Raw genomic sequence first — 40,869 nt, 5'->3', positions numbered from 1 at the left:
AACGATGATCTGGACTTTTCCGCCATGTGGCTTGAAGCCCTGCCCCCGGCTGAATTCACGAATGACGATTTCCGCAACGCAATGAGCGAACTCGATCAGACGCTGGATGGTATGGCGCGGGCGCTTGAACTCTCACGGCGTCAGGTGGCTTACTATGCCAAAGACAGGCCGATACCGCGCCATGTCGGGCTGGCTGTGCGATACCTTCTCGAACACCGTCATTCTGCATAATGGATCGAATGATGCCCACAGCCCTCCCCCCGGTTCACCCAAGTGAAATTCTCCGCGAAGAATATCTGATCCCGCTTGGCATGAGCGCCGGAGCGCTGGCAAAGCAGCTGCATGTTCCGCGCACGCGCATCGAACGCATTGCAACGGAACAGACAGCAATGACGACTGATACGGCACTTCGGCTGGCAAAGTTCTTACGCACAACACCGGAATTCTGGCTGAACATGCAGGCAAGCTACGATCTGAAGACACAAGCAGCCGCACTGAAAGCTGAGCTGGACGCCATACCGGAGATTGAGGCCGCCTAATCCCGATACCGCACCCAATGCGTGATCCGTTTCAGCCACGGCCCGACCGGCTCACGCCGTGAAAGCCGCCCGTCGAGGTGATGCAGGCAAAGACTGTCATCGAGAAGAATGCCGGAATGACACGGCACCTTCGAGACCAGGCGCATGAAGAACACATCGCCGGGGCGGGCTTCATCAGCGTCAATTGCTTTAAAGCCCGCCTCCTCAAAATGATCGGTCAGCAGATGATCGCCCTCTTCCCACCAGTTTTTCGAGCGGGCAAAATCCGGTAGCCGGATTCCTCGGTCCTGCCAGTACCAGCTGCGCACAAGCCCGTAGCAATCGAAGACACCCGGCACGAAAGACCGGCCCAGAAGCGGCGTATCAAGACAATGATCGCCCCACCATAAAACCGGCGTGGTCACTTCACCGTCGCAGCTGATAATTCCAAATGGTAAGCCGGTCGCGATCTGGGTTTCCATGTCACCCTTCGACGGCCAGTGCGGATGGATTTTTGCATTGTGGCTGTGAATGACGGCTTCCGGCTGATAGTTCAACCAGGCATCGGCGGGCATTTCAAAGGCATTCTCCGGATCCTCAGCAATGTTTGGCGCACGGATATAGCGATCATCGGAGACCACCCCGCAGGCTTCCTGCGGCCAGACGTCGAGCGCATGCGCACGGGCATCCCGTGCAACATCATCATCAAACATGATTTTGAGCTTTCTTAAGTGTTGGCCCGCCCGACACCGGGAAAGGCCCGTGTCGGCAGATCGCCATGGCCGAAACGCTTCACGCAGCCGGACTGCAAAAGCTTGCTGCAGCGATCTTCTGACGCGGCAACCGCATTGCCTTTCGCATCGAAACAGGCCGATCCGGCATAGGGACATGTCGCCTTCGAATAATCGAACGAACCGGTTTCCGGATCATAGCGGCGATAGGTATGCATGCAGGCGCTTTGTATCACCTGCCGACCGGGCAGCTTTCGCCCCTGCTGATCCATGGCCGCTGCCAGTGTCCACTCGATATAGACCCGGTTCTGATTGGTCTTTTGCTCAATCCGGTAAACATCGACGGGAAAGTGTGCGTCCTGATCGGTATCGTCCATGCCATCGAGAAACCGGCGAAACGTCCGGATCCGCCGAAACGTCGCGCCGACCAGATCGCCGAATTCATTGACGACGGCTGACAAGACGCCGGACACATTCGCGACCTTAAGTTTTGGCCTTGGCATGGTGCCCTGCGACGACATTTCCCAGCCATCGGTTTCAATCGGCGTCGGTTCAAAAACATTGCCACCGAACGACACCGGCGCGTCTTCAAACGCCGATGATGTAAACCGATAGATCCCGCCGCCGATCACCGAGGCATCCAGCTCGTAAAGATGGACGATATCATCGGCAGCCAGTGACTGTGCGTTTTCGGATATCAGGGTCATAAGTCATAAACCCGTTCAATCGTTGCCGTGATGGTGTCGTGGCGACCGCCAACACCGTTGCGCGACCACGACTTGCAGCGATAGAGCCATGACTTGCTTTCTCTTGGCAGCGTCCATTCAAACGGCAAATAACCACGCTGTTTCCGAAAGAAGGCTTCAACCTGATCAGCTTCAGTGATCGTCAACCCGGTCCATGTCGCGTCGAATGTGACACTTTCCGAGTTCAGACCGGCGCCAGCCCTTTGCGTATATCCATCACCAAATTCTGTTTCGAGCGTTTTGAACGCGACATTCTTTCTGCTCGAAATCACCGGGCAGACTGGTGGTTCAAACTTGTCCGCCATCAGAACGGCCCTCCGGCCAGCATACCGCGTGCGCGGCTGTTGTCCTGAAGCCGCGCATCAATGGCGGCATCAATCTGTTTCCTGAACTCGCGACCCATCGCCGCTGCATCTTTCGGATCCGTGCCTTCGGGAACAGAAACATTGATATCGCCAATGCTCACAGTATTGATGGTGCTGGCACCGCTGGTTCTGGTCATCATCGAGCCAATACGATGGTTCGGGATAACTTCAGAACCACGGGGAAGGTTAACCAGCTCCGGCCCGCGCTCCCCGACAAGAGAGACCCCGCCCTGCGCAAAGCTGGTTCCCTTTTCATGTGCGGGAAAGCCCAGAACGGAGAGGATAGAGCCTCCGTAAACCGGCAGACCACCTCTGGTCATTCCGGATCCGCCGCCACCAAGAAACCCGCCCAAAAGCCCGGCGCCGCCGCCGAAAATTCCGGCAAGCGGCCCCTGGCCGAATAATGCAGCCTGCGCAGCCGCCTCAATCAGTTTGTTGATCAGTGTGTCGAGGGCTGCATTGCCCGTCTCAATCGCCGGGATAAGCGCCATGAAACTGTCACTGGCAGTATCACGGAAAAAATCAGCCGTATCAGCGGCCTGTTCCTGCTTTTCCTTTTGATCTTCAATCGCACGTGTCAGCTCTTCAATTGAAGCCCGCTCCTCATCCGTTGCAGCAGCACCGGCACGGCGCAGGTTTTCGAAGACCTTCTTTTCCTCAGCTGTCATTTCGCTCATCTGCAGTTCGTCCTGCAGCGCCTGAATGAGCTTTTCAACGGCTTCGCGTTCCCGGTCGACCGATGCGGCACCACCGCCGCCGCCACTGCGACTGGCTTTCATTGCTTCTCGGCGGCGGTTACGGGCGTCAACCGTTTCCTGAGCTTTTTGTACCAACAGATCTTCATTGTAGTAGGCACCGCTTTTTTCATATTGATTGCGAAGCTTCGCCACTTCCCGCTCCAGCGCGACCTGTTCAGCTGTCAGCGCGTTCTGTCGGTCAATCTCCTCGGTCACCTCACGCGCGGCATCAAGCTTGTCGCGCAAGGCGTTATAGCTGTCTTCCTTATCCTGCTCCGAGGCTCCGGGAATAACACGTCCGCCTTTCGACGCCCCTTGACCCGCGCTACTGCCCGAACCAGACGCGATCCACCCCTGTTCGTCGTCCCAGATCATGTTCTGGGACATATCAATGCCGAGACCATTTCCGATCTGAGTCCAGATCCCGGCATTGCCAGCCTTCTGCAATGCTTCATCAAGCTGGCTGGTAAACTGACCAAGGCTGGTAATCAGCCCGGAAACCAGATCAGCGATTTCCACCAGGCTGCCTTTGACGCGGGTTCCGATCACCAGCGCCATGGCTTCCCATTCGGCGTTGACATCTTCGGCCTTGCGCAACAGCTCATCATCCATCACCGCGCCCATGTCGCGGGCTTCCTGACGGGCATCGGCAATGCTCTGACCGGCTTCATCCATAAGTGAGGTAAACTGTTCAGCCGCTGTCCCGCCGAACATCTCATCCAGAACACGGATCTGTGCCGCGCGATCAAGCTGTCTGATCTTGCCAATCAGCGTTTCAAACATGGATGCAGGATCTTCCAGCATCCGCGTCAGCTGACGGGCAGACAGGCCGAGACGCTGAAACGATTCCGCCGCTGGGCCACCACCGGTTTTGATGAACTCATCAGCGCGAAGCTGCATCTCTTTCAGGCCGTCGGTCAGGGCATCAACTTCAACCTTGTTTTTCACGGCCGCATAGCGCAGCTCCTGAAACGCCTCAAACTCTATGCCTGCCGTTTTGGCGGCTTTGCCAAGGTTGGCAACAGAGTCGACCGCCTGCTGTGTGGCAGCGACAAATGAGCCAAGCCCCAGCGAAGCAGCAAGACCGCCCGGGCCACCGGCCAGCATGCCAAAGATACCATCAACACCGCCGATCTTGTTCTTGATCGACAGGAACGAACTGGCCGTATCATTGGCCGCCGTTCGCGCCTGAAGACGAATACGGGTCATGGCACTTCTGAACTCACGGTCGTCAGCGCCAATTCTGACAGGAATATCCGGCCTGCTCATCGGTGTTCTGCCTTGTTGCGAATGGATTTCTGCGAACCGTGTTCGGCCATGATAACTCGGATCCGATCACGGCTGACCGGCGAAGCAGACTTCGTTTGACCGGTGATGGCATCAATCGCCATGGAAAGCTCTAAGGCCGTTGCCATCCAGAAGGTGGATGGCGACCATTGAAGCCGCTCTGCTGTCACCGCGATCTGAAACAGCGTCCTGATATGGTCTGCAATCAGGACGCTGTCTGATGCTTTTTTCCGGTAACAGCCGCCTCCACCTCTTCTGAGACAGAGACGCTTTCGCGAACCGCCTGCCCCTTTTCGATATGGGCGGTCAGTGCCTGCTCGACGCCATCCCGCCAGCTTTTCTGATCAGCCGCCGAGATATTCTGTTCTGAAAGGATACGAGCGGAAAGGTCCGAACGCTGTTCATCGCTTTCAGCCACAGCAAGACAACGGATAGCGCAGGAAACGGCGAAGGGCTCAAAACCCAATAGCCGCTGATAGATCTCATCCATCGTCTTTGCGCCAATGGCCTGCGATAAACGCATCAGTCCGCCAAAGGTCACAGCCAGCGTAACCGACTGCTTGCCCAGCGTTACGACAGCCTCACCACGAAGGGGATTTGCAAGGCCGTTCATCAGTTTGCCGCCGCGAACACAACGCTGCCGTCAAACACACCTGCCAGATCGCAGGTCAGTTCTCCGGATTTATCCCCCTGGAAGTTTGCCGAAAGCATCGTCATCGGGCCTTCAAACGTTCCCACAGACGGAACTGTCACCTGATATTCGCTCTTGGTCTGCCCCAGAATATCCTGCAGCACCAGCGCCTGCGTTGCACTTGAAACATAAGCCCCCGATCCAGACCAGCGCACCGACTGAACGCCGCCAATTGATGAGTATTTGAGAACCCCGCCGGGGTTTTCGAAATCGGGCTTGGTCGTATCGACTTCCTCATTGTTGATGTTGAGTGAGCGCTGCTCGACAACACAGACGATATCGAACTCTTCCGTCGCGTCATTCTTGCGTTTAATGATCAGTTCGCGGCCAAGTGCCATTTGACTTTCCTTCCACTTGCCAGATTTTCTAATGGATGTTCTTTAGTTTACAGCGACCACAGGGTCCGCAGCCACGGTCGTCTAATCCGCCACATAGGTGAGTGCGCCAACGCCAAGCGCAACGCCGGTGGAACGATCGATAAAGCTTCGGCTTTCTGAAAGCGTGAGCTCAATCACCAGGCCGTCAAGCTTGATGGCCTGACCGAGTGCTGCCTCGACCAGAACCGCAATCCGGTCAAACTCGATATCCGGTTCTTCGGTCTGGAAATGGGCGATGACATCGATCGGCAGACGCCGGTCGTAACCATCCTCGCCATTCGGCCCCGAACACGGGCGGATATCCGCCGTTTCCTGACGCTTCGCCCAGATTATGGTGAATGCAGACAGAAACACCATAATCTCAGGATAGGACACTTCGACACACGAACTCGTAAACGAGTCCGCTTGACTCTGGCCTGGTTCAGGCACACAACTTGCTCATGAACAACACGCGCCACCATCTCCGCTCTCAAAGGGTTCGCCTTATCCTAGGCAAATAGCCCCCGACTTGGTCGCGTCGCGCCCCGGTCGTGGGGCATAGGCAGTTTGCCATCAGGCGTTGGAAACGACGCCTGTCAAGCGACATACAATCCCAAACAACAGAGACTACGACCGCTCTCGCGGCGTTCATTTTGCTGAAAACCTCAGCGAGGAGATGGACTGTGACTTCCAAAAAAAAGAAATTGGGCAAGCCTGCAATTGTTCTTGCGAAAACCGATCACAAGCGGCTGTCCCTTCTTGCAGAACGATTTGCCGAACAGAATGCCGACCTCGCCGATTTCCTTATCTCCGAGCTCGAACGCGCCCGCATCGTTGATGATAAGCGCATAGCCAGTGATGTCGTGCGGATGGGATCGTCCATTCATTTTACGACAGACATTGGGGACGATCGACAGGTGACGCTGGTTTACCCTGGAAATGCTGACATAGCAGAAGCCAGAATTTCTGTTCTCACACCCATTGGCGCCGCACTGATTGGACTGAAAGCCGGGCACTCCATCGACTGGTATACACGTGATGGGCGGTTGTGCCGTTTGAAAGTCGAAGCTGTCAGTCAGCCGCCAAGCCTGGAAGACGAATAGGGCGAACTTCCAGGTTCAGGCAAATCGCTGCCAAAAAATCTTTTCGGCTCATTCAATTCTAAAATCATGCGAATGACGGGCAAACGGCGCCTTTCATCCGCAGCAAGGTGTGAGCCACAACAGCTTACCTCGATTGACGCTCTTCCAAGCGAGAACAGAAAACATCATGTCAGCCAACATTTCACCTGATCAATCCACCAGCAGAGTGGAATTTACACACGGTCTCATATGGGTCGTCCTTAGCATGGTTGCTTTCATTGGGATGTCCGTTGGATCGCGTGAACTCGCGGTATCACTGTCGATCAGACAAGTTTTGTTTTTTCGGGCGCTGGTTGGGCTAGGTATCATTGTAGTTCTGGCGCGAAAGTTCCTGCCCGAGCTAAAGCAGGCAAAGATGATCCGCCTCCATATCGTCCGGAATGTCGTTCACTTCACAGGTCAGTATTTCTGGACGATCGGCGTCGTCCTTCTGCCTCTGGCATCGGTCTTCGCGCTCGAGTTCACAATGCCAATCTGGGTTGCTTTCTTTGCATGGTTGTTTCTCAAAGAGAAGCTGACCCGACCACGCATTCTGGCTACTCTTGGCGGTTTCATCGGTGTATTGGTTATTGCACGCCCCGGTGTCGGAATGATCGATCCCTCGGCAGGCCTCGTCCTGCTGGCCGCAGCATTTTATGCTTTGGCTCTGATTTGCGTGAAAGAGTTGACGCGCGAATGCTCCCCCGGCGTGATCGTCGTCTGGATGATCCTGATCCAACTGCCGCTAGGGTTTATCGTCGCCCTCACAGACTGGCATCCGGTTCATTTGACCGACGTGCCATGGATGTTGCTCGCTGGCATTGGGGCGCTCAGTGCTCACTTCTGTCAGGCTCAGGCACTAAAAAGGCTCGATGCATCTGTTGTTATACCCATTGATTTCCTTCGGGTACCGTTGGCCGCAATTGTTGGTTTCTACGCCTATGGCGAGGCCATTGACCTTTGGGTTTTCCTCGGCGGAGCAATAATACTCCTCTCGAACTATCAAGCGGTTCTAAAAGAACGCCGGAGATACAGCCTGCGGTAGGCTGACATTGACCTTTGTCACAAGGCAATGCCACGCGAATCCGCTGCCACGGTCGTATAATCCGCCACGAAGGTGAGTGCGCCAACGCCAAGCGCCATGCCGGTGGAGCGATCGATAAAGCTTCGGCTTTCTGAAAGCGTGAGCTCAATCACCAGGCCGTCAAGCTTGATGGCAGACCCAAGTGCGGCCTCGACCAGAACAGCAATCCGGTCGAACTCGATATCCGGCTCTTCGGTCTGGAAATGGGCGATCACATCGATCGGCAAACGCCGGTCGTAACCATCCTCGCCATTCGGCCCCGAACACGGGCGGATATCTGCCGTTTCCTGATGCTCTGCCCATGTGACCGTCAGCGCCGGAAGCTGGCTTTCGCGAAGAGCGCTTGTGCGGGCACGTTTCACCTTGCCATCACCGGCAAACTCGGGAATGGCCGCAAGACGGGCGATGATAGCATCAAAGATTTTCGTGCGCATGTGAGCCATCAGATATCCCCGCGAAGCCAGATTTTCAGCATGGCCCGGCCATCATCGGTGATATTGCGGATATCAAAAGACGCGTCATCAATCTCGACCTGATCACGCTCACTTTCGAGTTTTTCAAGGCCTGTCGCCGGGACTGACAGAACATGCGTGACCGCTTCAACGTCCTGCCGTCCATATTCATCCGCAAACTCAAGCTCACGTTTCTGCCGCAGAATCCCGCGAGAGGTTTCAGGCTGCAGCACACCATCGATGGTGAACCGGCAATCGACATTGCCGAGCGCGGCAGCAAAGGCCGGTCCCATTCCGGCAAAGACGGCGGGCCGGTTGATCCTCATGCCTTGCTGCCGTCTTTCGTGGCGGCATCGTCGCCCTTTTCTTCGTCCTGAAGCGCTTTCAGTGCCTCCGACAGCGTGGCATTATCCTCCAGCGCCTGATCGCGCTCTTTGGTCAGTTCATCGCGCTCAGACGTCAAAGCCCGCACCTGTTCAGCAAGATTGTCGCGTTCGGCTTTCAGATCGGCCAGCGGCTTTGCTTCTGCCTTCAGTGCCGTGACCTGATCGGCCAGCGTGTCACGTTCTTCCGTCAAGGCCGTGAAGCGTTTGTCGACTGCGTCACCTTCCGCTGCCCGCCACTTGCCAAAAATCTGATCGAGGTTGTCAGCATCGGCTTCACTCAGGCCGTTTTTCGAGATCGGGACGTCTTCACCCGGTGCATAGGTTTTGGACCCGAGCTTCACAGTCGTGTTGAACTTGCGTGTATTCGCCATTGTTTTAACTCTGCTTTTTTAAGGGAGAATGACGGGCAGGCTTTAAGCCCGCCCGGGATCATCAGCGAACCAGCGCAAACAGGCTGGCATCGGGATCCGGCGCAATCGGCAACGGCGCGGCCTGCGTCTGCAGCACCGTGCGCGAGGGGTTTTTCTCCCGCCACATGTCCGGAAAACGCTCCATTGGCAGCAAAGCCTGATCATCCAGAATAGCGCCATAACCGAAGTGGCCCATAAAGCCCTGCGGATCGATGACACCAACCCCATATGACGGCCAGAAATTACCTTTGATGCCCTTGTTCGTGTAGCTTTGCGAATACTGGATGAACGTGATCTCCCCGATCTGACCAAGCACAGCAGAGTATTTGCCTTCCGCACCGGTTGAGACTGGCCCGAACTCCATGCCGCCACCGGCCTGACGGCGGTTATCCAAGATTTTCTGGAACCGTTCAGAGCGTTTGAGCAGCGATGAAGCCCCCGGCCCCAGCACCACCTCACGACCGGTAAAGCCGGATGTCAGCGCCAGAAGCTCAATCCAGTCCTCGACATCGTCATAAGGATCGACACCGCTTTCACCCCAGCGAGCTGCACCGGAAAGCGCGATTGTCAGTGCCGCATCACGCTGAAAGTCCACCGTTTGCGTGGGATAGTCCTCACCCTCGACAATCACCTTGCCGGTGCGGATGACTTCAGAGCACATATGCTCTTCACGCCGGGTGATGCGCATGTCCTGATCATCAATGATCTGCGCGATGTTGTAGGCATGGCGCTGTTCCGGCGACATGGCCCCGCCGGGACGCTCACCCGGCATTCGGATCAGGCTGCCCGATGGACGCAGCGTGTTCTGCGGTTTGACATAAGCCGGTTTCAGGCTGGTGGCCTGGAAACCGCGATTGGCGGCATCCTTGCCCGGCACATCGGGATGCACGAACGGAGCAAGCTCACGATCCGGCAGGATCTTGTCAAACACGATTTCTTCCTGTTCGGAAAGCACCGTCGTGCCAAAATAGCGATTGCGCAAAAACGCCTCTGCCCGGTCGCGCGGTGGCAGAACCGTGACCAGTTCCGCCGTATTGAGAAGAAGTTCACTCATCAGATTGATATCCTGTGTATCTTTGGAAAAATGGCGGAAGCGGCCTTAATCGAGGTGACGCACGAACAGGGCCGCACCCTTGCGACGGAAGGCCTGTTCAACGCTTGCCGCATCATGCCCGGCGCCGAAGGTCAGCTCTGCGGCATCAAAAGCACCGCCAAAATAAGCCTGTGCCTCAACGTCAGCGCCGGTCGCCTCAACATCAAAGGCCAGAACGCAATCCGGTGTTTCCGAACCGTCCTCAGATGCCGCCAGTGACAGCGTATGCTTGCCGTCAGCGGCAATCTCGCCAAGCACAGCACCACGATCGAGCGTCTGCCCACTGGCAATCGTGACTGTGCGGGTGACGACCTGAATGTCACTGACAATCAGGTCATTAGGGGCAAAACGTGCTGTTGCCATGAGATTATTCTCCGTTGGTAGGGCGGCCATGCCGCGCATTGATGACACCGCCGACGGCTGCCAGCAGAGACTGCTTTTCGGATTGAGCGGAAGGCGCGCCACCGGCGCCAAGTTTCGGCGTCTTGCCCGCCATACGACCGGCAAGACGATTGCCACCGGTCGAAGCCGACGGAGAAGACGCATCAAGGATCGCCATCGCTTCTTTGGCCGAATAGGCGGTCTTAAACGCCAGATGCGATGCCAGGTCCGCATTGGCCTCGGCCTTGGGATGCGTCAGGATTGCCTGAATGCGCGATCGTTCTGCCGCCCGGGCCGATCTGTTGGCCGAAGTGTCCTGTTTGTCTTCGCCTTCTGGATCATCCCCCGGTGCGCCCTCGCCTTCGGCATCAGGATCCGTTTCTTCGCCTTCAGCGTCCGGATCGGTAGTTTTGTTTTCCAGCTCTTCTGCCGGATTGTCCTTTTCCGGATCGTCTTCCATATGTGTGTTGGCCTGCCCGCCGCGCATGGCTGCGAGCACGCTGGCGGTCAGACCGCGCGTGACATTCGACATAGTCGCTTTCCTTGTTTTGAAGTTTTGAAGATCAGGCCGCCCGGCCAAGTTCAGCCCCGAAGGCGGCCAGCACCTGCGAGGGACGGACAACGGCATCGGCAAGACCTGCCTCAACCGCTTTTGCGCCGCGATAAACACCGGCTTCAGTCGCCAGTGCAGCGTCTTTTGAAAGCCGCCCGGCACGGAACCGGGCGACGGTTTCGGCGAATTCCACCCGCAGCTCTTCAAGCTCTGCCAGCTCACGCGCCAGCACATCCTGCGGGATGGCCTCATACGGGTTCAGATCGGCCTTGTGTTCCCCGGCTTTCAGGATCGTGACATTCAGTCCTTCCTTCTTGAGCCAGCCACTGACATCGACATGAACAGAGACAACGCCGATCGATCCGCAAAGACCGGTCGAAGGCAGAACAATCTGCCGGGCCGCAGAAGCCAGAAGATAACCGGCAGAACAGGCGTGATCCGTCAAAACCGCAATCGTTGGCTTGACCTGCGAGAGTTCAAAAAGCTTTTCCGCACAGTCGAAAGCACCGGTGACTTCACCGCCAAAACTGTCCACTTCGATCACAACACCCTTGATGCTGTCATCAGCCCGGCAATCATCGGCCTGAATGCCGATGGCTTCATAGGAGGTCATGCCGCAGGATTGGCCGATCCACCGGCCCTTGTTGACCAGCGAGCCCTCAATCTCAATCAGGCCAATGCCATCCATCGGGCGGTCAACACCGCGATAGGACTTCTCGCCCCACATGTCGGTCTCACTGCGGAGCTTTTCACCGATCAGCCCCATCTCAGAACCGTCACCATCGGGAAGCCCGAGAACACGCGGGGCAAAAGACCGTGCAATCGTGTCAGCCTTGGCAGGCTGCAGCATCAGCGCCGTGTTGAACATGCGGCTGGCGATTTCGGGATAGTTCATCGTTTCTGCCTTCCTGTCTGCGGAATGCCAAGTGGATGCCGCGATGCGCGTGCTGACTTCTCCGAATGCCCGTTCACATTGTTCTCAGGCTCTGTGTCCGGATCCACATCACTGTTTTGTCGTCCGCCTTTGCGAGCCGGTCGCGAACCTTCAAACGTTGAGGGATGTTTCAGGCCAAGCCGCTCATAGTAGCGCGCCTCACGCGCCAGTTGATCCGCGTCCATCTTCCAGTCCCGGCCCTGTTCAGCTGATTCCTGCTGTAGCGTTGTCAGTCTCCGGTCGAGACGCTCACCGGCAGCCTGCGCCTCTTTCAGCGGATCAATCCAACCGCGTCCCGGCCCGATCCAGTCCGCATGACACCATGCAGCCGGGTTTTCCTCGAACGACACCGCCCCTTCCGGTAGTTTAATCAGTCCCTTGTCGAAGATTTCTTCCAGCCATGCCCGGTAGATCGGGGCCATGAACTGGGCCGCAAAGCTGCTTTTCTTCGTCGTAAAGCCCCGCCAGATTTCCAGAAGGGCTGCACGCGCGGACGAATAGTTCACCTGGCTCCAGTCCATCGTCAGCTGTTCATAGGTCAGCCCCACGGCAGAGGCGACCTTGCGAAGGGCTGCATTCACAAACACCTCAAAATTCGCATTCGGATGTTCCGGCTTGGTCAGTTCCGCCTTTTCGCCGGGAAGAAGCGTGTTGACCCGGACACCGGGCAGATTGATCGGCGCAGCCCCGTAATAGGCTTTCTGCGCCTCGGAGATCTCGCCATAGATCTTCCCGATCGTGCCTTCGCCACCATCGGCATCAAGCGCATTCATCATTTCTTCCGGATCAAACGGCGTTTCGATAAACGCGGCCATGATCGCATTCAGCATCGCCGCCTGGCTTTCAAAATCCTCATAATCCGTGGACTGCTTGATCGAGCGCATGATCGGCGCCCAGTCAGACGCACCGCGTGTCATGCCCGGACGCTTCGGATCAAAGGCATGAACGACAATCGGTCGGCCCCATTCGGTAGCCCGGCTGACATATTCCCATGACCAGAACTGCGTATTGCCCGCATAGACATCACCGGGATGACTTTTGCGGAAGTGATAGCCGACTGGCGCGCCATATCCATCAATGGCGACACCATCACGCAGATATTCAGTGTCCAGCGTACCTTTAGGGTTGGAACAGCGGGCCGGATCAATCATGTGCACTGCCGTCTGGAACAGCGGCGCATCATCCTGCCAGACGATCACGCCAAAGCTTTCACCCTCAGGCCCGAACCGCGTTCTGGCAGCAAGACCGAGGATCCCGGCCATGTTCTTTGTGCGCTCGGCATCGCACCACATGTCAACGTCCTGCGTATAGTCACGCCATAGCCCCTCAATCTGTGATGCCACCTCTTCGACCTGATCGAAGGTGAGGTTCAGCGATGTATGGTTCGGTCGCGCTGCAAGCTTCCAGCCTGCCCCAATGATATTATCGACAAGGCGTGAAGTGCCAGCCGCACCCCAGCCGTCATTGCGCGCGACATCGTTCAGCCGGTCAACCAGCGTCGAACGCGATTGCGAAAGCGCTGACTGGCCGGAATAATTGCCCGCACGCCATCCGGCAAAACTTGGGTGATCATAGGATGCACCCTGATAGGCGGCCCGGGTCACCGTCTCACCTGAGACTGTTGCTGCCATTTGCCGATTGCGTGCAGCCTGCATCCGGGCGGCCTGACGCAACCCGGAGGGAAGCGGCTGGCTGTCCGGCCCGTAAATTTCCACTGTCATCCGAAGATTGCTCCCCGCCCGCGTGGACGTGCCGACCCGCGAAGTCCGAGCTGTGTTTCAAGGCTGCGGATATAAACCCTGAGTGATGCCCGATCCGCCCCGCTGTAAGTGATGCTCTCGCCATCATAGGAAAGCGTTACAGCGCTCTGGCCGGTCTCAAGTTTGTGAAGCGCAAGCTTCGCCTCGCCGAGCCGGGTTTCCAGCGTCAGCCGTTCGTCTGTCAAAGGTGCCATTCTCAGTCCTGCTGGTTTCGCTGATGAGCACGTTCTGCCCGTCGCATGGCAGCCGCCACGCGATCTGATGGTCTGTTATCCGGTTCTGGTTTTCCCGCCTGGCTGACCGCATTAACCGCTGTTGCAAGACTGCCGATCAGATCCTCAAGATCGCCCTGCGCTTCCGGCTCTTTCTTTGAAAGCGCTTCTGCCCGGGCATCCCATTCATCATCGCTCCAGTAAGGAACGCCAAGCCGGATGGCTGCAGCCCGCGACTGGTTCAGCATATCCAGAACCTCGTTGCGCTGTCCGTCCGGCAGCTTCCACCGCCAGCGCGGATAGCCGTTGCGATCCTTTTCCTGAATGCGCACTTCCGAGGTTGCCTGCTGATAAAAGTCATCACCAAGGCCACTGGCAAAACGGATGAAGCCCGGCTGGTCGGGATCATCTTTGCGAAAGTCCCGGTAAAGCCCCATCTTCATCACTGAAGCATTGAAGTTATAAAACCGGCTCGACCACTTCTGCTTTTTCCGTCTGCCGCGCTTATCATACTCGCTCACATGGCTGAGCATCGGCGCTGCATCACGGTTATCGCCGCGAACCATGATCACTTTTGAACGCGGATGGCGCCGCGCCCAGAACCAGACATCCTCTGTATAAGCGTTGCCGTCGATCCCGATCCGGTCAACGCTTCGCAGTTTGCCGTTCTCATCCGGCCATTGTTTTTCGATCAGCCGGTCAAGCGCGGCCATCACCGCCACCTCGCTGATATGGCCTGAATGCTCACGATAGCCGGGAAGATGACTGCCCGCCCGGCTGTCGATCACACCGTAATCAATCACCGCGCTCATCTTGTTGCGGCCCCAGCCGCGCAAAAGCCATTCAACGCGGTCGCCCTGGACATCAATGCCAATCGTCAGAGCCAGCATGTCCCCCGGCACAACACCGCGTTTAAAGCCGGTTTCTTCAGCCCGGTCGCGCAGGTCTTCCCAGTCAATCGCTTTATTGTCCGCTTCAAAGGCCAGACCCAGCGTATCGTTAAAGAACACCTGTTCAGCACCGGCGCCCTTTTCCTTGTCGTCAGCACCACCGGCCTGAACGGTCAGCCATGCCCGCGCAATCGACTCCCAGCTTTCAAGCGGTGAATACGGCACCCAGATATGAAACGAGCGATGATAGCGCGCGCGCTCCGGATATCTGGCAATCCATTTTGCACCATTGGCCGGATCGACCATCCATGCACGGTGATGTTCATGGATTTCGCAACCGCAATGAACACAGCAGAAGTGCGCCTTCTCCGGGTGTTGCGGATCAATATGATCGCGCATGTTTTCCCATTCCAGCACCTGCAGCTCACCGCAATGCGGACACGGCACATGATAGCGCTCCTGCGTCCCGGCCAGATAGTTGGCCGTAATCCGGCAGCCCGGCGCAATCAGCGGGGTCGATATCTTAAAAACCTTGCGGTTGAAGAATGCCTTCGACCGGCTGTCTGCCTGTGCCTCCGGATCACCGGCATCATTCTTGTTCCATTTGGCCAGGTCGTCCTGCACCTGTGCCCGTGGCGAGATCATCGAAAGCCCGGCCGGAGAATTGGCTCCGGCTGCCTGAATGGCGCCACGACCATCAACGCGTTCTTTGTAAAGGATCGAGTTGCCGCCATCGCGCCCGGCTTCGGGAAAGAGTGCACGGACAGACGTGGTTTCCCGCAACAACGGCATCAGCTTTGTCTTCGACCAGCGCGAGGCATTCTCCTCTGTCGGATGGACATAGAGAAAATCGCACGGGTCGAGATCCAGCGTTCCAAGCAGAAAGATGTTCGCCAGAACGGTTCCACCCACCTGTGCCGATTTGGCAAGCGAGATGATCGAGCATGGATCATCCGGCGACAACGCCCGCAGTATCTCCGAGAAGAACGGGAACATGTCTTCACGGTATGGCCCCGGAAACGCGGAAATACGTTCGGAAAAAACGATATTATCTTTCGCCCACACCAGATAATCGACCGGTGGCGGCGGCTCGCAGGCATCGGCCAGTACCTCATACATCAGCCGTTCGGGATTGAAGAGCATCGTCATGTTGTTTCATACGCCTCTTCGTCTTCAACCATCTCCGGTGTTTCATCCCGGATATCCCTGAAACCGGCAGCCGCCTTTGAGCGGATCCCGCGCCAGCGGCGCGCCAGTGCCTTTTGCAGATCCCGCTGCGGCAAACCGAACTCTTCAGCAAGTGCTGTCGCAAGATCAGGGATCCCCTGCTCCATCACCTTGAACGCCTCCGAGATCCCGCGTCCCATATCGCGCCGGGCGTCTTCGCTGCGCGTATAAATCCCCGCCTCTTCCAGCTCCTGGCGTTCCATCTGGCCGGTTTTGATCTGTTGCTGGCGAAGCCGCTCACGCGCCAGCTGTTCGGCCATTGCGTCTTGAGCAGACGGCTGATGCAGCGGAAGCTCTGACGCCGGAGCCTCAGAAGCGTCTTTCTCTTTTTGTGTTTTTTGCCGACCCGATCCACCGTTCAAGAAGGCTTTTCCGTTGGCCCCCAAACCTTGTGAAGGGTCAATGGAAAGCTCAAGCTGCCTGATCGCAATGTCGGGGCGGATACGCGCACGATGGCCCTGACCGACAATCGCATCGCCGTAGATCTTGCCTGATTTCAGGTATTGCGAAACACACGCGCCCGACACCGAAATCAGGTTGGCAAAGTCACCTTTGCTCATGCTTTCCGGTGCGTTTTCCATCGCAGTGAAACTGTCTCTTAATTTTAATTTTAAGGCTCGAATTTAAGGCTTCAAAATCCGGCTCAGACTGACGATACCGCGCGGTGCCAAATACCCGCAGGGCCAAGGGCCCGGGTAAGGACCCGTCGCAAAACTGTGAAGTCTGCAGAGGGCCGGTTTCGTTGACAAAACCAGCGTTTCGAATAAGACGGCACGCTCACCGCCAAGACAAAAAAGCAAAGCAAGACCGATGGCTGTTTACGTCGATGATACCCGCTGGCCGTTCAAAGGCATGGTCATGTGCCATATGCTAGCCGACACCAGCGAGGAGCTGCATGCCATGGCTGACCAGATCGGCCTTCAGCGTCGCTGGGTGCAGTATGCCGGTACCGCCAAAGAACATTACGATATTCCGGTTTCGCGCCGAAAGCTTGCCGTTGAAGCCGGGGCTGTTGAAGTGAAGTGGCGCTTCATGGGCGAGCTTATCCGCGCCCGCCGCGCATCAAGCCCAACCGACATCGATCAGCCTGCCTGATATCACTCAGTCAAACACCTTCCGGAATGCCCGCTTAAACGTTCGGTCTTTCTTGCTGCGCACAAGCTCAGTCACAATCTTCTGCAGCTTCAGCCGCTCACGATAGGACGTCGCCTTCACAAACAAGATGACCGGATAGAATTCTCTGCCGCCCTCACCGCGTCCGGAAAACCAGATACCCTTGATCAGATCCGGCCTGCCCTGCGGCACAAAATACTGGTTGGGTTTGGCCTTGCGTTTGCGCCGCGAACTGTTCTTAGGCACCCGCGTTGCACCTGCTCCGCGATAATCAATCCGCAAATCCCGCATCACACGGTTTAGAAACCCCTTCGACATGTTGCCGTAGCGATCAAGCGGCGCCATCCGCGCTGGCACAGCCACCTCATTGCGTGCCATCAGTCCGCGCCCGATGAGCTGCTCCTCGAAGGCTTTGTGCCGACGCATCCCGCCATGGATTTCCGGGCCAAGAAAGGCTGTGGCCGGAAGCCCGCCCTTAGTCCGGTCCCCGGTGGCAACAACAGACGCCGTCCGGTCAGCAAGACTGGCCTTGTCATAGATGATCCCGCGCATCGCGTAAGGCGTTGGCCGGTCAAACACCACCTTCATCTTTGACCGGACAGCCTTCATCCCGTCATAGGCCAGCCAGTTCAGCGCCAGCATTTCCGCCTTCGGCAGCTCACGGCGCTGGGCAGATGTCAGCTTTGCCTCAAAGCGCGTCAGATCAATCTCTATCTGTGTGGAAATCATGGGCAGAAAAACCTCTCTGCCCTCATACGAAAAAAGCGGACCGCATACGCGATCCGCTTCTCAGCACAACAAATTCAACGGCGCCCCCATCCATTAGTTGTGAATTCTAATATACATCAAAATGGCGAAATGCCGATAGCTTGCCTATTGGTGAAAACCTGACGGATAATCTAGAAGCCTGCCTTTCTCTGAGTCCGGCAATTGAGAATTATCAATCCTTTGACATGCCAGACCCGTATCAAACAGGAGTAGCCCGGCTTGCACTTTCACCGCTCTTTTGGTCCAGCCGTTTCACATGCATCTTCAAAAGAAGCTTTCCGCGCAGGGATCGGTGCATTCGTCGGCCTTGGTCTGGTGGGTTTGTTCCTGTTATCACCGGCTATAGATTTGCAACTCGGGCTTTATCTGGTTGCCCCTTTCGGCGCGACGTCGGTTTTGCTGTTCGCTGTCCCCAATAGCCCACTGGCACAGCCCTGGTCTGCCATCGTCGGCAACACAATAGCAGCCCTGATCGGCGTGGCCGTCGGAATGGCTGTTTCAGATCTGACGTTGAGTGTGGCGCTGGCTGTCGGTCTTTCCATCATCGCAACAGTTCTCTGCCGTGCAGTCCATCCGCCAGCAGGTGCTGTCGCAATGACGGCCGTCATGAGCCCGGAGGCGATTGATCAACTGGGTTTCTGGTTCGCGCTGGCGCCTGTCGCGATTGGTACCGTAGCACTTGTCCTTGTCGCAGCTGCATATGCCCGTCTCACCGGGCGACGTTACCCGTTCCGCCAGTTCGATGATCCAAGCAAACACCATACAGAAGATCGCAATCCATCGGAACGGCTGGGATTGTCTGAGGGTGAGCTGACAGAGATCCTTGAAAGATATCGCCAGTCATTCAACCTTGGCGTCGAAGATCTGGCCAGATTGATAGGAGCTGCGGAACTACAAGCCGCGACCCACACGACAACACCTCTGAAAGCAGAGGACATAATGTCCAGAGATCTGATCACAGTCGGGCCGGACACCGGGTTAAAAGAAGTTGCGGACCTGTTCAGATACCACAGCTTTACCTCACTGCCCGTCATTGGCACGAATGATGAATTTCTTGGTGTAATATTCCAGATCCATCTGATCAATCAGGCCCGAGAACCCGGCTTTCAGGAAAATAGTGACTTCACACTGGCATTCCGGCGGTTACTCGCCAGAGACCGCGAAAAAACAGTGAACGCCCGTCGGATCATGTCCACCACCGGCCCAAGGGCAGCAAAAGATACCCCGGTTGCCGCCCTGCTTCCGATGATGGCCGAGGGTGAAGTTGATGCCGTTCCCATTCTTGAAGGTGACAGAATTATCGGGATCGTCACCCGAACCGACCTGATTGCCGCAATGGCAAGAAATGCTGTTCGCAGCCAGTAGCTCCGACAGGTGGCGAGACAACCGTTATCTCTTTGCGCACTCTCTGAGTTTTCGGTGTCTTCCTTTACCGCAAAAGACAGAACGCGGACCGCCTCAGCGATCCGCGTATCGCACAACCAGGTCGAACGGCGCACCCATCCATTGGTTGTGAACATCATATTACACAAAAAAAGGAAAAAGATATAGCTCACGCACTGGCCCTTAATCGCATTGCCGATCGGCTATCGTAAGGGCAGGGTTTCGGGCGTGAGAGCAAGCTCCACTAAGAACCGAAGCATCCTGTCCCAAAGCATTCACATTTTTTCGATCATTGCAAGAGGTAAAATTGCAGGTGTTTTCTGACCGAACATTTCCACCTCGACCACCACGTCGCCTTTGCCCGTGCCATTGGGCGTAACAACCTCACCACACAGGCCCGAAAAAATTCCGCCCGCTATCCGGATAACCTCACCAGCCTTCAGCGAGATCGCAACAGCGCGCTCATAATTGAATTCACCGGATCGCGCCAGGCAATTGATATTCATCACCTTCTCAGGGCCGACAGCGAATGGCTTTTCCCAGCCACCCAGTATGCCAGCCACATGCTCAAAGCTCATCAGCGCGTTCATCGTCTCATTCGAACAAACGCACCGGATCAGAACATAGCCAATCATCAAAACCTCATCCTTCGGTGGCAGCCAGCGCCCGCGCCGCTTGCGTGCCTTGCCCTTGCGCATCGGCACAAACACCTCGACACCTGCCTCACCCAATGCCTCTTCAACGCGTTTTTCGCAGCCGGTTCTGACACAAAGCACGAACCACGGCGCATCATCACCAACCGGCTGTTTGAGGCGGAAACGATACTGCCTGCGAATGCGCCGCATCCGGTCTTCGAACTTCTCCGGAACGGCCTCAAAGGCGTTTGCTGCAATCTCACCATAAGCTATCATTCAGCTGCCTCCCTGCCCTGCATCTGTTCCAGCTTTTCGAAGAATGCCGACAGCGCATCAGAAGGCTTTCCCCCATCAAGGCGCGGGAAATAAACCCATTCATGCCGACCGGTGTCAGGCAGCCACGGCCAGCCGCATTCAGCGTGTTCGCGCATCCAAGCGTCCCATTCATCGCTGCCCACACGCACCGCCTCAAAAGCAGAACCTAAAAGCGCAATCTCCGGCGAAACACGTGCGCCCTTAGCGGGCTGAACCACGGCCTGTTCATGCATCGCGTTGACGTGCGGCCAGCCCATCTTGCGCTGGCGCTCAAGCCACAGGGCATTCCGGTCAACATGCCCCTGCCGGATTTCCCATTCCTGAAACCGTGTCAGCGACGGCAGCCGGGCACACGGTGCACCAAGTCGCGCAAACCGTTCAGCCATCCATGCCTTGCCATAGGTCGCAGCATTCACCGGACCAGATGCGCTGGAAAGCCCTTCCGGCACACCCTGCCAGCGGCGATCCTTCAGGTAGGTGCTGGCGGCAAATTTTACCTGCCGACCATGCATCGCCTCAAACGTCAGAAAGCCTGAAAGCATCGAAGTTGCAGCATCACGCTCTTCAGCCGTCAAAGCCTGCCATTCGGCAAAGGCGCGTTCGTCGCTGTCTTCGCCATAGGTGGGCCACTGGCGATAGAATTTCAGAAAGGCCTTGCGAACGGCTTTGCGGTCTTCAGCTTTCGTCATCATCGCCTCCACCACGCGACTGCTCAGCCGCTGATTTCGCCAGCTCTGCCACGGCTTTCCGAACCTTTTCGCGCCGCCGCTCTTGCTCCTCCGGGGTAAGTTTCCGTCGCTTCTGCGCCTCCAGACGTTCCTGCTCGCGCTCCGCCTTTTCCCGCTCCAGCCGCAGCATTTCCCGGTCGTGCTTTGCGGCATCATCGATCAGCGCTGAAAGCTCAGCCGGTTTCGGCAGAAAGGACTGATAGCGCGGATAACGACCAAACCGAAGATTGTCGAACACCCGGCGCATCGCACCGATAGGCTTGCCCCGCAGCACTTCCGCATAGTACTCGCCCGCTTCATCCGGGTTCACGCTGTCCGGCACCACGAAACCCCGGTCCATCAGCTTGTCCAGCATGATATCGGCCTGATGATCGTTGGCCGGTTTAACCGCTTCGCGCAACTGACCAATCTCCCCGGCTGATGTCGATAATGTTGCCACTTTCGTTGTCATCGCTTTGCCCCATCCGTTTGCGCAAACCCGTTCGAACGCGCTGATTGTGATCTCTGATTTCCTCGCTGCGAGAAGGCTTGCCCGGCGAGGCTCTGGCCGCCTGCTTCGGGCGTTCGGCCACCCAGCCCGGCTCGAAACCCTGCCAGCCGCGACCGATCATCGTTTCAGCCGCCCGGTCAGGCTCAGGCATCAGGGCGAATTTGTGGGAAAGCAGTTCAGCCGCATGAACCGAAAGCCGCTTGCGCAGCGCTTTACGGTGTTCGATCACGGCATCGGCGATGTCGGGTGAAAGCACTTCGCAGAGAACAGATTTTGCGGATTTCTTTTGTGTTCCTTTAGGAACACTTTCTTTCTTAACTCTGGCTTCTGGCTTTAGCATTGCATCTGCATTGCAGGTGCTATGCGGCTGCATATCCGAGGCATTGTTTTTATTGTCTTTTTTCCAGCGTTTTTTCGCAGCCTGTTTTTTGTCCTCCGAACTTTTTTCGCGAAATTGAAATTCTTTTTCCACGCGCCGGTTCCAGAGGCCGCCCTCAACCCGGATGATTTTGCCGTCATCGACAAACACATCGAGGTATTGCGAAAACACCTTTTTGGTGCACCCGCATTGCCGCGCCAGCCGCTCATGGTTTTCAGTCAAAGGCTCGCCGCGCTCATACATCAGCGCCAGCAGCGTGAAGTACACGCCCATTTCCGCCGCCTTCATGCCACGTGTGGCAGAAAGCCAGTCAGACATATAGAACCGCACATAAGGCATCTCGCTCATGACGCCACCTCCAGTACACCATTCAAGGCAGTGGCAGCTGATAAGGCCGCCCCGCCCCATTGATCGGCCATTGCATAGGCAATGCCCGGATATGTTCGTGATCTGAGTCGCCAGCGGTCAGGCCCCGGTGAAGCCCGATGCACAATCGACCATTTCTTGTGTTCGTCTGTGCCGCGTTTGGGCGGCTCCAGCCGATCGGTTTCCATGAGAGGTGGCAGCCCGCGCAGGTAAAACGAGGTCGCCTTGAACGCACGATTGCCAAACCACCACGGCTGCACGGTCTGCGCCGGTTTCTGATAGTTGACGATCCGTTCTTTGGCGTGACGGTGCATCACCGGGTTTTCAATCGCTACCCGGTCAACCGGTGCGTTCCAGCAGGCGGAAAACAACGCCGCGCCTTCATCCAGCAGCCGCCACATGATGGCTCTCCGGTCATCAACAGAAAGAACCGGCCAAGCCTGCTTTTCCGCCAGCGTCGCCTCATTCGGCGCATTCTTAGGCGGACCGGAAAGCCAGCGCACACCGCTGTTGCACAGCCGCGTGCACGGCGGATGCATCACGGCCAATAAATCCCAGCCATCATGCAGGATTTCGCGGATATCGCAGATGATATGCCGGTTGCTGCCATCTTCGGCAGGCAGAATATCGCACGACCACACGTCATGCCCCAGCGCAGCAAAAGCGCGGCGCACCACACCCGATGTCTCGCAACCGATAAGGACGCGCAGCTCTGTCACCAGGTCACCTCCCGGTGGCGTCGCCACGGCGGCAATTCTCCGATGGTTTCAAAGACCCATTCGGCAACCTGATAGAGCCTCTGACGGCGGGCGCGATAAAGCGTTCCCGGCCCGAGCCGGTCCGCAGCTTTCCGGCATGAAATCGCGTGCTGGCGTGCATCGCAGACGCTCACACGGCCATTCCCGCAACACATCGCGCACCGCAATTTTCGCTCTGAAAGGTAACCCTGACCGACACATTCCGGGCAGATAACCTTGATGATACGTGCCGCCCTCATGCCGCATCACCGTCGTTTTCAAACAGTGGCAACATGCCAAGAGCGGCCTTGTAGCTATCAAGGATCGCCTCTTCTTCAGCCAGCTTTTGCTCATCCTGACCGCGAAGCCGGACAATCTTGCGCATGGCCTTGGTGTCAAAACCGCTGGCCTTTGCCTCGCTGTAGACCGACTTGATATCGTCAGCGATTGTCGATTTTTCCTCTTCCAGCCGCTCAACCCGCTCGATGAAGGCGCGAAGCTGATCACGCGCAACATTCGGCCCACCCGCTTTCACATCTTTCCGGACCTTGCGGTTTTCTTCAGTGCGATCCTGCCCGGCAACGGCCAGCGGATCATAGGAATCGTCATGCGTGTTCATGCGCGCGCTCCTTTGAATTTTGTGGATGTGAACAGCAGGCAAACGGGCGGTCGTCATAGTCATTGCCGTGACAGGTCAGGCAAAAGGTAAAGCCGCAGCTGGAAATGATCCGGCAGCGGCTGGAAGCGGTCTGAGGTTTGGTGTCGTTCGGCTTCATCACACCTCGCCCCCATCGTCGCAGTCATGGGCCTTGCACTCGACGGCATGCGCGACCCGCAAAAATTTCGCGAAATGTTCGAGGATGTCGGCAGCTTCACGCGCATCAACATGTCCATCGGCTGCCGCATCCATCATCGATTGCGACAGGGCATGAAAAGCCGCCTGAAACGTACCGATATCGGCAATACCAAGGCCACCCTTGCCCGCCTCTTCAAAGTCATCCCGCTCAAGCCGGTAGCCTTCCAGCCGCGCCATTTCGCCAAGAATGACCGGCGCGCCTGCTTCCATGTCCGCCTCAACAGCAACATCGACTGCCATAACGAGCTGATTTTTCCGGCTGGGATCACAGATCCAGCATTTCGAAAGCTGGCTCTGATTGAGCCGCGTGACATATTGAAAACGTTCCGGCCCACCGCCTTGGACGACGGCACGACGGGATGCTTCACGCAGGCCATCAACGGCCTTTTGAGCAAGCAAACGCTGCATCAAAGCACCTCACTATAGGAATGATTTTGGAGAACGCATTCACTGCGACCGGCTGAATGCGACGCTATATCTGCATTGTAGCCATCGCCGTGGCACGAATGCCGCAGGAGAAAGGAAATATGCGCGCTCTTGCCGGGTGAACTTTTCATTCGGATGATCATTCCGCCTCCAATTCACTGGAGTGATGACCATAAATGTCCGGCCTCAGATCGTGCCTGGAGATACTGACAATGCGTTCGACTTGAAGCACACGGCCAGCTGGGACGCGTTTCCACTGAGAGACAGCCTGAGGCGAAACGTTTCCAATCGCCTTCGCAAGCGCGACGGGACCGCCAGCTGTTTGTTTTGCAAGGGTACAAAAATATTCCATACCCGTTTGTAAGCATATCTTTCTTGACTCTGCAAGCATATCTTTCGATGAAAGCCTAGCTTTCATCGGCCATAATCCAAGCATGATGACCAAGAGAAAAATCGATAAGGCACGCGGCGAACGCATACGCTATGTGCGATCAGAGATACTCAAGATCGGCTCACAAGAGCAGTTCGCGAAACTGCTCAGTCAGCACGGCCCAGCAGTCACGCGTGGCGCGGTCGGCAATTGGGAAACCGGCAAAGAGGTTGGAATTGAAAACCTAAGCCGGATTTGCAAGCTCGCAAAAGTTGACCTTAACTGGCTCGCCTATAACAGAGGCAACCCCGACGCACCTATCATTTCTTCTTTCGATCCCGACAGCCTTGAAGAAGAGCAACCTGAAGTCGGCTACTCACGAGAACACTGGCAGGGCTCGCAAGAGGGAGCCATACCGGAGATCGACGGAAAGCTGGGCGCGGGCCAAGGACAACTGGGCGAAGTCATCAACTTGCCGGTCGGAAACAATGCTATTTCGGGGCATGCTGTAAAAGCCGAGTGGATATTGCCGATAGAATACTTGCGAAATGAGGCCAAAGCCTCCCCTTCCAGAACAATTGTCATGGAGGTCGTAGGCGATTCCATGTCCCCCACCTATCTACCCGGAGACCGAGTTCTAGTGGACCTTTCGCAAGACACTATGACCTCAGACACCGTCTACGCCATTTCGGATGGGGAGACGGAACCACAAATCAAGCGTCTCCAGCGCGTTCCATTCAGCGCACCTGCTGAAGTGATTATTATTTCGGATAACGAAAACCTTCAGGACTTCACGGTTGAACTCGACCGTTTGAAGATCCTAGGACGAATTTGCGGCGTGATTTCAAGGCGCTAACACACGGCCTCAACCCAAGATCACCTCAATAACCGTTTCATCGCGAAAGAGAGAGAGGGTCCAATTCAAGCTGAAAGCAATTGACAGCATTGCTTTCATTTTTTATGCAATTAGATGAAAGCATATCTTTCATTATTGATTGGATTGAGGCACCAGATGACATTGGATCACCTAACAGGTTTCTTTTGTGGAGCATGTCTTGCTGTCACAGCTTATTCCCTGATCGCGGGCGTTGCCACGCTCAGATCGATAAAACGAACGCGCGCCTCCATTTCAAAGCATCAGGCGCGCAAGCAATGACGCAATCACACCTGCCCGCCAAAGAACGGCTGGAGCGGATACGCTCGCTTGTCGTCAGTGCCGCGCCGGTCAAAGAAATTTCGTCGGATACAGCAGGCCTTCACCGCGAAACAGACGGCATGGACCCGGCTGAACCCGAAGTCATGGCATCCGTGCCGCACACATGCCCGACAGCGAACCGGGAATTGCTCTTGAAGCACGCAGACATCCCCGCGCAGCTCATCCGCATGGTGGATGCACTCAAGCAGCTGACGGAGCGCCAGAACGCTGACCTGAATGCATTGCGCCTCAAGCTTGAAGAAAAAGGCGGCAGGCCGGCGAAGGATTACGCGGCTGAATGCGCGATGAAGTGTTCAGAACCGGCATTCAAAGCTTTCATGGAAGCCCGCCATGGCATCGCAAGGCCGCTGACAGACGAACGCGTGACGGACGCTGTGCGCAAGGCACTGATGATCGCCAGCCGCGCAGACTTGAACCAAGACCGCCAAGCCGCCGCCCGCTGGCGCGCGATGGTCAAAGATTTTGAACACTGGAGGCGAAGAGGATGATCGCACACAACAGCCCGCCCCTGCCAGAAAAACAGACGCGTTTACGCTCAAGCGAGGCGGCATTGCGCAAAGCGTTGCGCGCTGCCCGGGAGGAAGGCCTGTCTGTGGAAAGGCTGTGCATAACCGGTGGACAGTATGAAATCCACTTTGCTGGCATTGAGCCGAAAAGCCCCGCGCCAAATGATGAGGGCCTGAAAGAATGGTGAGGGCTAAAATGAAAGTGAACTATCCCGGGCTTGTGCGCGAAGAGCTTCCGTCTGGCAATTTCCGCTGGCGCGTGCGTCCAGAAGGTCGAAGAAACGTCAAGATCAGGATCCATTGCGGCCCGGATGACGACGACTTCCAACGGCAATACCTGATTGCCCGAGCCGGAGACAAACCGCAGCCAATACAAAAGGCGTCCGACTATGCGAAAGCACGCTCCATCGGCTGGCTTGTGCATCTTTATTTTGAGTTTTTGGAAAAACGTGTCGAAGCGGGAACAACCAGCATCAAGACACTAAAAAAGAAGCGCAACCTATTGAAAAGGCTTACAGTCGATCCTGACAAGGTCATGCTTATACCGCAGGAAAAGCTGATCGCCATGCAGGATGATATGAGCGCGACACCAGCGCAGGCTCACGCTTTCATTGAGGCAGTCGCAGTCATGTATGATTGGGCTATCAAGCGTAAATACATAAGCCAGAACCCGGCACGCGGGATCGATAGAACCTACAAAAAAGGAAACGGTGCAACGCCTTGGAAAGCGGCAGATGTCAAAGCCTTTTTCGCGACCCACCCGGCTGGCAGCAAGGCACACATCGCGATGTCAGTTCTACTTTGGACCGGCTGTAGGATCGAAGACCTGACGATGCTTGGACGCAGCCACGAATGCACGATTGAGGGCGTCGAGGCCCTTCGTTGGACACCGAAAAAGAAAGGGTCGAGCGAGGTCGTTATCCCCTTGCTGCCGCCACTCAAGACCGCAACGCGAGAATCAAAGGTTCAGGGCGCAACGTATGTTCTCGGTCGAGGAGGTAGGCCGTTCGCCAGCGGTGACAGCATGTCAGCAATGTTCAAACGCTGGTGCGTCACGGCGGGATTGCCGCACCTGTCTGCGCATGGTGTGCGTAAAGGCCTAGCCGAATTGCTGGCTGAACTCGGATGCTCCCAATATGAAATGATGGCGATTCTCGGTCATTCAGAGGCCAAGACAAGCGAGGTCTATACGCGCCGCGTGCAGCGCTGGAAACTCGCTGTGAATGCGATGGAAAGACTCAATGTGTCCCACGCATGGTTATGACGTGGTACACTTACGACACTAAATTCTTGAAAACATTACACCCGCTTGGTGTAAATGGTGCGGTCGAGAAGACTCGAACTTCCACGGGTTGCCCCACAGCGACCTCAACGCTGCGCGTCTACCAATTCCGCCACGACCGCATCGTGGTAGATGCCAGATTGCTCCGGCGCCGCTGCATGTAGCAAAAGGACTGACAGCACACAAGCGCTCAAAAGCGTTTTTTTTCAATTATTCGATACATTCTCGCAAATGCTCTGCCCGGCTTGCCGAAGCGCCTGAAATCTGTAAGGAGATTCTCATGGAAAGACGCGAACTCGACACCCTCATGCATCCTGAATCCGACTCAGAGCCGCCTGTGCGCTGGCTGGTTTCCGAAGGGCTTACGCCTTATCCGGAAGCAATCGCGTTCATGGAGCAGGAGGTCGAGCGCATCGCGCATGGTGAGGCCGACGAACTTGTCTGGCTGGTGGAGCATCCGCCACTTTATACTGCAGGCACAAGCGCACGCGCTCAGGATCTGCTCGTGCCAAACCGCTTTCCGGTATTTGAGACCGGGCGTGGCGGCGAATACACCTATCACGGGCCCGGACAGCGCGTCGTCTACATCATGCTTGATCTGAAGCGCCGGAAACGTGACGTCCGGGCATTTGTTGCCGCCATTGAAGACAGTATCATACGAACTCTGGATTCAATGAATATACGCGGAGAACGGCGCGAAGACCGCGTGGGCGTATGGGTGCGCCGTCCTGAAAAGCCGCCATTACCCAATGGGGCGGAATCAGAAGACAAGATCGCTGCAATCGGCATACGGCTTCGCCACTGGATCAGCTTTCACGGCCTGTCGATCAATGTCGAACCTGATCTGTCGCACTTCACCGGTATCGTGCCATGCGGAATTTCCGGCTACGGCGTTACCAGTCTCATCGATCTTGGTTTACCGGTAACAATGGAAGACGTCGACATGCGCTACCGTCAGGCCTTCGAACAGGTATTCGGACCGACAGCCTGATCGTTCCGAATCATCTGAGCGGACAGGCATACTCTAGTGGGTTGAACGCGACCGCGCCGAACGGAGCGTAATTCCAACGATAATGCGGCCATCGGTCGTCGAGCGGCGCAGGGTCGAGAAATCAATAAATTCGCGCCTCTGACTGCGATCAGCGGCGATTGAACGTCTGGACGCCTGTGCTGCTCCATCAACATCGCCAGACATCAGCCAGAGCGGGCGGACGCCCATGACAGCGGCCATTCGAACGAGCTGATCGGTCTGAGGCGCAGCGCGGTCGCACTCCCAGTCCCTGACACTGGAAGCAGAGACACCAATCTGCTTTGAAAGCGCAGCCATCGTCAGCCCGGCACTTTCCCGGGCGGCAAGCAGCCGCCCGCCAAGCGTATCATCGGCGTAGTAATGCTCATCGAGCTGCGCCATAAGAGGTCCTCTCCATCCCTTTAAATTCTGCCGGAATTCCCGGTCTTTTAAATTATATTTAGCCAATTCTGCGGCTAAACGCCAGTCATGGCAGATCCCGTAAATGCGCACAGCTCGCTATGTATGCAGTTGCGTGCAGGGAAACACTCTTGCGCAATCTAGCCGCCGCATGTCACAGTTTCTTGTATAAAATCAGATCTTCATTCGGGCAGGAGGAAATGCCAATGGATGTGCGCGCAGCAATCGCCCTTGAAGCGGGAAAACCGCTTGAAATCGCAACGGTTCAGCTGGAAGGGCCGAAAGCAGGTGAAGTCCTCATCGAAGTGAAGGCCACAGGTCTTTGCCACACCGATGACTTCACTCTTTCAGGCGCAGATCCGGAAGGTATTTTCCCGGCAATTCTGGGCCATGAAGGCGCAGGCGTTGTTGTCGATGTCGGCGCCGGGGTCACCTCGGTGAAAAAAGGTGACCATGTTATTCCGCTTTATACGCCTGAATGCCGGGAGTGCCCCTCCTGCCTTTCGCGCAAGACCAATCTATGTACCGCGATCCGCTCCACCCAAGGACAAGGCCTGATGCCCGATGGCACCAGCCGCTTCTCGCTCGATGGCAAGCCGATACACCATTACATGGGCTGCTCCACCTTTGCCAATTACACGGTTCTGCCCGAAATCGCTGTGGCAAAGATCAATCCGGATGCGCCCTTCGACAAGGCTTGCTACATTGGTTGCGGTGTTACGACCGGTGTCGGCGCTGTCGTCAACACGGCTCAGGTCGAAGTCGGATCGACAGCCATTGTGTTTGGCCTCGGCGGTATCGGGCTGAATGTTATTCAGGGGCTGCGGCTTGCCGGCGCTGACATGATCGTGGGCGTTGATCTCAACAACGAGAAAAAGGAATGGGGGGAACGCTTTGGCATGACTCACTTCGTCAACCCGAAAGAAGTCGGCGAAGAGATTGTCCCCTACCTGATCAACATGACCAAACGTGGTGCCGACACCATCGGCGGCGCCGATTACACGTTCGACTGCACCGGCAACACCAATGTCATGCGTCAGGCTCTCGAAAGCGCTCATCGCGGCTGGGGTAAATCCGTGGTTATCGGTGTCGCTGGCGCTGGTCAGGAAATCTCCACCCGCCCCTTCCAGCTTGTGACGGGAAGGTCATGGATGGGGACGGCTTTTGGCGGCGCCAGAGGACGGACCGATGTTCCCAAAATCGTCGACTGGTACATGGATGGTAAAATCGAAATTGATCCGATGATCACCCATCTTCTGAAGCTTGAGGACATCAACAAAGGCTTCGATATGATGCACAAGGGCGAGAGCATTCGTTCGGTGGTCGTTTACTGATGAGCGCGTATACTGTCGAGCTGTCCCGCATGGAGGCGCTCACACCTGCCGAACTGTATGACGTGCTGAAACTGCGCGTTGATGTTTTCGTGGTGGAGCAGAACTGCCCCTACCCCGAACTCGACGGCAAGGACAGCGAAGCGCTCCATCTGCGGCTTCTCGACGGTGATAACCTGATCGCATATGCGCGGCTGTTTGCCCCGGAAAAAGGGAATTCAGCCGCGCGGATCGGTCGCGTCATCGTTGCGCCTTTAAGGCGGGGCGAACATCTCGGTCCTGTTCTGATGGATGAGGCGATCACCGCATGCGAGAGGCTCTACGGCGATATCCCAATCGAAATTTCGGCGCAGAGCCATCTTCAGCGCTTTTACGGACGCGCAGGCTTTGTCACGACATCGGAAGAATATCTCGAAGACGGGATACCGCATGTGGATATGTTACGCTCCCCGGCAGGCAGTATCGCGTCATGATCTACGTGGATGCAGATGCCTGCCCGGTAAAAGCTGAAGTCATCAAGGTGGCAGAGCGTCACAACATTCCGGTTACCTTTGTTGCAAACTCAGGGCTGCGCCCCTCGCGCGACCCTATGGTCCGCAATGTCATTGTCTCCGATGGTTTTGATGCCGCCGATGACTGGATTGCAGAACGGGCCTCATCCGGAGATATTGTCGTCACCGCCGATGTCCCTCTGGCACAGCGTTGCGTCGCGGAAAACGCACTGGTAACCGGTCCGAACGGTCGAATCTTTGATGCGACCAACATCGGGACCGCGCGTGCCATGCGTGATCTCGGACAGCACCTGCGCGAGACCGGCGAAAGCAAGGGCTATAACGCTGCGTTTTCGGCACGGGACCGGTCGTCATTCCTGCAAACGATGGAGCGGTTTTGCCGTCAGGCAAAGTCCATCAATCAACATAAAGCTGACTGATTTTCCAAGGAGCCAGCCATGAATATCCTGTCTGAAAATACCGCCTTTGGCGGGATGCAGGCCGTTTTCTCTCACGACTCGACCGCCTGTGGCTGTGAAATGACCTTTGCTGTGTTCGTTCCACCGCAGGCAACAAAAGAGCCCTGCCCGGTTGTCTGGTACCTTTCAGGCCTGACCTGCACGCATGCTAACGTCATGGAAAAGGGTGAATATCGCCGTCTGGCCGCAGAGCTCGGCCTGATCATCGTCTGCCCGGACACAAGTCCCCGTGGCAAGGATATTCCCGATGAGCTTACAAACTGGCAGCTCGGGCAAGGCGCTGGTTTTTATATCGACGCGACAGAAGCCCCCTGGTCTGCAAATTTCCGGATGTACACGTACATAACCGAAGAGCTTCCGGCTCTGGTGGCGGAAAATTTCCGCGCAGACATGAGCCGTCAGGCGATTTTCGGCCATTCTATGGGCGGCCACGGCGCAATGACGATTGCGCTGAAGAATCCGGAGCGCTTCAAAAGCTGCTCGGCCTTCGCGCCCATCGTTTCGCCAATGACCTCAGACTGGTCAATCGGGGCGCTTGAACAGTATCTCGGCAAGGATCAGAGCCAGTGGCGGCAGTATGATGCCTGCGCACTGGTGGAAGATGGCGCGCGTTTCCCCGAATTCCTGATCGATCAGGGCAAGGCCGATGGTTTCCTCGAAAACGGTCTCAAGCCGTGGATGTTCGAAGATGCCGTCAAAGGAACCGACATCGCGCTGACGCTCCGCATGCATGAGCGCTACGATCATTCATACTACTTCATTTCAACGTTTATGGATGACCACCTGCGCTGGCATGCAACGCGTCTGGGATAACCAGCGCCTGCCGATCAGTACGATGAAAAAAGCCCGCAGCGTTTGTTCGCTGCGGGCCTTTGCAACTGATATCCTTGGCCAAAACGGGCCGCGAAACAGCGCTACTCCTGAACGGCTTTCGCCAGATCATGCGCCGCCTTCAGGTCTTCATAGTGTTTTGCACGACGCTTATCAGCTTCCTCATCGCGCCCCCAGTGCTCAATCGTCCAGTCTTCTTCAAGGTTGGCCAATTGCCACGCCTCGTCCAGATCAATACGACCTCTGACAAGCGCCAGCGCCAGCAACGCCGAACCGGTAACCGTCGTGATCACATGCAGGCTTCCAAGCGCGAAGAGATCGCGATGCTGCCCCATTTCGCGCCGTATGGCCAAAATACTTTCCTCGGGCTGGCCAGCGTGAACGATGCCTTCCACAAGCACAAAACGGGCACCAAGTTCTTCACCAGCCCAGTCCAGAATCGGATCCCATTTCTCATGCTGGCGATCGACCAACTCGCGCGGGCTTTCAGCACGATAGAAAAGCATGTCGTTGCCGCTATAGGCGATGATCTCTTCAAACACGGCTTCATGGTTCAAGGTCACGCCATCGATAACCGTATTGGCAAGTCGGGTTATCGGCATTCTGGCCGGATCAATAACCTCTTTCTGTTGCTCCCATTCGTCGCGCACCAGGCTGGCAGCACTGTCAGTGGGCAAAAGAAGGACATTGCGGCCCGGCGTTTTAACCGGACGGCCATCCAGCAATACAGCACGACCGCCTTCACGTGGCTCAACACTCGCCAGCTTGTAGAACCGCTTTGGCAATTCTGCCCGCATCAGTTCCTGAGCCCGTAGAACCGGGTTGGCTTTATTGTCAGTTTCGGAAGTCATACTGCCCCCTCTAAAACAAATTTCAGAATGTCAGACGGCGTTTCTGCAATCGAAGATGCGCCTGTCCGCAACAGTTCAGCCGGCGCTCCATAGCCCCATGACACACCGAGCGAAGGCGCGCCTGCAGATTTTGCCATTTCGATATCGAAAACAGTATCACCGATCACAATCGCCTCAGATGGCTCCATTCCGGTTTCAGCGCAGCATTCCAGAACCATCGCCGGATTGGGCTTGGAAGGGCAGTCGTCCGCAGTCCGTGTTGTTATGAAGTTGCGGCTGAAACCATGCGTTTTCAGCATGTGATCCAAACCACGCCGGGATTTTCCTGTCACCGCTCCGACCAGGATATCGTCATGCAGAAATAATTGCTCCAGCATTGGCCGAATGCCATCAAACAGCTTTTCCTGCATGGCCGGATCAGAGCGGACCTGAACGAACAGCGACCGATAATAGCCCATCATGTCACTGCATTCGGCATCAACGGCTTCACGCCCTAGTAAGCGTGCGATGGCAACGTCGAGCGTCAGGCCGACCGTTGCGCGCGTTTCATCGACAGAAGGCTCGGAATAACCGAAAGAACGGAACGTCCGGGTCATCGTCTCCTGAATGATCGCAATGCTGTCGATGAGTGTGCCGTCGCAATCAAAGAGTACAAGTTTCATCCTGTCTGTCCCTGCCATGCAGCGTCATCCAATTGTATCAATACAATCGACAACTTTTGAAAGATCGCGTTCACCGAGCAGAAGTGCCGGAATTTCATCCGGATGCGAAGCAATTGCGCCTGCACCTGCTTTCTTCAGATCCGAAACCGATCCATATCCCCAGCTGACACCAATGGAACCAGCACCGGCAGCAACAGCCATCGCCATATCGAAAGCTGCATCGCCAATCACCACAGCATTTTCCGGGTGTATATTTTGATCGGCGCAGCATTCAAGCACCATTGCCGGATTGGGCTTGGAAGGGCAATCATCGGCAGTGCGCGAAACGCTGAAATGCGGTTTCAGACCATGCATTGAAAGCACATGCTCAAGTCCGCGGCGTGAATTTCCGGTCACCGCTCCAATGACGATATCATCTTGCTGCGAGAGCGCGCCAATGAGCGTATCGATGCCTTCAAAGAGCTGTTCCATCATCGAAGGATCTGCATGAACTTCAGCAAACAAAGACTTGAAATATTTTCGTATTTCAACAATCTCCGAATTCCGGACTGCGCGCCCCAAAAGTTCTGCCATGGCGACATCCAGAGAGAGCCCTATGGTTGCTTTCACAGCATCATAACCGGGCTCGGGATAACCGAACGCGACGAAGGCACGCCGCATTGTTTCGTGAATCCGGCGCGCACTGTCGACAAGCGTGCCGTCGCAATCGAAAAGAACGAGTTTTGTTGTCACGTATCAATCCTTCGCAAGATCTTCACGATCTGCGTCAAAACCAAGCAGGTTCCAGCTTTGAACCATATGCGGCGGCAGTGGTGCAGTGACCTTCAGCCGCCCGCCATCGGGATGCGGAATATCGATGTGGCGCGCGTGCAGATGCAGTCTCTTCTGCATGCCGCCCGGAAACTCCCAGTTCGGGTCATCAATAAAGTATTTCGGATCCCCGATGATCGGGTGCCCGATATGCAGCGCATGAACACGCAGTTGGTGGGTTCGTCCGGTATAAGGCTCCATCTCCAGCCAGGTCAGCCGGTTCGCAACCGTATCTACGACACGATAGTACGACACAGCATGATCGGAATCCGGCTCACCGTGTCTGGCAACCCGCATGCGGTCACCATCCGGCGTCTGCTCTTTCACAAGCCAGGTTGAAATCTTATCCTCATTCTTGCGCGGCATGCCTTTCACAAGCGACCAATAGGTTTTCTTTGTGGTGCGATGGCGAAAGGCCTCCGTCAGCTTCTGTGCCGCGCCGCGCGAGCGAGCGATGACCAGAACGCCGGATGTGTCACGATCCAGACGATGAACAAGCCTGGGCTTCTCGCCCTTCTGGTTTGTCCACGCTTCCAGCATCTTATCGATGTGCCTCACGACACCCGAACCGCCCTGCACTGCCATTCCAGCCGGCTTGTTAAGCACAAACACACGCTTGTCTTCATAGATCAGCATCCGCGACAGAAGCTCGGCATCGGGAGAGTGCTTGAGTGCTTTGCCCGCAATCGGGCCAGACTTTTTATGATCGGCCTGCATGGGCGGAATGCGCACCGTCTGACCGGGCTGAACGCGGGTATCGGATTTAACCCGGCCACCATCGACCCGTACCTGCCCCGAGCGCAACAGCTTTTGCAGTGCGCCGAAGCCCAGCCCCGGATAATGCACCTTGAACCAGCGATCGAGGCGCATATCCGCTTCGTCCTGATCTACCTCGATATGTTCGATACCTGCCATTGCTCTTAAACCCTTGCTCTTAAGGGCTGGCTTCTAGCGCAAGATGCGCAGAATTGAAATGGTTTAAAAAACCATCCGGCCAATCGCGAGCCCAGCGAAAACAGCGGCAAACGCGATGATCAGCGATCCAAGCACATAAAGCAGAGCGGGCACGACATCACCGCGCTCCAGCATGTTCATCGTATCAAGTGAAAACGATGAGAATGTCGTAAAACCACCAAGGAACCCGGTCACGATGAACACCCGCATATCTGCAGACTGGTTCATCGCTCTGGCGACTGCCTCAACAAGAAGACCGATCATCAGCGAACCAGCTACATTGACGATCAACGTACCCCACGGAAAATTAGGTCCCCATAAACGCTCTGCAAACAAGCCGACGAAGTAACGCCCAACAGTTCCAAGCGCGCCACCGGCGGCGGCGAGAAGCGCATGCGTAAATATCTGAGACACCCGGAAATTCCTTTTATGCAGAGATTGAAAACCTGCGACGATCTTTTCAAAGCCGGGGCCAACGAGCAAGCCCCTGTGTTTTTCATGTCTGATAAAACCATCTCGGCGACGTTCCAGGCTATCGCGCGGCATTCACGATGAAATATCAAATGGAATTCGTGAGAAGCCCTCTTGCAATGTCACCGGGTTCGCGGATAATCACAGCCAAAAGCGTGCCGGGAGAAGTCGTCACTCAGGACGAGGCCGAAGGAGCAACTGCCCCGGAAACTCTCAGGCAAAAGGACCAGCACGCAATCGATAACTCTGGAGACAAGGCTTTCCTTGGAACTTCAAGGCGGGCTGGCCGAAGGGATAATAATCTCAGGCGCACAGGACAGAGGGGGCTCATTCGCGCGGTAAATCAACAGATTTGCCCAACCTTTTGAGCCGGCGTTATGATACGCAATCCGGAGGCATTTTGTTGGACGACAATACTTCCCTGAAACACACACCGCTCCACGCTCTTCATCAGACGTTCGGCGCACGCATGGTGCCGTTTGCCGGCTATGATATGCCGGTTCAGTACCCGCTTGGCGTCATGAAAGAACACCTGCATACACGTGAAAAAGCTGGACTTTTCGACGTTTCCCACATGGGGCAGATCTACCTCAAGCCGATCTCAGGCAATCTCGCAGATGCCGCGCTGGCTCTTGAGAAGCTGGTTCCGGTTGACATTGCAGGCCTGAAAGCCGGACGTCAGCGATATGCCTTTTTCACCGACGAAAACGGCGGCATACTGGATGACCTGATGGTTGCAAACCGCGGCGATCATCTTCTGGTGATCGTAAATGCTGCCTGCAAGGATGCCGACCTTTTACATCTCAAGACGAATGTTTCAGACCTTTGTGTGGTTGAGGAGCACTTCGATGACAAGGCGCTGCTTGCGCTTCAGGGACCAAAGGCGGAAGCCGTTTTGATGTCACTGTGCAAAGCCGTTACGGACATGAAATTCATGGATGTCCGCGCCTGCGAAATTGAGGGAACGACCTGCATCATCTCCCGATCCGGCTATACTGGCGAGGACGGGTTTGAAATTTCCGTACCAGCTGAAAAGGCAGAAGATCTGGCACGACGACTGCTGGCGCATGAAGACTGCGAGCCGATTGGCCTTGGTGCGCGCGATTCGCTGCGACTGGAAGCCGGACTTTGCCTTCACGGCAACGATATCGATGAAACAACGACGCCGGTTGAAGCGGCGCTGGTCTGGGGCATGCAGAAAGCCCGCCGCCCCGGTGGCGATCGCGCCGGTGGCTTTCCGGGAAGCGAGACAATTTTCCGGCAGCTCTCAGATGGCGTATCGCGCCTTCGCGTCGGGCTGAAAGCTGAAGGCCGTGCACCGATCCGCCCACCAGCGCGGTTATTCGCAGACGAAACCGGCACGACTGAAATCGGCTATGTGACCTCTGGCTCATTCGGCCCCTCTGCCGGCACGCCGGTCGCAATGGGCTATGTTGCCACAGACTGTGCTGAAGCCGGAAAGACGATTTTTGCGGAAGTACGCGGCAAATACCTGCCCGTTACCATCGCTGAAATGCCTTTTATTAAACCCACCTACAAACGCTGAGCGGGACGCCTTTACAATGACCATTAAATTTACTGAAGAACATGAGTGGCTGAAGATCGAAGATGGTGTTGCAACCGTTGGCATCACGGCCCACGCAGCTGAACAGCTTGGCGACCTCGTTTTTGTGGAACTGCCGGAGGTTGGCGCCAAATTCGACAAGAACGACGATGCGGCAACCGTGGAATCCGTCAAAGCAGCCTCTGACGTTTTCTGCCCGCTGGCGGGCGAAATTACCGAGGTCAACGAAGCCATTGCCGACAAGCCGGAGCTCGTCAACGAGCAGCCGATGGGCGACGGATGGTTTTTTAAACTGAAGCTCGATAATCCGGCCGATGCAGACCCGCTGATGGATGAAGCGGCCTACAAGGAGTTCATCGCCTGATGACAACGCCTGCAGAATTCCAGTTTACTGATTATCAGCCGTATGACTTCGCCAACCGGCGTCATATCGGCCCATCACCGGCGGAAATGTCGGAGATGCTGAAAACGATTGGCTACGAAAGCCTCGATGCGCTGATTGATGACACTGTTCCCGCTGCAATCCGGCAGGATGCCCCGCTTGAATGGGGACCGGCAATGACCGAGCGAGAAGCGCTCGACAAGCTGCGCGAAACGGCAAACAAGAACAAACCACTGACCTCAATGATCGGTCAGGGCTATTACGGCACCATTACCCCGCCGGTAATCCAGCGCAATATTCTGGAGAACCCGGCCTGGTATACGGCTTATACGCCTTACCAGCCGGAAATCAGTCAGGGACGCCTTGAGGCCCTTTTGAACTTCCAGACAATGATCGCTGACCTCACGGGGCTTGATGTCGCCAACGCTTCGCTTCTCGACGAGGCAACAGCGGCGGCAGAAGCGATGGCAATGGCAAACCGCGTTGCCAAATCGAAAGCCACGGCCTTCTTTGTCGACGAGAACTGTCATCCGCAAACGATTGCTCTTCTCAAAACCCGTGCTGAGCCGCTTGGATGGGAGATCGTAGTTGGCAATCCGCTGACTGACCTTATCGCCGAAAATGTTTTCGGCGCGATCTTTCAGTATCCAGGGACTTTCGGCCATATTCACGATTTCACATCGACCATCACTGCATTGCATGACGCAAAAGCGATTGCGGTGATGGCGGCTGACCCGCTGGCGCTGACGCTTCTGAAATCGCCGGGCGAGATGGACGCCGATATCGCCATCGGCTCATCGCAGCGCTTTGGCGTACCGCTTGGTTATGGTGGCCCGCACGCGGCCTACATGGCGGTCAAGGACGCCTACAAGCGTTCCATGCCGGGTCGTCTTGTGGGGGTCTCGGTCGACAGCCGTGGAAATCGCGCCTACCGGCTTGCCCTGCAGACCCGCGAACAGCACATCCGCCGCGAAAAGGCGACGTCCAACATCTGCACGGCCCAGGTGCTTCTTGCTGTTATGGCGTCCATGTATGGCGTGTTCCACGGGCCGGACGGGCTGAAGGCGATTGCGCAGCAGGTTCACCGCAAAGGCGTTCTTCTGGCTAGGGGTCTGGAAGCGCTCGGCTTTAAGATCGAGCCCGAAAACTTCTTCGACACGATCACCGTCGAAGTCGGGGCCTTTCAGGGACTGATCATGCGCAATGCGGTAGAAAACGGCATTAACCTGCGCAAGGTCGGCGACACCAAAATCGGAATTTCCGTCAACGAACGCACACGTCCCGCCCATGTCGAAGCCGTATGGGATGCTTTCGGCGGTAGTTTTTCAATTTCGGAATTCGATTCGGATTACAGACTTCCACAAAGTCTATTGCGAACAAGCGCTTACATGACGCACCCGATCTTTCACATGAACCGCGCCGAAAGCGAAATGACGCGCTACATGCGCCGGCTTTCGGACCGGGATCTGGCACTTGACCGGGCGATGATCCCGCTTGGATCATGCACCATGAAGCTGAATGCCACAGTGGAAATGCTGCCGATCACCTGGCCGGAGTTTGCAGATATTCATCCCTTCGCACCGGAAAATCAGACAGCTGGATACCGCGAAATGATTTCCGACCTGACGGAAAAGCTCTGCGCCATCACCGGCTATGATGCATTTTCCATGCAGCCGAATTCCGGCGCTCAGGGGGAATATGCAGGACTGCTGACCATTCGCAGGTATCACCGCGCCAATGGCGAGAGCCATCGCAACATCTGCCTTATTCCCATGTCAGCCCATGGCACGAACCCCGCCTCGGCGCAAATGGCAGGCATGAAAGTTGTGCCGGTCAAGGCACGCGAAAACGGTGATATCGATATCGATGATTTTCGCGATAAAGCCAGCCAGCATGCGGAAAATCTTGCTGCCTGTATGATCACCTATCCGTCTACCCATGGCGTGTTTGAAGAGACCGTGAAAACGGTTTGTGACATTACCCATGAGCACGGTGGTCAGGTTTATCTCGACGGCGCGAATATGAATGCCATGGTCGGACTTTCGCGCCCCGGCGACATCGGATCTGATGTCAGTCATCTGAACCTGCACAAAACCTTCTGCATTCCTCATGGCGGCGGCGGTCCGGGCATGGGACCGATCGGCGTCAGGGCGCATCTGGCCCCGCACCTGCCCGGCAATCCTGCAAACAATGTGGATGGCGGCGCGGTTTCAGCAGCGCCTTTCGGGTCGCCTTCAATACTGCCAATCTCGTGGAGTTACTGCCTGATGATGGGCGGAGAAGGACTGACGCAGGCAACACGCGTTGCGATCCTGAACGCCAACTATATCGCAGCCCGGCTGAAAGGAGCCTATGATGTGCTCTACAAGTCGGAAAAGGGCCGTGTTGCTCATGAGTGCATCATTGATACGCGCCCAATGAAAGACAGCGCAGATGTCAGTGTCGACGACATCGCAAAACGGCTGATCGATTGTGGCTTTCATGCTCCGACAATGAGCTTTCCCGTTCCCGGAACTCTGATGATCGAGCCAACGGAATCGGAAACCAAAGCCGAGCTGGACCGCTTCTGCGATGCACTTCTTGCCATTCGTGATGAAATCCGGGCGATTGAAGATGGCACGGCTGACCGCGCCGACAACCCGCTCAAGAATGCACCCCACACGGTAGAAGACCTCGTCGGTGAGTGGAACCACGCCTATTCCCGTGAAGAGGCATGTTTTCCGCCCGGCGCCTTCCGCGTCGACAAATACTGGCCGCCGGTGAACCGGGTGGACAATGTCTATGGGGACCGCAACCTCGTCTGCGCCTGCCCGCCGATGAGCGATTACGCCGAGGCAGCCGAATAGCGGCTTAGGAACAAGTATATGCAGCAACGATGCCACCCCATGGCTTTCATTCATGGGTGGCATCGCGCTTTTAAAGCTCTCTGCGTGGAAACCAACAGTTCCTCAGCTACAGCATCGGCCCGAAAATCGGAATCGATTTTCGGGCCGATGCTTATATTCAATAGGTTAGAGTATCCGTCTTTATCAAGCAGGATTTTGCGCCCATTTTCTGTCGTCGCGGATGAGTGCGTTTGCGATTTCGATAAGCTTTCGCATGATTGCTGT

53 protein-coding genes, 1 tRNA gene, 1 pseudogene and 1 riboswitch are annotated in these 40,869 nt (G+C 56.1%); of the genes and pseudogenes, 18 read left to right on the top strand and 37 right to left on the bottom strand.

What is annotated here, in order from left to right:
- Together EDC90_RS20930 and EDC90_RS16495 are read left to right on the top strand one after the other, a co-directional pair.
- A pseudogene (locus tag EDC90_RS20930) lies at positions 1–231 on the top strand (DUF2442 domain-containing protein); the annotation flags it as partial.
- Between the two features lie 11 nt (positions 232–242).
- Positions 243–539: a HigA family addiction module antitoxin gene (locus EDC90_RS16495; protein ID WP_132313612.1), complete on the top strand. Its 297-nt coding sequence runs from the start codon at positions 243–245 to the stop codon at positions 537–539.
- Here the strand turns inward: EDC90_RS16495 and EDC90_RS16490 are convergent.
- From EDC90_RS16490 to EDC90_RS16455, 8 genes are all read right to left on the bottom strand, one after another.
- A complete protein-coding gene (locus tag EDC90_RS16490; RefSeq protein ID WP_132313610.1) occupies positions 536–1,231 on the bottom strand; it encodes an NlpC/P60 family protein in 696 nt (231 codons plus the stop codon). The two genes, EDC90_RS16495 and EDC90_RS16490, sit on opposite strands and share 4 nt — an antisense overlap.
- A 14-nt stretch (positions 1,232–1,245) precedes the next feature.
- Positions 1,246–1,956 (bottom strand): phage minor tail protein L, encoded by a 711-nt coding sequence (locus tag EDC90_RS16485; RefSeq protein ID WP_132313608.1) that lies wholly within the window; start codon positions 1,954–1,956, stop codon positions 1,246–1,248.
- Positions 1,953–2,300 carry a phage tail protein gene (locus EDC90_RS16480; protein ID WP_132313606.1) on the bottom strand — a complete coding sequence of 116 codons (348 nt, stop codon included), beginning with the start codon at positions 2,298–2,300 and terminating at the stop codon, positions 1,953–1,955. The genes EDC90_RS16485 and EDC90_RS16480 overlap by 4 nt, the downstream gene beginning before the upstream one ends.
- Positions 2,300–4,366 (bottom strand): hypothetical protein, encoded by a 2,067-nt coding sequence (locus tag EDC90_RS16475; protein ID WP_132313604.1) that lies wholly within the window; start codon positions 4,364–4,366, stop codon positions 2,300–2,302. The genes EDC90_RS16480 and EDC90_RS16475 overlap by 1 nt, the downstream gene beginning before the upstream one ends.
- A complete protein-coding gene (locus tag EDC90_RS16470; protein WP_132313602.1) occupies positions 4,363–4,554 on the bottom strand; it encodes a phage tail assembly chaperone in 192 nt (63 codons plus the stop codon). Before EDC90_RS16470 ends, EDC90_RS16475 begins: the two co-directional genes overlap by 4 nt.
- A 35-nt stretch (positions 4,555–4,589) precedes the next feature.
- Complete coding sequence (locus EDC90_RS16465; RefSeq protein WP_132313600.1) at positions 4,590–4,997, bottom strand: hypothetical protein; 408 nt, start codon at positions 4,995–4,997, stop codon at positions 4,590–4,592.
- Positions 4,997–5,413, bottom strand: coding sequence for a phage tail tube protein (locus EDC90_RS16460; RefSeq protein ID WP_132313598.1), 417 nt, complete (start codon positions 5,411–5,413; stop codon positions 4,997–4,999). The genes EDC90_RS16465 and EDC90_RS16460 overlap by 1 nt, the downstream gene beginning before the upstream one ends.
- A gap of 81 nt (positions 5,414–5,494) precedes the next feature.
- A complete protein-coding gene (locus EDC90_RS16455) occupies positions 5,495–5,809 on the bottom strand; it encodes a hypothetical protein (protein ID WP_132313596.1) in 315 nt (104 codons plus the stop codon).
- A 305-nt stretch (positions 5,810–6,114) separates the two neighbouring features.
- On the opposite strand from EDC90_RS16455, the gene rnk reads away from it, so the two are divergent.
- Positions 6,115–6,534 (top strand): nucleoside diphosphate kinase regulator, encoded by a 420-nt coding sequence (rnk, locus tag EDC90_RS16450; protein ID WP_132313594.1) that lies wholly within the window; start codon positions 6,115–6,117, stop codon positions 6,532–6,534.
- A gap of 166 nt (positions 6,535–6,700) precedes the next feature.
- Complete coding sequence (locus EDC90_RS16445; protein WP_132313592.1) at positions 6,701–7,597, top strand: DMT family transporter; 897 nt, start codon at positions 6,701–6,703, stop codon at positions 7,595–7,597.
- 17 nt (positions 7,598–7,614) lie between these two features.
- On the opposite strand, the gene EDC90_RS16440 is transcribed toward EDC90_RS16445, so the two are convergent.
- From EDC90_RS16440 to EDC90_RS16390, 11 genes are all read right to left on the bottom strand, one after another.
- Complete coding sequence (locus EDC90_RS16440; RefSeq protein ID WP_245511098.1) at positions 7,615–8,070, bottom strand: hypothetical protein; 456 nt, start codon at positions 8,068–8,070, stop codon at positions 7,615–7,617.
- A gap of 8 nt (positions 8,071–8,078) precedes the next feature.
- Positions 8,079–8,414 (bottom strand): head-tail joining protein, encoded by a 336-nt coding sequence (locus EDC90_RS16435; protein ID WP_132313588.1) that lies wholly within the window; start codon positions 8,412–8,414, stop codon positions 8,079–8,081.
- Entirely contained in the window at positions 8,411–8,845 is a 435-nt protein-coding gene (locus tag EDC90_RS16430) for a hypothetical protein (protein ID WP_132313586.1), read from the bottom strand. Before EDC90_RS16430 ends, EDC90_RS16435 begins: the two co-directional genes overlap by 4 nt.
- Positions 8,846–8,906: 61 nt before the next feature.
- Positions 8,907–9,938, bottom strand: a complete 1,032-nt coding sequence (locus tag EDC90_RS16425; protein ID WP_132313585.1) for a major capsid protein — start codon at positions 9,936–9,938, stop codon at positions 8,907–8,909.
- A gap of 45 nt (positions 9,939–9,983) precedes the next feature.
- Positions 9,984–10,340 (bottom strand): head decoration protein, encoded by a 357-nt coding sequence (locus EDC90_RS16420; RefSeq protein ID WP_132313583.1) that lies wholly within the window; start codon positions 10,338–10,340, stop codon positions 9,984–9,986.
- Positions 10,341–10,344: 4 nt separating this feature from the next.
- On the bottom strand, positions 10,345–10,890 hold the full coding sequence (locus tag EDC90_RS16415; protein ID WP_132313581.1) for a hypothetical protein: 546 nt from the start codon (positions 10,888–10,890) through the stop codon (positions 10,345–10,347).
- A gap of 31 nt (positions 10,891–10,921) precedes the next feature.
- Entirely contained in the window at positions 10,922–11,806 is an 885-nt protein-coding gene (locus EDC90_RS16410) for a S49 family peptidase (protein ID WP_245511097.1), read from the bottom strand.
- Positions 11,803–13,566 (bottom strand): phage portal protein, encoded by a 1,764-nt coding sequence (locus EDC90_RS16405; RefSeq protein ID WP_132313579.1) that lies wholly within the window; start codon positions 13,564–13,566, stop codon positions 11,803–11,805. The genes EDC90_RS16410 and EDC90_RS16405 overlap by 4 nt, the downstream gene beginning before the upstream one ends.
- Positions 13,563–13,799 carry a gpW family head-tail joining protein gene (gpW, locus tag EDC90_RS16400; protein ID WP_132313577.1) on the bottom strand — a complete coding sequence of 79 codons (237 nt, stop codon included), beginning with the start codon at positions 13,797–13,799 and terminating at the stop codon, positions 13,563–13,565. Before gpW ends, EDC90_RS16405 begins: the two co-directional genes overlap by 4 nt.
- Positions 13,800–13,801: 2 nt before the next feature.
- Positions 13,802–15,856: a phage terminase large subunit family protein gene (locus EDC90_RS16395; protein WP_132313575.1), complete on the bottom strand. Its 2,055-nt coding sequence runs from the start codon at positions 15,854–15,856 to the stop codon at positions 13,802–13,804.
- Positions 15,853–16,494 carry a hypothetical protein gene (locus EDC90_RS16390; protein ID WP_207903939.1) on the bottom strand — a complete coding sequence of 214 codons (642 nt, stop codon included), beginning with the start codon at positions 16,492–16,494 and terminating at the stop codon, positions 15,853–15,855. Before EDC90_RS16390 ends, EDC90_RS16395 begins: the two co-directional genes overlap by 4 nt.
- A gap of 250 nt (positions 16,495–16,744) precedes the next feature.
- Between EDC90_RS16390 and EDC90_RS16385 the strand changes: the two genes are divergently transcribed.
- The gene (locus EDC90_RS16385; protein WP_132313571.1) at positions 16,745–17,029 is read left to right on the top strand and encodes a DUF4031 domain-containing protein; all 285 of its coding nucleotides are present in this window, start codon (positions 16,745–16,747) and stop codon (positions 17,027–17,029) included.
- A gap of 6 nt (positions 17,030–17,035) precedes the next feature.
- Here the strand turns inward: EDC90_RS16385 and EDC90_RS16380 are convergent, their stop codons facing one another.
- On the bottom strand, positions 17,036–17,776 hold the full coding sequence (locus EDC90_RS16380) for a hypothetical protein (protein ID WP_132313569.1): 741 nt from the start codon (positions 17,774–17,776) through the stop codon (positions 17,036–17,038).
- A 258-nt stretch (positions 17,777–18,034) separates the two neighbouring features.
- Here EDC90_RS16380 and EDC90_RS16375 point away from each other — a divergent pair, with 258 nt between their 5' ends.
- Positions 18,035–19,180 (top strand): HPP family protein, encoded by a 1,146-nt coding sequence (locus tag EDC90_RS16375; RefSeq protein WP_132313567.1) that lies wholly within the window; start codon positions 18,035–18,037, stop codon positions 19,178–19,180.
- Between the two features lie 293 nt (positions 19,181–19,473).
- On the opposite strand, the gene nusG is transcribed toward EDC90_RS16375, so the two are convergent.
- The 9 genes from nusG to EDC90_RS16330 all read right to left on the bottom strand — a co-directional run bounded on the left by nusG (position 19,474) and on the right by EDC90_RS16330 (position 24,482).
- Positions 19,474–20,109 (bottom strand): transcription termination/antitermination protein NusG, encoded by a 636-nt coding sequence (gene nusG, locus EDC90_RS16370; RefSeq protein ID WP_132313565.1) that lies wholly within the window; start codon positions 20,107–20,109, stop codon positions 19,474–19,476.
- Complete coding sequence (locus EDC90_RS16365) at positions 20,106–20,840, bottom strand: hypothetical protein (RefSeq protein ID WP_207903938.1); 735 nt, start codon at positions 20,838–20,840, stop codon at positions 20,106–20,108. Before EDC90_RS16365 ends, nusG begins: the two co-directional genes overlap by 4 nt.
- On the bottom strand, positions 20,824–21,276 hold the full coding sequence (locus EDC90_RS16360) for a hypothetical protein (protein WP_132313561.1): 453 nt from the start codon (positions 21,274–21,276) through the stop codon (positions 20,824–20,826). The genes EDC90_RS16365 and EDC90_RS16360 overlap by 17 nt, the downstream gene beginning before the upstream one ends.
- Positions 21,260–22,093, bottom strand: a complete 834-nt coding sequence (locus tag EDC90_RS16355) for a YdaU family protein (RefSeq protein ID WP_165972872.1) — start codon at positions 22,091–22,093, stop codon at positions 21,260–21,262. Before EDC90_RS16355 ends, EDC90_RS16360 begins: the two co-directional genes overlap by 17 nt.
- On the bottom strand, positions 22,090–22,821 hold the full coding sequence (locus EDC90_RS16350; RefSeq protein ID WP_207903940.1) for a hypothetical protein: 732 nt from the start codon (positions 22,819–22,821) through the stop codon (positions 22,090–22,092). Before EDC90_RS16350 ends, EDC90_RS16355 begins: the two co-directional genes overlap by 4 nt.
- Before the next feature lie 5 nt (positions 22,822–22,826).
- Positions 22,827–23,108, bottom strand: a complete 282-nt coding sequence (locus EDC90_RS16345) for a hypothetical protein (protein WP_132313557.1) — start codon at positions 23,106–23,108, stop codon at positions 22,827–22,829.
- Positions 23,105–23,383, bottom strand: coding sequence for a DUF2312 domain-containing protein (locus EDC90_RS16340; protein WP_245511099.1), 279 nt, complete (start codon positions 23,381–23,383; stop codon positions 23,105–23,107). Before EDC90_RS16340 ends, EDC90_RS16345 begins: the two co-directional genes overlap by 4 nt.
- A 240-nt stretch (positions 23,384–23,623) precedes the next feature.
- Positions 23,624–24,112, bottom strand: a complete 489-nt coding sequence (locus tag EDC90_RS16335; protein WP_132313553.1) for a hypothetical protein — start codon at positions 24,110–24,112, stop codon at positions 23,624–23,626.
- Positions 24,113–24,269: 157 nt separating this feature from the next.
- A complete protein-coding gene (locus tag EDC90_RS16330; RefSeq protein WP_132313616.1) occupies positions 24,270–24,482 on the bottom strand; it encodes a transcriptional regulator in 213 nt (70 codons plus the stop codon).
- 82 nt (positions 24,483–24,564) lie between these two features.
- Between EDC90_RS16330 and EDC90_RS16325 the strand changes: the two genes are divergently transcribed.
- From EDC90_RS16325 to EDC90_RS16310, 4 genes are all read left to right on the top strand, one after another.
- Positions 24,565–25,356 carry a LexA family transcriptional regulator gene (locus EDC90_RS16325; protein ID WP_245511096.1) on the top strand — a complete coding sequence of 264 codons (792 nt, stop codon included), beginning with the start codon at positions 24,565–24,567 and terminating at the stop codon, positions 25,354–25,356.
- Between the two features lie 80 nt (positions 25,357–25,436).
- On the top strand, positions 25,437–26,204 hold the full coding sequence (locus EDC90_RS16320; RefSeq protein WP_132313551.1) for a hypothetical protein: 768 nt from the start codon (positions 25,437–25,439) through the stop codon (positions 26,202–26,204).
- Complete coding sequence (locus EDC90_RS16315) at positions 26,201–26,410, top strand: hypothetical protein (protein ID WP_132313549.1); 210 nt, start codon at positions 26,201–26,203, stop codon at positions 26,408–26,410. The genes EDC90_RS16320 and EDC90_RS16315 overlap by 4 nt, the downstream gene beginning before the upstream one ends.
- A 32-nt stretch (positions 26,411–26,442) precedes the next feature.
- Positions 26,443–27,486 (top strand): tyrosine-type recombinase/integrase, encoded by a 1,044-nt coding sequence (locus tag EDC90_RS16310; protein ID WP_245511095.1) that lies wholly within the window; start codon positions 26,443–26,445, stop codon positions 27,484–27,486.
- Between the two features lie 55 nt (positions 27,487–27,541).
- Here the strand turns inward: EDC90_RS16310 and EDC90_RS16305 are convergent.
- Positions 27,542–27,626 (bottom strand) — tRNA-Leu (locus EDC90_RS16305).
- A 158-nt stretch (positions 27,627–27,784) separates the two neighbouring features.
- Here EDC90_RS16305 and lipB point away from each other — a divergent pair.
- Positions 27,785–28,495 carry a lipoyl(octanoyl) transferase LipB gene (gene lipB, locus EDC90_RS16300; RefSeq protein ID WP_132313545.1) on the top strand — a complete coding sequence of 237 codons (711 nt, stop codon included), beginning with the start codon at positions 27,785–27,787 and terminating at the stop codon, positions 28,493–28,495.
- Between the two features lie 33 nt (positions 28,496–28,528).
- On the opposite strand, the gene EDC90_RS16295 is transcribed toward lipB, so the two are convergent.
- Entirely contained in the window at positions 28,529–28,915 is a 387-nt protein-coding gene (locus tag EDC90_RS16295) for a helix-turn-helix domain-containing protein (RefSeq protein ID WP_132313543.1), read from the bottom strand.
- A 224-nt stretch (positions 28,916–29,139) separates the two neighbouring features.
- Between EDC90_RS16295 and EDC90_RS16290 the strand changes: the two genes are divergently transcribed.
- From EDC90_RS16290 to fghA, 4 genes are read left to right on the top strand one after another with little or no spacing between them, the layout of a single operon-like run.
- Positions 29,140–30,267 (top strand): S-(hydroxymethyl)glutathione dehydrogenase/class III alcohol dehydrogenase, encoded by a 1,128-nt coding sequence (locus tag EDC90_RS16290; RefSeq protein ID WP_132313541.1) that lies wholly within the window; start codon positions 29,140–29,142, stop codon positions 30,265–30,267.
- Positions 30,267–30,737 (top strand): GNAT family N-acetyltransferase, encoded by a 471-nt coding sequence (locus EDC90_RS16285; protein WP_132313539.1) that lies wholly within the window; start codon positions 30,267–30,269, stop codon positions 30,735–30,737. Before EDC90_RS16290 ends, EDC90_RS16285 begins: the two co-directional genes overlap by 1 nt.
- A complete protein-coding gene (locus tag EDC90_RS16280) occupies positions 30,734–31,195 on the top strand; it encodes a YaiI/YqxD family protein (RefSeq protein WP_132313537.1) in 462 nt (153 codons plus the stop codon). Before EDC90_RS16285 ends, EDC90_RS16280 begins: the two co-directional genes overlap by 4 nt.
- Positions 31,196–31,213: 18 nt before the next feature.
- Entirely contained in the window at positions 31,214–32,047 is an 834-nt protein-coding gene (gene fghA / locus EDC90_RS16275; protein WP_132313535.1) for an S-formylglutathione hydrolase, read from the top strand.
- Between the two features lie 101 nt (positions 32,048–32,148).
- Here fghA and EDC90_RS16270 read toward each other — a convergent pair whose 3' ends face one another.
- From EDC90_RS16270 to crcB, 5 genes are all read right to left on the bottom strand, one after another.
- The gene (locus EDC90_RS16270; protein WP_132313533.1) at positions 32,149–32,916 is read right to left on the bottom strand and encodes an ATP12 family chaperone protein; all 768 of its coding nucleotides are present in this window, start codon (positions 32,914–32,916) and stop codon (positions 32,149–32,151) included.
- Positions 32,913–33,578 carry an HAD-IA family hydrolase gene (locus EDC90_RS16265; protein ID WP_132313531.1) on the bottom strand — a complete coding sequence of 222 codons (666 nt, stop codon included), beginning with the start codon at positions 33,576–33,578 and terminating at the stop codon, positions 32,913–32,915. Before EDC90_RS16265 ends, EDC90_RS16270 begins: the two co-directional genes overlap by 4 nt.
- A 24-nt stretch (positions 33,579–33,602) precedes the next feature.
- Positions 33,603–34,310: an HAD-IA family hydrolase gene (locus tag EDC90_RS16260; RefSeq protein ID WP_132313529.1), complete on the bottom strand. Its 708-nt coding sequence runs from the start codon at positions 34,308–34,310 to the stop codon at positions 33,603–33,605.
- Between the two features lie 3 nt (positions 34,311–34,313).
- Positions 34,314–35,303, bottom strand: a complete 990-nt coding sequence (locus tag EDC90_RS16255; RefSeq protein ID WP_132313527.1) for an RluA family pseudouridine synthase — start codon at positions 35,301–35,303, stop codon at positions 34,314–34,316.
- Between the two features lie 63 nt (positions 35,304–35,366).
- The gene (gene crcB, locus EDC90_RS16250; protein ID WP_245511094.1) at positions 35,367–35,756 is read right to left on the bottom strand and encodes a fluoride efflux transporter CrcB; all 390 of its coding nucleotides are present in this window, start codon (positions 35,754–35,756) and stop codon (positions 35,367–35,369) included.
- A gap of 206 nt (positions 35,757–35,962) precedes the next feature.
- A riboswitch (glycine riboswitch) is annotated at positions 35,963–36,052 on the top strand.
- Positions 36,053–36,216: 164 nt separating this feature from the next.
- Between crcB and gcvT the strand changes: the two genes are divergently transcribed.
- Genes gcvT through gcvP form a run of 3 tightly spaced genes read left to right on the top strand, consistent with a single transcriptional unit; the run spans position 36,217 to position 40,605 of the window.
- Positions 36,217–37,359 carry a glycine cleavage system aminomethyltransferase GcvT gene (gcvT, locus tag EDC90_RS16245; protein WP_132313523.1) on the top strand — a complete coding sequence of 381 codons (1,143 nt, stop codon included), beginning with the start codon at positions 36,217–36,219 and terminating at the stop codon, positions 37,357–37,359.
- 16 nt (positions 37,360–37,375) lie between these two features.
- Positions 37,376–37,741 (top strand): glycine cleavage system protein GcvH, encoded by a 366-nt coding sequence (gcvH, locus tag EDC90_RS16240; RefSeq protein ID WP_132313521.1) that lies wholly within the window; start codon positions 37,376–37,378, stop codon positions 37,739–37,741.
- Positions 37,741–40,605, top strand: coding sequence for an aminomethyl-transferring glycine dehydrogenase (gene gcvP, locus EDC90_RS16235; RefSeq protein ID WP_132313519.1), 2,865 nt, complete (start codon positions 37,741–37,743; stop codon positions 40,603–40,605). Before gcvH ends, gcvP begins: the two co-directional genes overlap by 1 nt.
- Positions 40,606–40,655: 50 nt before the next feature.
- Here the strand turns inward: gcvP and EDC90_RS21090 are convergent.
- On the bottom strand, positions 40,656–40,869 hold a 214-nt coding region (locus EDC90_RS21090; protein ID WP_207903937.1), incomplete at its 5' end, for a hypothetical protein.

Source organism: Martelella mediterranea (assembly GCF_004342225.1).
In the GTDB taxonomy this organism is placed as follows: Bacteria; Pseudomonadota; Alphaproteobacteria; order Rhizobiales; family Rhizobiaceae; genus Martelella; species Martelella mediterranea_B.
Note: the sequence above shows the minus strand (reverse complement) of the source record. Positions and strands in the feature narration are given on the sequence as shown.

Coding starts and splice junctions, on each gene's coding strand:
- EDC90_RS16495 (WP_132313612.1), top strand. CDS start 243: ATGCCCACAGCCCTCCCCCCGGTTCACCCAAGTGAAATTCTCCGCGAA.
- EDC90_RS16490 (WP_132313610.1), bottom strand. CDS start 1,231: ATGTTTGATGATGATGTTGCACGGGATGCCCGTGCGCATGCGCTCGAC.
- EDC90_RS16485 (WP_132313608.1), bottom strand. CDS start 1,956: ATGACCCTGATATCCGAAAACGCACAGTCACTGGCTGCCGATGATATC.
- EDC90_RS16480 (WP_132313606.1), bottom strand. CDS start 2,300: ATGGCGGACAAGTTTGAACCACCAGTCTGCCCGGTGATTTCGAGCAGA.
- EDC90_RS16475 (WP_132313604.1), bottom strand. CDS start 4,366: ATGAGCAGGCCGGATATTCCTGTCAGAATTGGCGCTGACGACCGTGAG.
- EDC90_RS16465 (WP_132313600.1), bottom strand. CDS start 4,997: ATGAACGGCCTTGCAAATCCCCTTCGTGGTGAGGCTGTCGTAACGCTG.
- EDC90_RS16460 (WP_132313598.1), bottom strand. CDS start 5,413: ATGGCACTTGGCCGCGAACTGATCATTAAACGCAAGAATGACGCGACG.
- EDC90_RS16455 (WP_132313596.1), bottom strand. CDS start 5,809: ATGGTGTTTCTGTCTGCATTCACCATAATCTGGGCGAAGCGTCAGGAA.
- EDC90_RS16445 (WP_132313592.1), top strand. CDS start 6,701: ATGTCAGCCAACATTTCACCTGATCAATCCACCAGCAGAGTGGAATTT.
- EDC90_RS16440 (WP_245511098.1), bottom strand. CDS start 8,070: ATGCGCACGAAAATCTTTGATGCTATCATCGCCCGTCTTGCGGCCATT.
- EDC90_RS16435 (WP_132313588.1), bottom strand. CDS start 8,414: ATGAGGATCAACCGGCCCGCCGTCTTTGCCGGAATGGGACCGGCCTTT.
- EDC90_RS16430 (WP_132313586.1), bottom strand. CDS start 8,845: ATGGCGAATACACGCAAGTTCAACACGACTGTGAAGCTCGGGTCCAAA.
- EDC90_RS16425 (WP_132313585.1), bottom strand. CDS start 9,938: ATGAGTGAACTTCTTCTCAATACGGCGGAACTGGTCACGGTTCTGCCA.
- EDC90_RS16420 (WP_132313583.1), bottom strand. CDS start 10,340: ATGGCAACAGCACGTTTTGCCCCTAATGACCTGATTGTCAGTGACATT.
- EDC90_RS16415 (WP_132313581.1), bottom strand. CDS start 10,890: ATGTCGAATGTCACGCGCGGTCTGACCGCCAGCGTGCTCGCAGCCATG.
- EDC90_RS16410 (WP_245511097.1), bottom strand. CDS start 11,806: ATGAACTATCCCGAAATCGCCAGCCGCATGTTCAACACGGCGCTGATG.
- EDC90_RS16405 (WP_132313579.1), bottom strand. CDS start 13,566: ATGACAGTGGAAATTTACGGGCCGGACAGCCAGCCGCTTCCCTCCGGG.
- gpW (WP_132313577.1), bottom strand. CDS start 13,799: ATGGCACCTTTGACAGACGAACGGCTGACGCTGGAAACCCGGCTCGGC.
- EDC90_RS16395 (WP_132313575.1), bottom strand. CDS start 15,856: ATGACGATGCTCTTCAATCCCGAACGGCTGATGTATGAGGTACTGGCC.
- EDC90_RS16390 (WP_207903939.1), bottom strand. CDS start 16,494: ATGAGCAAAGGTGACTTTGCCAACCTGATTTCGGTGTCGGGCGCGTGT.
- EDC90_RS16385 (WP_132313571.1), top strand. CDS start 16,745: ATGGCTGTTTACGTCGATGATACCCGCTGGCCGTTCAAAGGCATGGTC.
- EDC90_RS16380 (WP_132313569.1), bottom strand. CDS start 17,776: ATGATTTCCACACAGATAGAGATTGATCTGACGCGCTTTGAGGCAAAG.
- nusG (WP_132313565.1), bottom strand. CDS start 20,109: ATGATAGCTTATGGTGAGATTGCAGCAAACGCCTTTGAGGCCGTTCCG.
- EDC90_RS16365 (WP_207903938.1), bottom strand. CDS start 20,840: ATGATGACGAAAGCTGAAGACCGCAAAGCCGTTCGCAAGGCCTTTCTG.
- EDC90_RS16355 (WP_165972872.1), bottom strand. CDS start 22,093: ATGAGCGAGATGCCTTATGTGCGGTTCTATATGTCTGACTGGCTTTCT.
- EDC90_RS16345 (WP_132313557.1), bottom strand. CDS start 23,108: ATGAGGGCGGCACGTATCATCAAGGTTATCTGCCCGGAATGTGTCGGT.
- EDC90_RS16335 (WP_132313553.1), bottom strand. CDS start 24,112: ATGCAGCGTTTGCTTGCTCAAAAGGCCGTTGATGGCCTGCGTGAAGCA.
- EDC90_RS16330 (WP_132313616.1), bottom strand. CDS start 24,482: ATGGAATATTTTTGTACCCTTGCAAAACAAACAGCTGGCGGTCCCGTC.
- EDC90_RS16325 (WP_245511096.1), top strand. CDS start 24,565: ATGATGACCAAGAGAAAAATCGATAAGGCACGCGGCGAACGCATACGC.
- EDC90_RS16315 (WP_132313549.1), top strand. CDS start 26,201: ATGATCGCACACAACAGCCCGCCCCTGCCAGAAAAACAGACGCGTTTA.
- lipB (WP_132313545.1), top strand. CDS start 27,785: ATGGAAAGACGCGAACTCGACACCCTCATGCATCCTGAATCCGACTCA.
- EDC90_RS16295 (WP_132313543.1), bottom strand. CDS start 28,915: ATGGCGCAGCTCGATGAGCATTACTACGCCGATGATACGCTTGGCGGG.
- EDC90_RS16290 (WP_132313541.1), top strand. CDS start 29,140: ATGGATGTGCGCGCAGCAATCGCCCTTGAAGCGGGAAAACCGCTTGAA.
- EDC90_RS16285 (WP_132313539.1), top strand. CDS start 30,267: ATGAGCGCGTATACTGTCGAGCTGTCCCGCATGGAGGCGCTCACACCT.
- EDC90_RS16280 (WP_132313537.1), top strand. CDS start 30,734: ATGATCTACGTGGATGCAGATGCCTGCCCGGTAAAAGCTGAAGTCATC.
- fghA (WP_132313535.1), top strand. CDS start 31,214: ATGAATATCCTGTCTGAAAATACCGCCTTTGGCGGGATGCAGGCCGTT.
- EDC90_RS16270 (WP_132313533.1), bottom strand. CDS start 32,916: ATGACTTCCGAAACTGACAATAAAGCCAACCCGGTTCTACGGGCTCAG.
- EDC90_RS16265 (WP_132313531.1), bottom strand. CDS start 33,578: ATGAAACTTGTACTCTTTGATTGCGACGGCACACTCATCGACAGCATT.
- EDC90_RS16255 (WP_132313527.1), bottom strand. CDS start 35,303: ATGGCAGGTATCGAACATATCGAGGTAGATCAGGACGAAGCGGATATG.
- gcvH (WP_132313521.1), top strand. CDS start 37,376: ATGACCATTAAATTTACTGAAGAACATGAGTGGCTGAAGATCGAAGAT.
- gcvP (WP_132313519.1), top strand. CDS start 37,741: ATGACAACGCCTGCAGAATTCCAGTTTACTGATTATCAGCCGTATGAC.